The organism is Rhizomicrobium sp., assembly GCA_037200045.1.
Taxonomy (GTDB): Bacteria; Pseudomonadota; Alphaproteobacteria; order Micropepsales; family Micropepsaceae; genus Rhizomicrobium.
Genome location: JBBCHM010000001.1, coordinates 1,981,940 through 2,038,489 on the forward strand (window position 1 = coordinate 1,981,940; position 56,550 = coordinate 2,038,489).

A 56,550-nucleotide genomic window follows, 5' to 3' on the forward strand; every position below is an offset into this window, starting at 1 on the left:
AGTGCCCGGCAAGGCGCCGGTGCCGGAGCACAAGCTGACGCGCTGGACTGGCGGCAGCCTGAAGCGGACGCGGCTTCTGGTCACCGCCGAGCAGGGCATCGGCGACCAGATCATGTTCGCCAGCATGATCCCCGATCTCGCAACGCGCGCGGCGCGCGATGGCGGGTCGATCCTGCTCGAATGCGAGCCGCGGCTGGTCGATCTGTTCGCGCGATCCTTTCCCGGCGTGATGGTGCATGGCTGGGACCTGGAAACGCGCGGCGGGATCACGCGGTCGCGCTATGGCTGGCTTAAGCAGGCCGGGGGCGCGAACGCTTTCATCGAGATGGGCAGCATCGCCAAGGTGCTGCGCGGCAGCGTGGACGATTTTCCGGACGACAACGCCTTCCTCAGACCCGATCCGCTGACGATGGCGCAGTTCGGCGGCATTCTCGCGGGCACAGGTCCGGGGCCCCATATCGGCGTGTGCTGGCGCAGCGGCAGCGTCGCCGGCCACCGCGCGCTGCAATACGCGCCGCGCGAGGCCTGGGCCGCGTTCGTCGCGAAGCTGCCAGGAACGGTCGTCAGCGTGCAATACGACGCGCGGGACGAAGAGATCGATGCGCTGGCCGCGATGAGCGGAAGGCCGATTGTCGTGCTGCGCGGCCTGGATCAGAAGATCGAGCTGGATCGAACCTCGGCGTTGCTGGCGTCGCTCGACGCCGTCGTATCGGCGCCGACCGCGGTGTCCTGGCTGGCGGCAGGGACCGGTGTCGACACCTACAAGATCCTCTACGACACGAGCTGGACCGCGCTTGGCCAGCCGCATGAACCCTTCGCGCCGTCCTGCGCGCTGATGATGCCGGGATCGCGTGGCGACTGGGCCAGCGCGTTCGGACGGACGCTGGAGCGGCTCAACGCGACGCTGTAGCCGCGCGCTCGACGCGGCGGGCTTCGAGCGCCCGTGCCAGGTCGGTCGCGATGCGTGCCGCGCCATGGCCGTCGATGGTCATCAGCCCGGCCGCCCGCATCTCGCGCAGCTTGCCAGCATCGCCGAGCGTTTTCGAGACATGCCGTGCGATGGCGTCATCGCCGGTATCTGCGGCGACGCCGAGCGAAATGCCCATACCTGCCGCCTCGAAGGCGGACGCCGATGCGGCGTGATCTTCGGTCAGGCAGAGATAGAGCGCCGGCACGCCCGCGGCGGCGAGTTCATAGGCCGTCACGCCGAAGGCCGCGAGCGCGAGATCGGCCCCGGCGAATTCGGTCGCCAGATCGTCGGCGCCCTCGATCGTCTCGAAATTGCGGTTGAGCGTCACGATCTGGCGCGCGACCGCCCTGCGATCCGCCATTCCGGGACCGATGACGAAGCGGGCGCGGAAGGCGGGATCCAGCTTGGCGAGCGCGCGGGCGCTGCGCAGCGTCAGGCCGAACGGATCGCTGCCGCCCATGGTGACGAGGAGTACGGGGCGACCGGAGACTTTGCGCGGCGGCATCGCCGTCTGGCTCGAGCCCAGCAACGACCATTCCCAGCCGATGCGGGGGCTGCAGTGCGAGCCGGTCCAATCCAGTGCCAGAGCCTGCGGCACGGGCGGATAATAGGCCAGATCGCAGGCAAGACGGCGATCCGAACCGTCATCGACCAGGGCCGTCAGCGCGAGGCGTTGAGACAGTGCCGCGAGTTCGGCGCGATCGGGGCCTTCCCGGCAATCGAGCAGCAGGAGGTCGGGCGCGTGCTTGTCCACCAGAGAGTCGAGTGTGTCTGCGATCGTCACGCCGAAACCGGCGCGGCGGATCGGCTCGCAGGCATCGTCCGTGCCATTCAGGGCGAACACCGCGCCGATGCCCTCGCGGTCGCGCAGGGCGCGCGCCAGCGCCACCATGCGTTTGACATGGCCGTAGCCGAATTTGCCGCCGCCGTCGCAGCGGATGAGCGCAAGGCCGCCCTGCGCCGCGATCCGCTTCTGCTGGACATGCGCGTTGATGCGGCGAAGCGAAGGCTCGCGTTCGAGCAGCAGCAGGATGTCGGCCAGCGAGGCTTCGCCGGCCTTGGCCGCCATGCGGGCATGCACCGCTTCGATGAAAGCCAGATCGTCGGGCGTATCGACGGTGAGTCGCCCGCCCTCGCGCGCCAGCTCCGGATAGGCGGATGCGCGCGCGATGGGCACAAAGTCGGGATGCAGCTTGAAATAGCCGGTGACGTGCTCGCGCGCGACGGCGTCGTCCTGTGCGTCCATCATCAGCTTGTCCAGGCCGCGACGGGTGAAGGGATCGACGCCCTCATGCGCGGTCCGCGCGCCGTCCCGCATCAGGACGTAATCGCCGCCCTGCGCGATCATCGCGGTCAGGAGATGGTCGATGAAGCCAGCATCGATGAAGGGTGCGTCGGAGGAGACCCGCACGATGACGTCCGCGTCGGTCGCTTCGGCGGCAAGCGCGAAGCGCGCCAGGACCTCGTCTTCCGGGCCGCGGATCACGGCGACACCGTTCTCCTTGCCGAATTCGACGATGGCGTCGTCCGCGGCGTTTGTCGTCGTGGCGACGGCGATGTCTTCGATGAGGTGGGATTTCTTCAGGCGGTGGACGATGTGCCAGAGCAGCGGCCGCCCGGCGATGGGCCGCAGCACCTTGCCGGGGAGGCGCGTCGAACCCATGCGGGCCTGGATGATGGCGACGATCCGCAGGTGCTCGCTCACGCGGCGCCTTTCCATTCGGCACGGATCGCGCGCAGCGGACGCATGCCGTCGGACGGATCGGCGCGCCAGTCGCGGTCGGCCAGTTCCGAGGGCTGCGGGCCCTTGAAACCCCGGCCGTCGGCGGCCATCGATTCGCGGATGCGGGCGATGACCGGGGCGATCTCGCCCGGCAGCCAGCAATGGCCGGCAGCGTATTCCGCGCCCCGGCCATCGAGGTCGAGATGGAATTCGACGGCGGCCGCGTTCCAATGGTGCACGGCGCGCTCGATCACGGCGGGCCGGCGGGTATGATCGGACCAGCCGACCTTGCAGCCGGTGGCGTCGCGTATCGCCGCGATGGCGGCGAGATTGGCTTCGGCGGCCGGCGTCGGATAGGCCGAAACGCAGTGCAGGAGCGTGATGTCGGCAGCGCCGGCGCGCTTCAGCGTGTTCGCGGCGGCCGCGATCTCTTCCATCGTCGCCATGCCGGTCGACAGCACGACGGGCTTGCCGGTCCTGGCGCAGGCTTCCAGCAGCGGCGTCACGAGAAGTTCGTAGGATGCGATCTTGTAGAAGGAGACGAAGGGCCTGAGTTCCTCCACCGCTTCGAGATAGAACGGCGTGCAGGAGAACTGGATGCCCCGTGCCAGGCAGCGTTCCGACAGGGGCGCGAGATGGGCGTGTGGAAGTTCCCATTGCCGGCGTGCGCGATGCTTCTCGCTTCGGGCAAGGATTTCCGGGGCGAACATGCGGTCGATCTTGAAGAGCTGGAACTTCACCGCGTCGCAGCCCGCATCCGCCGCCGCGTCGACGAAGGCGAGCGCCCGGCCAAGATCGCGATCGTGGTTGCTGGAGGCTTCGGCGATGAAGATCGGTAAGGCGGTCATGCGTCGGCCATCTGAATCTCTCTTAACCGTTTTTAAATGCGTTATGGCTAAAAGAGCGTTAACGAGGGGCCGCCATGGGCGTGGAAATCGCACAAACCAGCATCGTCGCGGTAAAGCCTTGAGCGACATCACCCGCCCCTTTTTCGTCGTGTCGAGCGGACGCTCGGGCACGGCGATGCTGCACAAGGCGCTGTCGGCGGAGCCGGGCGTCGAGATCCATCACGAATACATGGTCCAGATCGCCCAGCCGCTCGCGGTGCGGCGTTATCTCGGGCTTGTCGATGCCGCGGAGACCCTGAAGATCCTGGGCGAAACCCATGTCGCGGCGGTCGGCTACAGCGAAGCCCGCCATTGGGGCGATTCGTCCAACAAGCTGTCCTGGCTCATTCCCGAGCTGGCGAAGGCGCTGCCCTCGGCCAAATTCGTCCATCTCGTGCGCGACGGCCGCAAAGTCGCCGGGTCCTATTTCCGCAAGCTGGGCGATGAGTGCTACGACGACCGTTCCACGCGCATCCTTCAGGCCCATTACGACGATCCCGCCCGCGCGCCGGCGCCACCGCCGGAGAAGAAATACTGGTGGCCGGTGCCGCGCCGGGACGATCCGGCGGCGCCGAGCTTTCGCAGCTTCGATCAGTTCGAACGCATCTGCTGGCACTGGGCAGAGGTGAACCGCGTCATCCTGAGCGAGTTGGCGCGGCTGCCGGCCCGCCGGCAGATGTTCGTGCGCCTGGAAGACCTGCATGACGAGCCCGGCGCCGTGAAGAGCGTCTACGACTTCCTGGGCCTGCCCTTCTCGGACGCGGCCTTCGCGGCCTTCGCCCGGCCGCACAATGTGAACCGGCCGGAAGACCGGCTGCTCGAGCCCGCCGAGCGCGCGCGGTTCGACGCCATCGCGGGCGGGATGATGGAGCGCCTCGGCTATGCAAAACGTGCCGAGTACGTGATGAATTATTAACCAAGAAGCGCCGATGATGGTTACCGGAATATTTCGTCGGACCATTCCATGAGCGACACCTGCGAGCTCTGCCAACGCGCGGCGCTCGAACCGATCTACAAGCCGGAAAAATCGACGCGCGGCCTGACCGTTTATCTGTGTTCGGTCTGCGGGCTGCTGCAGAGCCTGCCGCGCATCGATCGCGCGGCGCGCGCACCGGCGGCGGTGTCCGCCGGCGCCGATTGGGGCAATGTCCGCTATGGCAAGGGCTTTCGCACCCAGATCGCGGTCGAGGCGCTGCGCCGGCATCGCGATTTCGCGAGCGACTTCGCGCTGCTCGACGTGGGCTCGAACCGCGGCAGCTTCGCCCGCGCCTTCCTGACCGCGGCGCCGAACGCGCATCTTATCGCCGTCGAGCCCGACGAGCGCGTCGCCGCCAATTGCGCCGGCCTGCCACGAACCCAGCTGATCGGCGAGCGCATCGAGAACGTCGCGCTGGAGACGGGCCGGTTCGACGCGATCCATTCCTGCCACACGATCGAGCACCTGATCCATCCGGCCAGCACGCTGGCCGATCATCATCGCGTGCTGAAAGACGGCGGCATTCTGGTGCTGGACGCGCCGAATACCGCGCTTCTGGCCAGCGACGACATCGTCGAGGAATGGTTCATCGACAAGCATCTCTATCACTTCTCGGAAACGACGCTGACGCGGATGCTCGAAGCGTCCGGATTCACGATCCTGGAGCGGCCGGACGCCAAGGACCGCAGCAACCTGTTCTTCGTCGCCAAGAAGAACGGCAAGGCGCCGTCCAACAGCGGCGTCAACCTCGATGAGGTCGAATATGCCCGCAATCTGATCGCGACCTATGTCGCGAATCGCGCGCGCAATCTCGCCGCGCTGACGGCGGTGGCAACCGAATTGCTGAGCCTGGCGCCCCGGCGCGTCGCGATATGGGGTGCCGGACGGCTGTTCGACAGCCTGGTGACCCACGGCAAGTTCGACGCCAGCTCGCTTGCGATCCTGGTCGACAAGCACCTGAAAGCGCATGTCGGCGAACGGCATGGTTGCACTCTGACCGGCCCCGAAGACCTTGCCTCGGCCAAGCCCGGGGTCGTGGTGGTGATGAGCCGCGACTTCGCCGGCGAGATCGCCCAGGAGGTCAACACGCTGACGCCGGGCGCCGAGATCATTCTCTATACCGACCTGATGAGTCGGGCGCGCGCCGCCGCATAGGAGCTCCCATGGCCTTGACCCTGCGGTCCATCAGCGAAGAAGAGCCGCGCACGGCGGCGCAGGATCTGGAAGACCAGCTCGCGAAGGCGGCCGCCTTCGTGCGCAGGCACACCATCGCCTCGATCTATCACGCGGGCTCCGGCCATCCGGGCGGCGCCTTGTCGTGCGCCGACATCCTGACCTGCCTGTTCGGCGCCGAGCTGAACTTCTGGCCGAATGCGATCGACGATCCCGAGCGCGACCGCTTCGTCCTCTCCAAGGGTCACGCAGCGCCGGCGCTGTACGCGGCCGGCGCGCATTACGGGTTCTGCGACGCCAAGGCGGCGCTCAACCTGCGCAAGCTGAACAGCCCCTTCCAGGGCCATCCGCACGTGCTCGACCTGCCCTGGGTCGAGACCAGCACCGGCTCGCTCGGCCAGGGATTCTCGGTCGCGCTCGGCATGGCGATGGGGCTGAAGCTGAAGAACAGTTCGGCGCGGGTCTACACGCTGCTCGGCGACGGCGAGTTGCAGGAGGGCGAGGTGTGGGAAGCCGCGATGTGCGCGGCGCATCACTGCCTCGACAATCTCTGCGTCATCATCGACTACAACAAGCTGCAAAGCGACAACCGCAATTCCGAGATCATGCGGCTGGAACCGCTGGCCGCGAAGTGGCGCGCCTTCGACTGGGCCATCGCCGAGATCGACGGCCACGACATTCGCGAAATCCTGTCGACCTTTCGCCGCGCCGGCGTTACCCGAGGCCGCCCCTCGGTGATCATCGCCGACACGATCAAGGGCAAGGGCGTGAAATACATGGAGGGCATCGCGGCCTGGCATGGCAGCGTGAAGCTGACCCGCGAACAGGCCGAGGACGCGCTGCAATCGCTGGGCGCCAAGAGCGCCGAGATCAAGGAACTCCTCGATGTCCACTAGTGCTCCGGCCCTGATCGGCACCAGCGGCGATTCGCTGCGCGAAGCGTTCGGCAAGGCGCTATCCGCCCTCGCCGACGAGTTTCCCAAAGTCGTCGTGCTCGACGCCGACATCGCCGGCGGCACCGGCGTGCATCACTTCCGCAAAAGCCACCCCGAACGGCTGCTGCAATTCGGTATCGCGGAGCAGAACATGATGGCGGCGGCCGGCGGGCTGGCGGCGACCGGATTCATCCCGGTGGTCACGACCTTCGCGGTGTTCTGCCTGCGCGCGGTGGAGCAGGCGCGATTGTCGCTCGCCTATGCGCGGCGCAACGCCAAGATCGTCGCGAGCCATCCCGGGCTCGACGTCGGACCCGACGGTGGCTCGGCCCAGGCGCTCGAGGACCTTGCGGTGTTCCGCGCCATTCCCGGCATGACGGTGATCTCGCCGGCCGATCCGACCGAGATGGCGCTGGCGACCCGCGCCATCCTGGAATTCGACGGCCCGGTCTATATGCGCACCGGCCGCAGCGCATCCCAGCGGCTGTTTGGTGACGACCACACATTCGAGATCGGCAAGGGCCGGATCATCCGGGACGGCCGCGACCTCACCATCGTGGCCTGCGGCGTCGAAGTGGCGCGGGCGCTGCAAGCCGCGGAGCTTCTCGCGCAGGAGAACATCTCCGCCCGCGTCGTGAACATGGCGACGATCAAGCCGATCGACGCCGATCTTCTCGCGCGCTGCGCCGAAGAAACCGGCGCCTTCGTCACGGCGGAGGACCACAACATCCATGGCGGGCTAGGGAGCGCGGTGGCGGAAGCCTTGGCGCGCTCGCGGCCCTCGCCCGTCGAATTCGTCGGCGTGAAGGACGTGTTCGGCGCTTCCGGCGAGCCGGAGGAACTGGCCGAGTTGTATGGCCTGACCGCGCCGCACATCGCCGCCGCGGCGCGCGCCGTGCTGGCACGCAAGGCGGGCCGCGCATGAGCCGGTTCTCGCTCGCCGGAAAGAACGCCGTCGTCACCGGCGGCAGCCGCGGGATCGGACGCGCCATCGCGCTCGGCCTGGCGCAGGCCGGCGCCGACATCGTCTTCACCTATCGTGAGAAGCGCGACGAGGCTGACGCCGTGGCCGCCGACATCGCCAAGACCGGACGCCGCGCCCTGGCGCTGCCAATGGACGTCACCGACCGCGCCAGCGTGGAAGCGGCAGCACGCGATGCCCGCGCCTTCGGCAAGATATCAATCCTCGTGAACAATGCCGGTATCAACAAGCCGACCGATTTCGACAAGATCGAAGACCGCGACTGGGATACGGTCCTGGCGACCAATCTCAAGGGTCCCTTTGTCTGCGCGCAAGTGTTCCTGCCGCTTCTGGCCGAGGCCGGCGGCGGCTCGATCGTCCATATCGGCTCGGTCAGCGGGCAATATGGCGGACCGCGCACGGCGCATTACGCGGCATCGAAGGCCGGGCTGATCTCGCTGGCGCAGGTCATCGCGCGGTTCGGCGCGGCGTCGCATGTGCGTTCCAACGTGGTGGCGGCGGGCCTGATCGCCTCCGACATGGGCAATGCGGGTTTGCAGGCGGCGAGCGTGCAGAAAGCGGCCGAAGGCATCATCTTGAAGCGGCTCGGCCGTACCGAGGAAGTCGCCGACGCCGTCGTGTTTCTCGCCGGCGACGCGTCGTCCTACATCACGGCGCAGACCATCAACGTCAATGGCGGGCTCTACTTCTGATGGGCAAAACACTTCTCATCGTATCCGGCGGGATCGAGGCGGCCGACGCCGCCAAGCGCGCCAAGGAAATGGGACATTACGTCGTCGTCTCCGACCGCGATCCGCAGGCGCCGGGCTTCGCCTTCGCCGATTCCTGCCTGATCGCGGACGTCTATGGCCCAAGCGAGACGGCGGCCGCCGCCGAACGCTACAGCCGCAAGATCCGCAAGATCGACGGCGTGATCTGTGTCGCGGCCGACGCGCCGATCACCGCCGCGACGGTGGCACAGCGCCTGCGCCTTCCCGGCATTTCGCTCGCCAGCGCGGAGCTCGCCTGCGACAAGCTTGCGATGAAACGGCGCTTCGCCGAATGCGGCGTGCCGGTACCGTGGTTCGCCGAGATCCCGACGCCGCAGGCCTTGCAACGCGTCGCGATCGAGCGCGGCCGCGACCTGGTGATCAAGCCGGCGGATTCGCGCGGCAGCCGCGGCGTGCAGCGCGTGGCCCAGGTCGCCGATCTCGACAAGGCGTTCGCGTTCGCACGCTCCCATTCACCCAGCGAGCGCGTGATGGTCGAGCAATATCTGGACGGACCGCAAGTCTCCACCGAATCCGTGGTCGTCGACGGTCGCTGCTTCACGCCGGGCTTCTCGGACCGCAACTACGAATATCTCGAACGCTATGCGCCGTTCTTCATCGAGAATGGCGGCGACCTGCCAAGCCATCTGCCGGCCGAACTTCAGCAGAAGGTCAAGGACGTCGTGGCGCGGGCCGCCGCGGCGCTCGGCATCACGAACGGCACCGTCAAGGGCGACATCGTCGTCCACAAGGGCGAGCCCTATGTCATCGAGCTGGCGGCGCGGCTTTCGGGCGGGTTCTTCTGCACCCGCGAGATCCCGCTCAACACCGGCGTCGATTTCGTCGGCGCGGCGATCCGCATCGCGCTCGGCGAAGCGGTCGCGCCGGAAGACCTCGAGCCGAAGCATTTCACGCCCGTGATCCAGCGCTATGCCTTTCCCAAGGCGGGGCGCGTGGTCGCGATCGAGGGCGCCGAGGAAGCGCGCCGGATCGGCGGCGTCGCCGACGTGATCGTGACCGCCAAGCCGGGCGACGTCATTCCCGATGCCGGCGACAAGCGTCCGTCCGCGGCGATGGTGCTGACGGTCGGCCCGTCGCGCGAGGCGGCGCTGGCGGCCGCGAACGACGCGCTGGCCTGCCTGAAGATCGTGACCGCGTGAACGCGCCGCTGCAACGTCGTGAACTGGCGGCGGCGGCCGGTACGTTGCAGCTCTTTGCGCTGTTTCATCTCAATCTCGCCTTCTCCTCCATCGAGGACGAGCAGCGCGGCGAGGTCATCGCGCGTTGCTACTGGCCGCTGCTGCGGCTTGCCGAAAAGTTCGGCCCCATCGGTATCGAAGCGACCGGCTATACGCTGGAAGAGATCGCCAGGCGCGATCCGGAATGGATCGGGCAAGCGCGCGCGCTGATCGCGAGCGGACGCATCGAACTGATCGGCTCGGGCTATTCGCAGATGATCGGGCCTCTGGTGCCCGCGCGGGTCACCGAGGCCAATCTGCGCATCGGGAACGACGTCTATGAGCGCCTACTCGGCACACGGCCGACGCTGGCGCTGGTCAACGAGCAGGCCTATTCCGCCGGACTTGTCGGCCTCTATCTCGACGCCGGCTATTCCGCGCTGGCGATGGATTGGGACAATCCCGGCACGGCGCATCCGGAATGGCCGGCGGAGACGCGCTATCTGCCGCAGCGGGCGCTGGGCGCGGACGGCCGCTCCATCGGGCTGGTGTGGACCAACACCGTCGCGTTCCAGAAGATGCAGCGCCTCGTGCATCGCGACATCGGCATCGACGCTTATCTCGACTATGTCCGCTCGCAACAGGCACCCGGGCGGCGCGCGCTCTGTATCTATGCCAGCGACGCCGAGATCTTCGACTTCCGGCCCGGCCGCTACAAGACCGAGGAGAAGCTGAGCGGCGAAAGCGAATGGACGCGCATGGAAGAAGCCTTCGCGCGGCTGACAGGCGAATTCGCGCTGGTCGCGCCGTCGGACGTGCTTTCGCTGCGCGATACGGCGAGCGCCGGGCAACACCTTCGTCTAGAAACGGCGGCCGGCCCGATTCCGGTCAAGAAGCAGCGCAAATACAATGTGGCGCGCTGGGCCGTCACGGGACGCGACGATCTGGGCGTCAACGCCGCCTGCGAGCGAATCTATTGCGGACTGGCCGTCGCGAATGCCGACGACAGTGCCTGGAAAGAACTTTGCTGGCTGTGGGCCAGCGATTTCCGCACGCATGTCACCGAGACGCGGTGGACGAAATTCCGCGCCCGGCTCCGTGACGCGGAGGCGCGTTGGGCCGCGCCGGCCGCGCCGGCGGTTGTCAATCCGGATGGCACGGCGATCGAGGATCGATTCATCGCCATCGATACGGGACAGGTGACCACCCGTCTCGATCGCCGCCGCGGCCTGGCGCTCGACGGCGTCCGTTTCGCGGGCCATGCGAAGGCGTCGCTCGGCGGCGTTCCGCACGGCCATTTCGACGACATCGCGCTGCAGGCCGATTGGTACAGCGGCGACTGCGTCTTCGAAGCGCCCGGCGAGCACAAGGTAACCGATCTCGACTGGGCCGCCACACACCTGCGGACGGCGGGCAATGGCGACGTTGTCGTATCGGGCCGGATCGAGACGCCGAAAGGCGCGATCGAGAAGACGCTTCGCTTCTCGGCCAGCGAGCCGCGCATCGATTTCGAGCTGACGTTCCATTGGCCCGACTGGGGCAAGGGCAGCCTGCGTCTCGGCCATGTCACGCTTCTGGACGAGGCGTTCGATCTTTCGCGCCTGTTCCTGACCACACACAATGGCGGTCGTGCGGCGGAACGCTTCGATCTCGCCGGACAGACGGTCGAGCATGGCGCGCCGGTGTCGTTCCTGGTGTCTTCCTCGCAAGGCCTTGGCATGACCGAAGGCTGGGCCGAGATCGGCGACGATGCCACGCGTATCCGCGTCGAGGTCGACCGGTCCGCGGCCTGCCTGCTCGGCCTGCTGACGCACCGCGTCAGCGGTGGGCGGCTGTTTTGCCAGTTGATCCTCTCGGCGCTGGAGCTCGACGACACGCGCAAGCCGTCGGCCTATGAGTCCAGCCCGCGCCGCTTCCGCTTCAGCCTGATCGGCCGCTGAACTTCCCGCCAAAAAGGATACGGACGGCGCCCCGATGGACGCCGTCCGCTCCATTTTTTACCCACCCTCAACAAGTCCCCTACGCCCCAGGGCGCGAAGGGCCGATTCTTCGGCTCCCTCGAAACCGCTGTGAGCGGCGATGCTTTCGCACCGCCGCTCTCAGGCCTAGCGGAACAGCGACAGAATCGTCTGCGGCGCCTGGTTGGCGATCGACAGAGCCTGGACGCCGAGCTGCTGCTTGACCTGCAAGGACTGCAGCGTGGCGCTTTCCTGGGCCATGTTCGCGTCGACGAGGTTGCCGATGCCGGTCGTCAGCGTGTCGGACAGCTTCTGCGCGAAGGTCGCCTGGATCGAGAACTTCTTCGCGCCGGCGGAAAGCTTGGCGAGAGCGGAGTTCACATTGGTCAACGACGCCTGGATGGTGGCGACGAGCGTCGAGGCCTTGGCTTGGGTCGAGATCGTGTTGGTCGACTTCAGCGTGACGATCGTGCCCGAAAGCGCGAGCGTCTGGGACGACGTCGTGATGCGACGCGTGCCATCCGAAGACGCCAGGGCCGTGATCTGGGTCGTCGAACCGTCGACCAGGTTGGTGCCGTTGAACGACGCGTTCTTCACGATGGTCGTGATCTGATCGCGCAGTGCGACGAAGTCCTGGTTGAGGGCCTGACGGCTGGCCGTATCCAGCGAAGAGTCCGCGGCGGACAGCGCCTTGGTCTTGAGCTGGATCAACAGGTCGGAGATCGACTGTCCGGCGGACAGCGCGACATCGACCGCCGAGGTGGCGCGGTTGAGACTGTCGGTGACGGCGGCGTAGCCGGCGACAGCGCCACGCTGGTTCTGCGCGATGGCGTAGGTCGAACCATCGTCGCGGGCCGACGAGACCTTGAGACCGCTGTTGATCGCGGCTTGGGTGGTGTTCAACTGCGACTGGGTCTGGTTGAGGTATTGCAGCGCGACGAGGGCGCCGCTGTTGGTGTTGACGCTGAAAGACATGATTGTCTCCGTTCTGGTGTGGGTCGAGCGTTTTGCTCGCGGGCTTTTTGCCCGCCCTTACCCGTTGGCAAGGGCCATGCCGGAGAGGCTTCAGGAATTTCTAACCATCGATTGCGAAGCGCGCCCGGAAATCCCTGCCCGGTAAAATTTGACGCGCATTGTCCGCGTTAGGCATTTTCTTCCTTCGCGGCGGCAAAACTTGCCGGCGCGGGCGGCAAGTCTTGCCGGTCGGGGCACAAAAAAAGAGCGGCGCGGTCTCCCGCGCCGCTCTCGCACGCAAATTCCCCACTACTTGAAGAGCGACAGGATGGTCTGCGGCGCCTGATTGGCGATCGCGAGGGCCTGTACGCCGAGCTGCTGCTTGACCTGCAAGGACTGCAGCATCGCGCTCTCCTGCGCCATGTTGGCGTCGACCAGCTGGCCGATACCGGCGGTCAGCGTGTCGGAGAGCTTGCTGGTGAAGGTCGACTGAATCGAGAACTTCTTCGCGCCGGCGGAAAGCTTGGCGAGAGCGGAGTTCACGTTGGTCAGCGACGCCTGGATGGTGGCGACCAGCGACGAGGCCTTGGACTGCGTCGAGATCGTGTTGGTCGTCTTGAGCGTCACGATCGTGCCCGAAAGCGCAAGGTTCTGGGCGGAGGTCGTGATGCGACGGGTACCATCCGAGGATGCCAGGGCCGTGATCTGGTTCGTCGAACCGTCGACCAGATTGACGCCGTTGAACACGGCGTTCTTCACGATGGTCGTGATCTGATCGCGCAGGGCGACGAAGTCCTGATTGAGGGCCTGGCGGCTGGCGGTGTCCAGCGAGGAGTCGGCCGCGGCAAGCGCCTTGGTCTTCAGCTGGATGAGCAAATCCGAAATCGACTGTCCCGCGGAAAGCGCAACATCGATCGCGGACGAGCCACGGCTGAGACTGTCGGTCACGGCCGAGTAGCCGGCAACCGATCCGCGCTGATTCTGGGCGATGGCGTAGGTCGAGCCATCGTCCTTGGCGGATGCCACCTTAAGACCGCTGTTGATCGCGTTTTGTGTCGTGGTGAGCTGCGATTGCGTGGCGTTGAGGTATTGCAGCGCGACCAGGGCGCCGCTGTTCGTGTTGACGCTAAAGGACATTGTTGTCTCCATTCCATTCTGGTGGGCGACGGCGTTCTGCACGTCTAGGGCGCAAGCGCCCCCGGCGGAGGATTTCGCAAGCGCCATGCCAGAAAATGGACCGGCGGAAACCTTTTAAGTGATTGATCTTGCTTGATATTGTCCCGGGGTCGGACCGGGTGCGTTAGGCATATTTTGCCGCCCGGCAGAAACGGAAAAGGCCGGCTTGCGCCGGCCTTGCCCAGGCTATCCCTTGCGCGGGCTTTCTTCAGGCCGCGCCCTGCAGGCCCTGCATGATGGTGCGGTTGACCTGGATGAGCGGATCGAGCGAGGCGCCGTTGCGCGTCACCTGCTTGGAATATTTCGTCACCCACAGCGAGAGCGAGACGATCTTGGCGCGGACATCGGTGGTCAGCGCGTTGCGGTCGTCCATGCAGTCGGCGGCGAGGGTGCGCCACAGCGTGCGGTTCCAGTCGATCGCCTCGGCCAGCGGTCCGCCGGCGATGCCGCGCTGCTGCGCCTCGATCAACGCGCCGGTGACCTGGCCGAACAGCCGGTATTCGGTCGAACGCGGGTCTTCAGTAACCCGCTGCGTGTTTTGGTAGGCTTTCAGGGTCATAGCTCAAGCGTTCCTGTTCGAAGTCGAAGAGTTTGCGGCAGGAGATCAGCGCCTTGTAGTAGGCCCCGGCCATGACGTCCCGGCTGATCTCGATGCAGGTGGAGAGCGTCTGGCGGTTCTGGATGGCGCCCATGAACTCGGTCATGCGCAGCGCGAATTCGTTGTAGTACTGCTCGGTCGCCTCGGGATCGAGGTACATCATCATGATCGGCACATAGATGCGGCGCGCCGGCGTGGTCGCCTCGTGCGGCTGCATGATGTCCTTCTCGCGCAGGACGCAGGCCTTGTTCTGGATGACGAGGCTGGTGCGCTTGTCGCCATTGGTCAGCACGGCGCCGTTGAGCACGAATTTCTCGCCAGGCTTCAAGGACAGTTTCAGCGGCATCGTTCTCGTCTCCCAGCGTGCGCGGCGCACGTTCGATCGCCGTGAGGCTAACCCTTGCGTGGTTAACAAACCGCTTGCGATCCGCGGCTTTGCGTTTACCCGGGATTAGGCATACCCGGGTCTTAATCGTGGCGGAAAATCCGGGAAAACCGCCATGGCGCAGCCAGCCCCTATCCCTTCGATGGAACGTCTCGTCGGCATGGACGCCAAATTCCAGGCGCTCGCCAAGCTCGAAATGCTGCAGGAAGAAGTCGACGCGGCCGTCGCGCGCAAGACGTCCAACGGCATGCTGCGGCGCGCGATCAAGGCGTGGCGCCGCGGTGACATCGTCCGCTCCGGCCAGCTCGCGCTGGAATCGACCGGCATCGACGAGACCAATTCCAAGGCCTATCACGTGCTCGGCATGGCGCTGGAGCGCATGGGGCATATCCACAAGGCGCTCGTCACCTATGAACGCGCCTTCGAGCTCGACCCGGACGATCCGGAACTGCTGATCAATCTGGGCCTGATCGCCTGGAACCTGAAGCAGATCGACGGCGCGGCGCGGATGTTCAGCCTCTATATCGAGGCCTGTCCCGAAAGCCCGCTCGGCTACAACAATCTGGGCTCGGTGCTGTGCGACATGGGCGAGCCGGAACGCGCCATCGAGACGCTGCGCGCCGCGATCTTCCGCATGCCGCAGGAGCCGATCCTGTGGAACGCGCTGGCCACCGTCCTGGCCGAGGAAGGCCGCGCCGAGGAGAGCCTGGTCTTCTATAACGAGTCCGTCCGCCTCGATCCGAAATTCGCGCGGCTGCACCACAATCTCGGCTACGCCTATGCGCATCTGGGCATGCTGAAGGAATCGCTCGCCGCCTACGAGACCGCGCTCGCCCATGTCACGGATCCGAGCGAGAAGCTCGAGACGGCGCATTCGCGCGCCATCTGCCTGATCGGCATGGGACGGCTGGAGGAAGGCTTCCGCGAATTCGAGATCCGCAACAATCCGCGCTTCCGCGCCTATACCAATCATCTCATCAAGGCGCCGCTCTGGCAGGGCGAGGACCTTTTGGGCAAGCGCATCGCGGTCGTCGGCGAACAGGGGCTGGGCGACGAGTTCATGTTCGCCACCATCCTGCCCGACCTGGCGCGCATGGTCGGCGACACCGGCCTGCTGCAGATCGCGGTCGATCCGAGGCTGGTGCCGCTGTTCCAGCGCTCCTTTCCCAATGCCGAGGTCGGCGCCTATGACGACCGCACGCTGATCGATGCCGACGGCAACAAGCCGCTGCGCTTCATGAAATTCATCACCGACAGCCAGGAGCCGGATTATTGGGCGCCGATGGGCTCGGCGCTGCGGTATCTGCGCAAGGACATCCAGGATTTCCCGCACGAGGCGTTCATCCTTCCCGACCAGGGCCGCGTCGCGAATTTCCGCGCCGCGCTGAAGGCGAAGGGGGCCGGTCCCTATATCGGCATCTGCTGGCGTTCGATGATGCTGGCCGCCAAGCGGGCAAAATATTATTCGGCGCTCGACATGTGGGAGCCGATCCTGAGGACGCAAGGCGTCACCTTCGTCAACCTGCAATATGGCGACGCGGCGGCCGAGATCGCCTCCGTGCGGGAGAAATTCGGAATTGAGATCCATGCCCTCGACGTCGACCTGAAGGACGACATCGACGGCGCGGCGGCGCTTTCGGCGGCGGTGGATCTGGCGATCTGCGCGCCGACGGCGGCGGCCGCGAACGCCGCGGCGGTGGGAACGGAGGTGTGGTTCCTGACGGCGGGCCGTACCTGGCCGCAGCTCGGCACCGACGAATATCCCTGGTACCGCAAGACGCAGGTCTATTCGCCGGAGAAATTCGGCGATTGGGCGAGCCTGATCCCGCAGGTCGCGGAACGGCTTGCGGCTTTCGCGAAGCAATAGCCGCCAGCTTCGCCGCGACGGCGCGACGGGCGCGGCCGATCATCTCCATCTGGACGATGAGCGCATTCGCCGCGGTGATGAGCGCGCGCACTTCGGCGCGGCGTGCCAGGGCGGCGCGGCCATAGCGGCCGTGGCGGAGGCGGTTGCGGTTTCCCAAGGGTGCGCCGCGCGGACGCCCGGTGCGCCTGCCCAATTGAACCTCAACTCTCGGGAGGGGGTGGGGGGTCGTCGGCGACGCGGCGCACATTGATGTCGTGGTTGAACCGGCCGTTGAGCTTGGCCAGCGCCAGCACGAGGCCGGCCGAAGTCTTGGCGACGTTGATCGCGTTCTCGAACTCGGCCCTGCGGAGAAATCCGTTCTCGTCGTAGTTGAGCGGAATGGTGTTCGCGCGCTTCAGCGCGTCGCGCATGCCCTCGGTCAGGATATCGAGCTGCGCTTCGAGGCGCGCTTCGATGATGCCGGCGGCAAAGCGGGGACGCGGTTCGTTCGGTTTCGGCTCGACAGCCTTTTGGTCGTTCATGCCAGGAATGTTGTCTCTGACATGGCCGGTTTCAAGGCCAAAACCAGGAAAATCGTCTTATCCACGATCACGATTTTCAGCCCGTTGATCGGGCAGCGGTTTTTCGCGCGCGCTGTTGGACAAGTCGGCGCGCGTATCGACGGACCCATCGCGCGGCGCCGCGATGGGTCCCGGCTCTCGCTCCGCTCGGCCGGGATGACAGCGAAGTTAAGACCTATTGCCCCTTGCGCAGGTTCTGCTCCACCGAGACGACGCAGCGGCGATAGGCGTCGGTGTCCGGCTGATAGCCGCGCGCCTGGCAGAAGCGCGGCGCCTGCGGACAGCCCTGTGCCGTGCAGCCGTTCGGCGCCACCGTCGCGGCCGCGTCGTCCTCGTCGCCGAACGGCGCGAAGTCGCTGCATCCGGCCAGGCCGAGGGCCATTGCGATCGCCAAAATTCCGATGCGTGTCTTCATCGCGCGTGTCCAACCCCAATCGCGTTTGCCGCCCGCCGCGAGCGGCCAGTGCCGATTTTGGATCAAGGCCCCTGCCGGCGCAAATTCTGTTTCACCGAAACCACGCAGCGATCGTAGTTCGCGGTGCCCGGGACATAGCCGCGGGCGACGCAGAATTGCGGCGCCTGCGCGCCGTCAGGCTGCCGCAACGTGCCGTCCGGCGGGTACCGCCCGGGCGGACCGTCGTCGGGAAACAGCGAGTCGGTCGCGAAGCCGCGCTGCGGCAGCCCCAGGCCGGCGATGATCCAGTCGGGCGAGGTCAGCGCCATCACCCGGTTGACCGAGCAGCCGCCGGCGCCCAGGGCCAGCAGCACGACGAGCAGAAGTCTTGCGCTCACGGCGGCCTCAGAACTGGATGACGAAGCGAAGGCTGGCGCCGTTCGGCGCCGCGTCCAGGCTCAGGCGGTAGCGTTGCGGGTGATAGCGCGTCACGACGGCGTAGTTGAAGCCATAGGCGACCGCGGCGCTGGCCAGCGTGTCGTACCAATGGTTCTTCTTGTTGTCGGTCAGCGCATAGCTCGACACGAACCGCGCGGCATAGGCGGGCAGCCCGTACTGCCAGCCATAGCGGTCCCACAGAAAATCCGCCGAGGAATCCGCCAGCGCCAATTCGGGTGGCGCGAAGGAATGGAAATCCGAATGGTCGGGCCGCCTTATGCGCACGAGCTGCTGCAGGGCGTAGGTCGTGCCGACCGTCAGGCCGGCCGCCACGGCGAACTCGCCGAACCCTTTCCAGTCGCGATGCAGCAGCGCCACGCCCGCCGCGCCGACGGGAAGCGCGATGTTCAAGATGTTGCCGGCCTTGCGCAGGCCGCTATCCGCGGCGAGGGCCGGCGGCGCCCAAAGCCAGGCCGCCGCGCACAGACCTGCGCAAACCGTCCTCAACCGCATGGCGCCCCCAAAACCCGTTATTTTGCATAGTTGGCGGTCAAGTCGCCGCCCCAGTCAAGGCGGGCCGCCTATTGCTGCTGCTGGTGATAAAGATGCTCGGGCATCGAGGGCGTCGGGCGCGGCGCGCTCATCGGGCGGGCGACGCGCAGGAAATCCTCGTGGCGGACCGGCGCCTGGGTCGGCTCGACCGCGACGGAGATCGCAAGCTCGCTCTCCGCGCCGCCCTTGTAGGTGCCGCGCGTCGGCGGCACGTCGGCATAGTCGCGGCCGACCGCGGCGCGGATATGGCGCTCGCCGGTGACGATGTCGTTGGTCGGGTCGATGCCGATCCAGCCGAGGCTGGGCAGATAGGCCTCGACCCAGGCATGGGTGGCGTTGTCGGCCGAGCGGTCCTGCCGGCTGCCGCGATGGTAGAGATAGCCCGACGTGTAGCGCGCCGGGATGCCCCAGGAACGCGCGACCGCGATCATGATATGGGCGAAGTCCTGGCAGACGCCGCGCCGTTCCTTGAGCGCGACCTCGATCGGCGAGGACGCGTCGGTGATGCCGGGCTTGTATTCGAAGGCGTCGTGGATCGTGGTGCTGAGATGGCGCAGCGCGGTCAAGGGATCGCCCCTGGGCTTCTCCAGCGCGTGGGCGGCGATGAAGCCGCGCAGCCCGGGCGTCATATGCGCGAAGGTCGAGGGTTCGAGCAGATCGAACTGCTCGTCGGAGAGGTTGTAGGGATTGTAGCGGCCCCATTCGAGCGCGTCGGCGGCGCCGGGGAGCGGCGGCTGGCTGGCGATCTCGACGACGGCCTGGGCCTCGATGCGAAGCTCCTCGTGGTCGCGCAGCACGTTGAAGTGATAGACGGCGTTGCCGAGATAATCCGTATACGCATAAAGCTGGGCGCGCGGATTGGTGGTGATCTGGAAGCTGCGCAGCGACTGCGGCCCTTCGGAGCGCGGCTGCATGCGCAGTTCCATGACCGACTCGCGGATCGGCGCCGAGTAGCGGAAACGGGTGACGTGGCGGATGGAGTAATACATGGCCGCTCCTAACCTCTCCCGCTTGCGGGAGAGGTCGGCGAGCGCCGCGAGCCGGGTGAGGGCCCGCAGCCACACCCCTCACCCGAAATTCGCTTCGCGAATTTCGACCTCTCCCGCAAGCGGGAGAGGTTATCGCGCATCACGCTCACAGCACCGTCTCCGCGCCGTAGGAGATGTAGGCCAGGTGCACGCTTTCGTGGATCTGCTCGCATTGGCGCGTGATGTCGGCGAGGAAGGGCACGATGCCGCCGCCCATCAGATCGTCGATCTGGCCGAAATCGACCGTCGCCTTCAGCCGGCCCGCCAGGCGCTCGACCACCGCGCGGCGCGCCGGCGGGGCGGCGGCGGCGACCTTGCCGAGCGAATCCACCACGCGGTCGACCGCGAAGCGCACCGAATGGGGGAATTCGCCGTCGAAGACAAGGAACTCGGCGATCTTCTCGGGCCGGATCTGGGCGGTGTAGGCGCGGCTATAAGGCTCGAAGGCGGAGCAGAATTTGAGCAGCACCAGCCAGTCGAAATATTTCGGCGCCGCGACGCCGGGCAGGCTGCGGAAATGCAGATCGAGCAGGCGGCTGACGAGCTGGGCGCGCTCGATATGGCGGCCGAGCTGGATGAAATACCAGCCTTCGTTGTGGCTGAGCGTGGAATAGACGACGCCTTCCAGCGTGTGGAAATCCTCCAGCGCCTCGCGGAAGATCCGGGCGGGGTGATGGCCCCACACCGCCTCGGCCGTGACCGGCGAGAGCCGCAGATAGAGCTTGTTGAGGTGCTCCCACACTTCGGTGGAGAGCTGTTCGCGCACCTGGCGGGCGTTGTCGCGCGCGAAACGCAGCGAGGCGACCAGCGAGGACGGGTTGACGCGGTTGAAGGCCAGCCCCTGGGTGATGACATAGGCGTCGTGCGCCTTGGGCGCGAACTCCTCGCCCGACAGCGCCTCGACGACGCGGTGCCAGGCGGCGTCGGCGTCCTCGCGCGATTGTTCGACCATGGATTCGAGCTTGACGGCGACGAGGCGGGCGGTGTGCTCCCCGCGCTCGATATAGCGGGCCATCCAATACAGGCTGTCCGCGACCCGGCTTAGCATTGCGGCACGCGCAAGGGGCTTTCACGCGGAGACGCGGAGACGCGGAGAACGAACTCCGCGTCCTCCACGGCTCCGCGTGAATCAAAATAAGAGTTGTCATGGCCCGCGAATGCGGGCCACCCAGGTGAGATATTCTCCAATGGAGAACGTCGAGGGGCGAACTCTCTCTGACAAAACGGGGCAGGCGTCACCTGGGTGGCCCGCATTCGCGGGCCATGACAGCGGGGGGCGGGGTGGGAGTGCGACGTCATTCGCTCAGCACCCAGGTATCTTTCGAGCCGCCGCCCTGGCTGGAATTCACCACCAGGCTGCCGCGCTTGAGCGCGACGCGGGTCAGCGCGCCGGGGACGATGGTGGTGTGCTCGCCATGCAAAATGAACGGGCGCAAATCGACATGGCGCGGCTCGACCCCGCCGTCGACGAAAGTCGGCGCGGTGGAAAGTTGGATCGTCGGCTGGGCGATGTAATTGTCCGGATCGGCCTTGACCTTTTCCGCGAAATCCGCGCGCTCCTTCTGCGAGGCGTGCGGGCCGACCAGCATGCCGTAGCCGCCCGACTCGCCCACCGCCTTGACGACGAATTTGTCGAGATTGGCGAGGACGTGGGACAGCGATTTCTCCTCGCGGCACAGATAGGTCTCGACATTGTCGAGGATCGGCTCTTCCGACAGGTAATAGCGGATGAGGCGCGGGACATAGGCGTAGACCGCCTTGTCGTCGGCCACGCCGGTGCCCAGCGCGTTGGCGACCACGACGTTGCCGGCGCGGTAGGCGTTGAACAGGCCGGGCACGCCGAGCGAGGAATCCTCGCGGAAGATGAGCGGATCGACGAAATCGTCGTCGATGCGGCGGTAGATCACGTCGATGCGCTTGAGGCCACTCGTCGTGCGGGCATAGACGACGTTGTCGTTGACCAGAAGATCGCGCCCCTCCACCAGCTCGACGCCCATCTGGCGGGCGAGGAAGGCGTGCTCGAAGAAGGCGGAGTTGAACACGCCAGGCGTGAGCACCGCGATGGAGACGTCGTCGTGATAGGGCGCCAGGCTGCGCAGCGTGGCGAGAAGCTCGTTGGGATAATGCTCGATGGCGCGCACGCCGGTGGAGCGGAACACCGCGGGGAAAGCCCGGCGCACCACGTCGCGATTGGCGAGCATGTAGGAGACGCCGGAGGGAACGCGCAGATTGTCCTCCAGCACGACGAAATCGCCGGCCTCGTTGCGCACCAGATCGCTGCCGCAGACATTGACATAAGCGCCGTGCGGCACGGGCAGGCCGCGCATCTCGCGGCGATAATGTTTCGAACCGTAGATCATCGAGCGCGGCACGATGCCGTCCTTGAGCACGCGGGCGTCGCCATAGATGTCGCGCAGGAACAGGTTCAGCACGGTGATGCGCTGGCGCAGGCCGGCATCGATGCGGGCCCATTCCTTGGCGGTGACGATGCGCGGCAGAAGATCGGTCGGGATGATCCGCTCGGTCGCCTGGTTGTCGCTGTAGACGGTGAAGGTGATGCCCTGGTGCAGGAAGGAGAGCTCGCAGGCCTGCTGGCGGCGCAGAAGCTCGCCGGCCGGCAGCGTCGTCAGCCGCCCGTCCAGCGCGGCGTAGTGCGGGCGCACCGTGCCGTCGCGCGCGAACATCTCGTCAAACGGCTTGCCCAGCGCGTAGTGCTCATAGGGCGCATCCCGCCCGGGCAGGCAGGCGCGGTTGGGCTGGTGGTTGTCCGGCCCGCCGAAATCTTCCGTGTGCGCCAGTACTTCGTGCTGCATCCGCGAAATGTGACGGGATTTCACATCCTTCCGTCAAGCGGTCCTTTTGGCGGCGCCCCGGCCGGCGGCGGTCAAAAGCGCGCAGCCGCCCTTATGCATGGGCCCGGTGGCGCCGGACGGGCGCCGCCGCGGGCACCATCCGGACCGGCCCGCCGAGGAATTTGCGCACGTCCAGGGCGGTCTGGTCGGCGAGTTCTTCCATCGGGATATGGCCGGTCTCGGCATAGATGATGACCTTGGAGCCGGGGATCGCGTCGTGCCAGGTCGCGGCGGCCGACACCGGGATCAGGTGGTCCTGCTCGCCCCAGAGGATCAGGACCGGCATCTTCAGGGCGCCGATATGGTCCTTCACGAAGCTCGTATCGTCGGCCTCGCCGAAGCGCTCGGCGGTCGCCGCGCGCGAGCCCTCCATCCGCGCGAAGTCGGCATATTGGTCGATCATCGCCTCGGTCAGGATCTTCTTGCGGACGATGGCGTCGGCCAGGGCCTCGCGGACCAGCGGCTTGGGATCGAGATGGCCGAGGATCGGGCGCAGCCAGCCCTGGCGCAGCAGGCGGAAGGCGAGCGGCGGGCTGTCGCCCGCGCGCGACGGCATTCCGCCGGCATCGACCAGGATCAGGGCGGTGACGCGATCGGGATGTTCTTCGGCGAAGCGGGCGGCGACACCGCCGCCCATGGAATTGCCGGCGAGCGCGAAGCTCTTGAGGCCAAGCTTGTCGGCGAAGGCGAGCACGAATTCCGCCATGCCAGCCTGGCTGTAATCGTGGTTGGCGGTGGCGCCGGTCAGGCCATGGCCGGGCAGATCGACCGAGACGACGCGGAATTGGTCGGACAGCGTGTTCGACCAGGGCTCCCAGGTGAACAGCGAGGCGTTGGAGCCGTGCAGGAGCAGCAGGATCGGCGCGTTCGTGGCGCCGCGGACGCGGTAATGGGCGCGGGCGATGTACGGGCCGAGAGTCGCCGATGGTCCTGATCCGACATCCTCGGGTGGCAGGGTTGAGGGATAGCTCAGCGTCACGAATTGCGACGGCGGCGTCGCGTATTTCGCTTCCAGCGCGGCGCGCGGGATGTCGGGGGCGCTGTAGACGTAGAGACCGACGCCGAGCAGCACGAGGAAGATGACGACGATACCGATGAACACACGCATGGTAGGCTCCAAGATCGTTGAGCAAGTGTAGAACGCTTTGAAGCGTTGCACATATCCTACCCTCCCCTTGAGGGCCTGTTGCGCAAAGACGGGCCCTCAAGGGGAGGGTAGACACCGTCAATACTCCAACCCGCCCGGTCCCGGATCGTCTGGAGGTCTGGGCAGCGAGACGATCATCGCCGGTTCGGCAGGACGTTTCGGGGTTGGGAGTTTGCGCGGCGGCGTTTCAAGAGCGGGCAGGATTTCGGGGCGCACGGCTTCGCCACCCGCCGACCACGCCAGCGTGTCGAAATTCGAGCAGGTCCGGCACACCGCCGACCACTCATCCTGCGCCATGCCGCAATGGCGGCAGCGCCATTCGGCGTCGCGCGGCGCCCGCGCGGCGCGGGCGAGCCAGGCATGGGCGAGCGTCGCGTCGGCCCGCTCGCCTTCCTCGATCTCCGCCATCAAGGCGCAGACCCGCGCGCTGGCGTGATCGCCCAGGAGCGGCGCCAGCAGGCGCCGCGCCTCGGACCAGTTCCTGGTCAGCACCGCCTCTTCGCATTCGAGCAGGCGGCTCTCGAAATGATCGCGGTTGAGATGGGCGAGGCCGACAAGGCGCGCAACACGCTGTTCGTTGCTCTCGTCCGGCTTCATCGCGGCGTAGATCTCGGCGAGATCGGGATGCGGCGACACCGCCCAGCAGGCTTCCACCACGCCCTGCGCCCGCCACAGCTTACCGGCGGCCGCGAGCTTCTTCGCCGCCAGCATCGCCGCCGGCGCGAGGCCGGGCTCGAGCGCCAGCGCGTCCTCGGCACGCGCGAGCGCGGTGTCGGTGGCGCCATGGCGGTCGGCTTCCAGCGCCTCGGCGGCGAGCAGAACGGCGCGGCGGCGGCGCAGGACCGGACCTTCCAGCAGCTTGAAGCGCGCGAGGTCTTCCAACACCTTGCGCGCGTCGGCCCAGTCGCCGCGCGCCGCCTTGAGTTCGAACAGCGCGTTCGCGGCCCAGGCCACGCGCGGCCGCAAGGCATGCGCGCGCTCGGCGAAGACCAGCGCCTGGTCGGGCTGGTCCTCGCGCGCCGCCAGCAGGAAGAGGCCGCGCAGGCCGAGAAACTCGGTCTGTTCGTGATGCAGCATGGCGCGATAGGCGTGGCGCTGCGCGGCGGCGTCGCCGTCGACCTGCGCGCTCTGCGATTGCAGCAGCAGCGCCAGCGGATGGGTGCCGAGAATGCCGCGCGCCCGTTCGGCATGGCGGCGCGCCTCGCCGGCGTCGCCCGAGGCGATGGCGAGGAGGCCCTGGCTGAGCGCGTCATTGCCGCGCCGCATGCGCCGCGCGTTGAACCAGGCGCCGATGGCGCCGGGACCGGTGACGAGCGTCGTGATGAGCCGCGCCAGAAGGATGACGACGACGGTGAAAAGCACGGCAAGCGCGATCGCAACCGCGGCGCTCATATGGATCTCGTAGGCGTCGATCGTAAAGACGAGTTCGCCCTGGCGGTCGGCGATCCATACGATGCCGATGGCGAGCAGCGCGGCGCCGACCAGAATGCCGATGAGCCGGATCACGGCGCCGCCAACAGCGCCGCCATGCGGCGGGCGAGGCCGGCGGTGTCGCGCGCGATGGCGGCGCGCGCCCGGGCTTGGTCGCGCCAGGGCTTGATGGCGGCGCGGGCGGCGCCCGTCAGGCCGTCCAGCTCCGCGAGGGCGCCGTCGAGATCGCCGGCGTTCAGCCGCGCCCCGGCGCGGGCCAGCACGGCGTCGCTGTCCTGGCCCTTGCGCTCCCCGATGCGGCGCACGACGACGAGATTGCCGATATTCGCCCACAGACGGCCCAGCCAGGTCGTGGCGCGCGCGGCGTGTTCGGCGGCCAGCGCCTGCGCGGCGGTATCGGGGAAGCGCTCTGCCAGCAGAGCCTCGTTCGGCGCGCCATGCGGCGCGATCGCCGCGAGGTCGGCGGCCTCCGGCGTGTTCGGCATCAGGGCGGCGAAGGCGGCCAGTTCGCCGGCGAAGGGCGACCGCGTCGAACTGGCGCGCACCAGATTGGCGAGCGCGAGCTCGGCGGCGGCGCGCTTCATCGTGGCCGAGGCGTCGAGGCTTTCAAGATGCGCAATGCGGGCGGCGAGCGTGGCCTGCTCCGCCTGCACGGCGGCGAGGCGCTGCGGCACATCCGAGCCTTGCGCGCCGCGTTCGAGCGTGGCGAGGCGCAGATCGAGATCGGCGAGGCGGCGGTCGGAGGCGTCCAGCCTTGCGGCGGCCCCTGGATCGGGCGTCGCTTCGAGCTTGCCGACACGGGCGCCGAGCGTGGCGATCTCGCTCTGGGCCTGGGCGAGCGCCGCCGCGGCGCCGTCATCGGGTTTGGGTTTCTCCAGCGCGGCGAGGCGGGCTTCGTCGGCGGCGAGACGCTCGCGCAGCAGCGCGACCTCGCCCGGTGCCGCCGGCGCCGCCTTGTCCTGGTTCATCTGCCAGAACAGCAGGAACGCACCGGCGATGACGACGGCCAGAACCAAAAGCGCGACGACCACCCCCGCGCCGGCAAAGCGCGGCGGCGGCGGATGCACGACGTGCACGGTGTGCGGACCGGAGGAATCGGCGGCGCTCATGCGGCCAAGTATGGCGGCGCTAAGAGAGGCCGTCGAGCAGCGCGGCCTGGTTGGGGCGCGCGGCGATGCGGATCGCCTTGAAATTCAGGCCGGCAAGCGGCCGGGCGGCGGCTTCGCTGATGCAGCAGGCGATGAGGCGGACGCAGGCCGGTTGCAGATTTACTCTGGCAATGCAGGCCGAAAAGGCTTGGGCGCCGCGGGCGGAGAACAGCAGGACGGGCGTCGATCTCGCCGGCTTGCAGCGCGGCGTGGGCGGCGGCGGGAAGTTCTTCCGTCACAGGCACGTCATAAAGCACTTCAAGGCGCACGGTGAAGCCGGCCGCCCGCAACGCGCTTGCGAGCCGGCCCTCGGCCTCGGCGCCGGCGGCGTGGAGCAAGGTGCCGTCCTGCGGCTTGGCCCAGCCGCGCACGGCGGCGGCCAAGGCTTCGGCGTTGCCGTCGGCGTCGCGGACATCGGCGAAGCCGGCGGCGCGCGCCGCTTCGGCGGTCTGCGCGCCGACGGCGAAGATCGGAAAGTCGCGCCGCGAGCTGCGCCGCGCGAAGGCGCGCACGCCATTGGCGCTGGTGGCGAGGATCGCCTGCACGCCCTCCAGATGCAGCGGATGGCCGTCGTGGTAGCGCACGCGAAGCAAGGGCGCGACGAGCGGGACGTGGCCCCGCGCGCGCAGGAGCACGGCGGTTTCCTCGGCGTCGTCGAGCGGGCGGGTGACGAGGACGCGCATGAAACAAGAGTGTCATAGCCCGCGAATGCGGGCTACCCAGGTGACGCGCGAAGATGTGGTGTTACCTGGGTCCGCCGCATTCGCGGCGGATGACACTATATATTTTGATATTTTGAAACTACAGCGCCAGCCATTGCGCGACGCGGGGCCTTAAAGCTTCGCCCGCTTCGCGGCCGGCGGTTTCGGCTTCGGCGCGGGGGTTGTGGCCGAGCACGACGGTGAACGACGTCGTGTGGAAGGCGCGTCCGTCGGGCGACAGGACTTCGCCGTCGAACGACAGCACAAGGCGGTCGAGCGCCGCCAGGCCGGCGATCGGCGTGCGGCAGGAGCCGTCGAGCGCGGCCTGGAAGGCACGCTCGCAGGTCAGCGCGAGTTCGGTCGGCTCGTCGTTGAGCAGGCCGGTCGCTTCGCGCGCCTGGGTGTCGGTTTCGCGGATCTCGATGCCGACGACGCCCTGCCCCAGCGACGGCAGCCAATCCTTGGGATCGAGCACCTGGGTCGCGCGCGCGGCGAGGCCGAGGCGCTTGAGGCCGGCGAACGCGAGGAAGATCGCGTCCATCGCGCCGTCGTCGAGCTTCTTCAGCCGCGTATCGACATTGCCGCGCAGCAGCACGATGTCGAGATCGGGGCGGAGGCGCGCCGCCTGGGCGCGGCGGCGCACCGAAGAGGTGCCGAGGCGGGCGCCGTGCGGCAGATCGGCCAGCGACTTCACCGTGTTCGACAGAAACGCCTCGCTCGGATCCTCGCGTTCGAGGAAGGCGCTGAGCGCAAGGCCGGGCGGCAGCGCGGTCGGCACATCCTTCATCGAATGCACCGCGAGGTCGATCTCGTCCTTCAGAAGGGCGTCTTCAAGCTCTTTCACGAACAGCCCCTTGCCGCCGGCATCGGCGAGGCTTTTGTCCTGGATGCGGTCGCCGGAGGTTTTCAGGATCACGATCTCGCAGGCCGCGCCCTTGGCGATCAGCCGGTCGCGCACCATGTTGGCCTGCACCAGAGCGAGCTTCGAGCCGCGGGTTCCAAGGCGAAGGGTGCGGTTTTGCGGCATGACGGCAAACGGTCTAGAGACGGCGCGTGACGGTATCAAGAGTGCAAACGCTTTGCGCGACCTGACGGTCCTGGGCATCGAGACGAGCTGCGACGAAACGGCCGCCGCCGTGGTGCGCGGGCGCGGCCCCGGGCCGGGGACGATCCTGTCCAACATCGTGTTCAGCCAGCTCGAGGCGCACCGGCCCTATGGCGGGGTGGTGCCGGAGATCGCCGCACGGGCGCATATCGAGCGGATCGATGGGATCGTCGAGGAGGCGCTGGCGGCCGCCGGCGTGACGCTCGCCGAGCTCGACGCGGTGGCGGCGACGGCGGGGCCGGGGCTGATCGGCGGGGTGATGGTGGGGCTGACGACCGCCAAGGCGCTGGCGCTGGCGGCGGGCAAGCCGCTGGTCGCGGTCAATCACCTGGAGGCGCATGCGCTGACCGCGCGGCTGACCGAGGGGGTGGAATTTCCCTTCCTGCTGCTGCTGATTTCCGGCGGGCATTGCCAGCTTCTGGGGGTCGAGGGCGTCGGCAGGTTCCGGCTCTATGGCACGACGATCGACGACGCGGTGGGCGAGGCGTTCGACAAGGTCGCCAAGCTGCTCGGCCTTGCCTATCCCGGCGGGCCGCGCATCGAGGCGCTGGCGGCGGGCGGCAATGCCAAGGCCTATGCCCTGCCCCGGCCGATGCGCGGGCGCGCGGGGGCGGACTTTTCCTTTTCAGGCCTGAAGACGGCGGCAAGGCTGATCGCCGATGCGGGACCTATTGATACGGCGGGGCTCGCCGCGTCGTTCCAGGCCGCCGTGGTCGACATCCTGACCGACCGCACGGCGGCGGCGATGACGCGCTTTCGGAGCGATTTTCCCGACGCGGCAGCGCCGGCCCTGGTGCTGGCGGGGGGCGTGGCCTCGAACGGGGCGATCCGCGCGGCGCTCACCGCGCTCGCCTCACGCGAGGGCTTCCAGACAAAAATACCCCCGCCCAGGCTTTGCACGGACAACGCCGCGATGGTCGCCTGGGCGGGGGTGGAACATGGCCAGCTGGGCTTGTTCGACGGCATTGGGGTTTCGCCGAAGGCCCGCTGGCCGCTTGCCGGAACGCCGCTCGGGGGGAGCGAAAGCGCGCCGGCGAAGCTCTTGACGGGGTCTTAGACGTTCACGAAAGCCGCGAAGGTCAGGACGCCGGCCATCACCAGGATGGCGACCGAAAACAGACTGGCGACGGCGCCGCCGAAAGCCGAGTGCTGCGCGGGGACGTGGGATGTAACGTTGGTCATGACTGCCTCTCCTATTGCTTTGGCGCCGTGGGTTTGGCCCCGTATCGCCGCTTCGAAATCCGTTGCCGGCCTTTGCCGACACGACCGATATAGGCGGCGTTCCTTGAAGTTCAATAAATGAAATCGAAAACGTTCAGCGTTCAAACAACCATTTACATTGTATAACTAATTGATATTACTATATATTTGTGCGTTGCAGCATTGAGCCATGCACAGGGCGCATGGTCGGAAGAGCACTATTACATAGGTCCCACTAGACCGTTGAACCGCGCCGTGACCGGGCGCGCAAGGAAGCCCTTGTCTTCCCGCGCCGGAACCGTCACCTGTGGGTCTCTCATCCATCGCGAGCCCTCGTGAAGATCGCCACCTGGAACATCAACTCCGTCCGCCTGCGCGCGCCGCTGCTGGCGCGGTTCCTGCGCGAGCACCAGCCCGACGTCGTCGCCCTGCAGGAGACCAAGGTCGAGAACGGGCTGTTTCCGGCAAAGCCGTTCGCGCAGCTCGGCTATGTCCACCAGGCGATCAACGGGCAGAAGGGCTATCACGGCGTCGCGGTGCTCTCGAAGATCCCGTTCCGCAAGACCGAAGTGCTGGGCTTCTGCCGCGAGGGGCATGCGCGGCACATGTGCGTGACGCTCGAAAACGGCGTCGAGCTGCACGATTTCTACGTGCCGGCCGGCGGCGACGTGCCCGATCCCGAGGTCAACGCGAAATTCGCGCACAAGCTCGATTTCCTGCGCGCGATGGAACGCGACTTCGCGCGGCGCGGCGACCGGACAGGCGCGGCGGCGATCCTGGTCGGCGATTTGAACGTGGCGCCGCTGGAGCACGACGTGTGGAGCCACAAGCAGCTTCTCGACATCGTCAGCCACACGCCGGTCGAGACCAATCTTTTGGGCGAGGCGAAGGCGGCGTTCGAATGGACCGATGTGACGCGGGAATTCGTGCCGGCCGAGGAGAAGAGCTATTCGTGGTGGAGCTATCGCGCGGCGGACTGGCAGCTAAGCAATCGGGGCCGGCGGCTGGACCACATCTGGGTGAGCCCGGCGCTGAAGGGCGGGCTGAAAGGCCAGACCATCGTGACCAAGATGCGCGGCTGGCAGAAGGCGTCCGACCACGTGCCGGTGGTGGCGGAGTTCGAGGTTTAGATTTCCCGGTCTCTCGCCATCTTAGAAGCTGTCATCCGCCGCAAATGCGGCGGATCCAGGTGAAACCTTGCACTGGCGGTGCAAGCGTCAACTGGGTGCCCCGCATTCGCGGGGCATGACATCATTTTTTCAAATCACCGGACTTCGGATTTGCGAAACTAGCCCTTCTTCGCACCCTCGGGCCGCTTCAGCGGCGCAATCATGATCGTGGCGGTCGCGGTCGCGATGATCCTGCCGTCGGCGCGGGCCAGGTTCGCTTCGAGGAAGCTGACCGTGCGGCCGCGCTTGATCACCTTGGCCTCGGCGATGTGGCGGCCGGCGGCGCCCTGGTTCAGATAGCTCACCTTCATCTCCAGCGTCGGCGCGATCTCGCCCCATTGCGCGACGAAGCCGGCGGCGACCGCCAGCACATCGTCCATCACGCAGGCGATGGCCCCGCCATGCAGCGCGCCGAAGCGGTTGAAATGAGGCTCGCCGAGATCGTAGCCGATCCTGACCCAGCCTTCCTCGACGTCGACTTCCAGCAGCTCCTGGTTCAGCCAGGCCGAGCACGGCGCGGACCGCTTGAAGATCGCCTGGACGTTGGGGGGAAAGTCCTCGGGCTTCGACTTGTCGACGACGCGGCGCATGGGCTTCCGTCTTGTGATATCGCTGCCGCCATCGTGCATGAACCTTGAAGGAAGACAAATTGCGCATCGCATTCCTGCGCCACGGGCCGACCGAGTGGAACGCGCAAGGCCGCATCCAGGGCAGCATCGACATGCCGCTGTCGGCGGCCGGGCGCGAGAAGATGGCGGGGCTCTTGCCGCCGGAGGGCTTCGCGCAGGCGCGCGCCTTCACCAGTCCGCTCGGGCGGGCGCGGGAGACGGCGGCGCTGCTCGGCTTTTCCGACGCGGTGCCGGACGCGCGGCTGGCGGAGCATCATTGGGGCGAATGGGAAGGGCTGACGCGGGAGGAGATATTGGCGCGCGACGGCGCCGATGCGTTCGCGCGGGCGGGAAGCGCGATCGACTTCACGCCGAAGGGCGGGGAGAGCACGCGGGCCCTGCTGGCGCGGGTGGCCGATTTCATCCGCGACGTGGCGCGGGACGAGCGCGACGCCATCGCGTTCGCGCATCGCGGCGTGCTGCGCAGCGCCTATACGCTAGCGACGGGATGGGACATGGCGACGGCGATGCCGGAGAAGCTGGATCTGTCGGGGGCGCTGATATTGGCGGTGGGCGCGGACGGCGCGCCGAAGATCGCGGAGATGAATGTGGCGTTGCGGGAGCGCTGAGAGGCTGCTCTGGATGCCCGCCCGCGCGGGCATGACAAATGTATTTCTGTCATGCCCGCGCAGGCGGGCATCCAGAGCCGACCGTACGGCTACCGATCATTTGGCGACGACAAACCGACCGCTCAAAGATTGCACGCTATATCGGCCCATGAGGGATTGACCTCTTCGATAAGCCGAAGCTTCCACTTCCGCTCCCACTTCTTGAGGCGCTTTTCAAAGCCAATCGCATCACGAACATCCTGGAACTCCTCGAACCAGACAAGCATCTTCACGCCGTGTTTCTTGGTGAACCCCTCGACCAGTCCTTCGCGGTGCTCATATGACCGCCGGATCAGATCGTTCGTGACGCCGACATAGAGCGTCCCGTTGCGGCCGCTCGCCATGATGTAGACGAAGTAGCGATGGTCACGTGGCATGCTCGATACCGCCTGGATGCCCGCCTACGCGGGCATGACAGTCTGGATTGAGCGCGGGCGCCTCTTCAATCCCAGAACGGCTTGAGCTTCTTGAAGCCCTTCCAGTCCTTCATCGCTTTTTTCGTCAGGCGCTTCTCCCGGGACGCGTGCCAGCCGGACACCGCGCCGGCGGCGAAGCGCAGCTCGGCGGCGTTGCCGATGCGGCCCAGCGCATCCGACAGGCCGTGCACGTCGTTCGCCTCGCCCATGCGGTCCAACAGGTCCTTCAGCACACGGATGTAGCGCGCAGTCTTGTGGCGCGGATAAAGCGGCGCGAAGAACTCCGCCGCGTAGCGCAGCTTCTTGAGCGCGATGCGCAGCTTGTGCGTGCGATGGTCATAGACCTTCTTGACCTTGCCGCCGCGCTTCTTCGCGATCTTCCAATGCTCGTCGAGCGCCTTGCGGCTGACCTTGCCGATGCGGCGGCCGTCGCGCGGGATCTGCTCGGCGGCGGCGGCGACATCGTTCAGGAAGGCGCCGAAATCGGGATTGAGGATCTCGGCCAGCGCGTCATCCCACGCCTCGCCCCGCGCATGGCGCAGCGCCAGCACGAAGGCGGCGAAGGATTCGTGATCGGCATATTTGGCCTGAACGGGTTTCAGGAGCTCGTCGGCGAAGACATCGAGCTCGCGCGCCGGGCCGAAGGCATCGGCGATGGCGCGGCCGCGCTTGCCCAGCGCCTTGAGCTCCGGCGTTTCCGCGCCGAAGGATTTCAGCGCCATCTGCAGCCGGCGCAGGCCGACGCGCAACTGGTGCACGCCTTCCGGATCGCGGGCGCGGATCGCCGGCGCGTTGCCGCCGACCTGAGCGAGGCATTCGAGCACCGTGGAGCGGAAGGCGTCCGCCGCGCTCATGCGCTTGCGCAGCTGCACCGGGCGCGCGTTCACCGCGCGCGCATTGGGAGCGCCGAAGCTGGGCCGGTAGGAACGGACGATGGCGACGCGCGGCGGCTCTTCCATGACGACATCTTCTCTCATGCGGGGCGCACCGGCAATCCGGCTTTCGCCAGCGCCGCCTTGGCCTCGGCGATGGTCGCCTGGCCGAAATGGAAGATCGAGGCGGCAAGCACCGCGCTGGCATGGCCGTCGCGCACGCCGGCGACGAGATCCTCCAGCGTTCCCACCCCGCCCGAGGCGATGACGGGAACCGGAACCGCGTCGGACACCGCGCGGGTGAGCGGGATGTCGTAGCCGATCTTGGTTCCGTCGCGGTCCATCGAGGTCAGCAATATCTCGCCGGCGCCGTATTCCACGAGTTTCTTCGCATGTTCCATCGCGTCGATACCGGTGGCGTTGCGGCCGCCATGGGTGAAGACCTCAAATTGGGTCGCACGGCCGGACGGAGAACCGGCTTCCACTTCTCCTGGCCGATGCTCCCGTACACTCTTGGCATCAATCGCGGCGACGATGCACTGGCTGCCGAATTTCTCGGCCGCCTCGCGGACGAATTCGGGACGGCGCACCGCCTCGGTGTTGATCGAGACCTTGTCGGCGCCGGCCAATAGGAGCGCGCGGATATCCTCCAGCGTGCGCACGCCGCCGCCCACGGTGAGCGGCATGAAGCAGACATCGGCGGTGCGGCGCACCACGTCCAGGATGGTGCCGCGGTTTTCGTGGGAGGCGGTGATGTCGAGAAAGCAGAGCTCGTCGGCGCCGGCGGCGTCATAGACCATCGCCTGCTCCACCGGATCGCCGGCATCGCGCAGGGATTCGAAATTGATCCCCTTGACGACGCGGCCGTCCTTCACGTCGAGGCAGGGGATGATGCGGATTTTGAGCACAACTATTCTCCCTCTCCCCCTCCGGGGGAGAGCGCCGGGGTGAGGGGGAGACGCAAAGAGGGATAGCAGAAATTTATTCGGGGTGCCTGCGGCACCACCCCCTCACCCTGCCTCTCCCCCTGTGGGGGAGAGGGTTCATCTTCTGCTCCGCGCCATCGCCGCGATATTGAAGAGGGCGCGAGCCGTCACGGTTTCGGCCGGAACGGCGGTGGTGCGCGTCAGCGCCTCGGTCTCCAGCAACAGGTCGCAGGCTTCGAGCAGGCGCTGGGTATCCCAGATGCTCGTCTGGGCCTTGAAGGCGGCCTGGCGCATGAAATGCAGCGGCGGGCGCAGCTTGCGCAGCGCGTTATCGAGCGTGTCGCCTTTTTCCATCTCGGATTTGGTCAGCGCCAGCCGCTGGAAATGCGACAGCCCCATGCGGATGATCGCGGCCGGCGAGGTGCCGGCGATCCACAACCGCTCCAGCGCGAGGTCGAGTTTCTTCAGGTCGCCCTGGCCGGCGGCGTCGAGCGCTTCCTCGGCCCGCACTTCCGCCTCGTCGCCGAGCACGGCGCGGACATCTTCCAGGCTGATCTGTTTTTGGCCCCGGGCGTAGAGCGCGAGCTTTTCCAATTCGCGGCGGGTGACGCCGCGGTCGGAGCCCAGCCGCGACGCGGCATCGGCCAGCGCATCGGGCGCGATGGCGAGGCCCTCGGCGCGCAGCGCGTCGCGGATAACATCGGGGAGGTCGCGCGCGCTGTCGCCATAGCAGGCGATGGCGGCGGCGTTGTCGGCGCCCTCGAACAGCTTGCGCAGGCCGGTGCCGCGCGCCAGATCGCCGCCTTCGACCACGATGAGCGCGTCGCCAGCGGGATCGTCGAGGAAACGCTCGAACAGCTTGGCGAGGCCGTTGCCGGCGCCGCGCACCCGCACCACGCGGCGTCCGCCCAGCATGGAGATCGCCGCCGCCTCGTCGAACAGCCGCGCCGGATCGGAGGCGAGCGTGGAATCGTCCAGGTCGGCGATCAGGAACGGGTCCTTCAGGTCGGGCACCACCGATTTGATCAGCGTTTCGGCGCGCTCGCGCACCAGGCCCTGGTCGGGCCCGAAGATCAGCGCGGCCACCATCTCCTTGGGGAAATGGGAGAGTGCGCGATCGACCCCGGCGCCCTTGATCTCGGTCATCGCTTGGCCGCGCATCCGTCATTCCCGCGAAGGCGGGAATCCAGCAGCACCGCCGGTGCAGGCGGCTCTGGATGCCCGCCTTCGCGGGCATGACAGGTTGAATGGGACGCGGCCATGCAAGCCATCTCTAATGCTTTGCGAAGAACACGTTGAGGTCGAGGCGGATGCGTTCGGCGATGTCCTGGGCGGCGCGCTTGTCGGCGTCCTGCTGCGCGGCGAGGGTGCCGTAATTGGCTTGCGGGCTCAGCGGGATCAAAAGGCCCGTCGGCAACACGTTGTAGGCCGAAAGGCCGGTCTCGGTGCCGCTGGTCACGGTCTTTCCGGCCGTGTCGGTCAGCGTGTAGGTCACTTTCAGCGTGTCGTTGTAGCGGGTGATCGACGAGGAGTTCGGATCGCTCTGCAAGGCGACGCCCTGCGTCGTCTGGGTGAGCGCGAGCTTCAGGTGATAGGCGGCGCCGCCCGCCGTGCCGGGACCGTCGAGCAGGTCGATCATCTGGTTGCGCAGCTCGTAGCCGATGCGGTCGGGCACCGGCTCGACATAGATCGTGGAAAGCGTCGTGCTCATCGCGCCGTTCATCCCGCCATAGAGCGGATGAAAGCCGCAGGCGGCGAGGAGCGGGGCGGCAATGGCGATGATCGTCGCGCGTACCTTCATATCACCACGTTCACGATGCGGTTCGGCACCACTATAACGCGTTTCGGCGTCTTGCCTTCCAGGGCGCGGACGACGTTGTCCTCCGCCAGCGCCGCCGCGCGGACCTCGGGCTCGGGCGCGTTCACCGGCAAGGTGACCTCGCCGCGGCGCTTGCCGTTGACCTGGACCGCGATGGTCACGCTGTCGGCCCGGGTCAGCGCTTCGAGGAAGCCCGGCCAGGGCGTGTCGACCAGCAGCGTCCGGTGGCCGAGCGCCTCCCAGCAGGTCTCCGCCAGATGCGGCATCATGGGGGCGATCAGAAGAATGATGGTCTCCAGCGCCTCGCGCCGCACCGCGCCGTCGATGCTCGCATGCTGCTGGATGATGTTGGCGAGGGTGTAGATCTGCGCCACCGCGCGGTTGAAGCGCAGGTTCGCGAGATCCTCGGTCACCGCGGCGATGGCGCGGTGGGTCGCCTGGCGCAGCTCCAGCGCGGCACCGGAGATATCGCCGATCTTCGCGCCGGGCGGCGGCAGGGCCTCCGCCTCGCTCACCAGGCGATGGATGCGCTGGACGAAGCGCCAGCAGCCTTCCGCGCCGGTTTCCGACCAGTCGGTGTCGCGCTCCGGCGGCGAGTCCGACAGCATGAACCAGCGGATCGCGTCGGCGCCATAGGCGTCGATCATGCCCATCGGCGCGACGACGTTCTTCTTCGACTTCGACATCTTCTCGGAATGGCCGACCGTCACCTCGACGTCGGTGCCCTTGAGATAGGCCTTGCCGTCGCGCTTCTCGACCTCGACCGGCTCAACGAAATGCGCCCCCAGCGCGCTGTTGTCGGCGACCGTGTAGGTCTCGTGGCAGACCATGCCCTGGGTGAAGAGGCTGGCGAAGGGCTCCTCGACCTTCACCCAGCCGGTCGCCTTCATCGCACGGGTGAAGAAGCGGGCGTAGAGCAGGTGCAGGATCGCGTGCTCGATGCCGCCGATATACTGGTCGACCGGCAGCCAGTAGTTCACCGCGTCGCGGTTGACCGGATCGCGCGCCGTCGGATCGGCGAAGCGCGCGAAGTACCAGGAGGAATCGACGAAGGTGTCGAGCGTGTCGGTGTCGCGCACCGCCGCGCCGCCGCACGACGGACACGTCGTGTGCTTGAAGGTCGGATGGGCGTCGAGCGGATTGCCCTTGACGGAGAAATCCAGATCGTCGGGCAGCCTGATCGGCAGATCGGACTCCTTCGCCGGCACCACGCCGCATTTGGCGCAATGGACCATCGGGATCGGGCAGCCCCAGGCGCGCTGGCGCGAGGCCAGCCAGTCGCGCAGCCGGTAGTTCACCGTGCGGGTGCCGCGGCCCTCGGCTTCGAAGCGGCGGGCGACCTCGGCCTTGGCGTCCTCGACCGAGAGCCCGTCGAGGAAGCGCGAATTGGCGAGCCGGCCGGGGCCGACATAGGCCTCGTCGCCGACCGCGAAATCCCTCGCATCGGCGCCCTCGGGCACCACGACGGGCAGCACCGGCAAGGCGTATTTCCGCGCGAAATCGAGATCGCGCTGGTCGTGCGCCGGGCAGCCGAAGATCGCGCCGGTGCCATAGCCCATCAGCACGAAATTGGCGACCATCACCGGCAGCTTCCAGGCCGGATCGAAGGGATGGGCCGCCGTCAGGCCGGTGTCGTAGCCGAGCTTCTCCGCCGTCTCGATCTCGGCTTCCGCCGTGCCGGTCTGGCGGCACCGGGCGACGAATTCGACCAGCTTCGGATCGGATTTCGCCAGTTCCTCCGTGAGCGGATGATCGGGCGACAGCGCGACGAAACTCGCGCCGAACAGCGTGTCGGGGCGGGTGGTGAACACGTCCAGCTTGGTGCTGTTCGACAGATCGAAGGCGAAGCGCAGCCCCTCCGACCGGCCGATCCAGTTCTTCTGCATCAGCCGGACCTTCTCCGGCCATTTGTCCAGCGTGTCGAGCGCCGCCAGCAATTCGTCGGAATAGCGCGTGATGCGGAAGAACCATTGCGCCAGCTTCTTGCGCTCGACCGGAGCGCCGGAGCGCCAGCCCTTGCCGTCGATCACCTGCTCGTTGGCGAGCACGGTCATGTCGACCGGATCCCAGTTCACCTCCGCCTCGTGGCGGTAGACGAGATCGCCCTTGTAGAAATCCAGGAACAGCTTCTGCTGATGGGCGTAATAGGCCGGATCGCAGGTGGCGAATTCGCGCGTCCAGTCGATCGCCAGGCCCAGCGCCTTCAGCTCGGTCCGCATCGCATCGATATTGGCATAGGTCCAGTCGCGCGGATTGACGCCGCCGTCGCGCGCCGCGTTCTCCGCCGGCAGACCGAAGGCGTCCCAGCCCATCGGGTGCAGCACGTTGAAGCCCTGGGCGCGTTTGAAGCGGGCGATCACGTCGCCCATCGTGTAGTTGCGCACATGGCCCATATGGATGCGCCCCGACGGATAGGGGAACATCTCCAGCACATAGCTCTTGGGCCTGGTCGAATCGGTGGGCGTGAGGAAGCTCTTGGCGGCGTTCCACGCCGCCTGCCATTTCTGTTCCGATTCCTTGGCGTTATACCGCGCCATCGATGTCGACCTTCTTTGCGCCGGGTTTGGAAGCGCTGAGGCCTCCGGCGCGGATCAGGCTACAGCGATTTGTCGGAAAATCAGTTGCCTTCGCTCGCAAGTCGAAGCTCGCGGGCGCGCGTCAGGATGGCGTCTTCCAGCTTGGTGGAGGTGTCGTTCGCGACCTGGGCATCGGCCCAGCCGTCGGGACCCTTCACCTGGCGGAACACGGCGACCTTCAGGCCGTCGGCCCGAAGATTGCGGTCCAGGATATAGACCGTGACCTTCATGCGCTCATTGGGAACCTGCGGCGCCGAATACCAGTCGGTGATCACCACGCCGCCGAACGGATCGGCCGAGGCCAGCGGGATGAAGGACAGCGTGTCCAGCGTGGCGTGCCACAGATAGGAATTAACGCCCAGGGTGCGGGCACCGGTGCCGGACGAGATCGCGGTCGCGCCGCTGCCGACATCGTGCATCGTATTGTCGGAGCTGCAGCCGGCCACGCCGAGGGCCAGGGCGCATGCCAGCAACAGCCGATGGGACAGCACTCGATTGGGCAGGACTCGCATTGGGCCGCTTTCGTTTACAGGAACGCCTGGACGGCGTTTCCTCGCGCGTCCCCCCTAGGGCAGCGCTTATAGATGGCCGGTTTGGACCGCGCAACCGGACCCGCCCGGCGCGGTTAAGGACGCGGGTTTTATTTGGTACGCGCGCGGATTGGCGCTGCCGGCCATCGGGATGTGCTATGAGCCAGAAAAAGATCGGGATCGCTTGGGCATGAGAGTATCGCTGTTGGCCGGATCGGCCCTGACGCTGGCCCTGGCCGCGCCGGCGCAGGCCGCGTGGGACGATTGGAGCCTGTCGCCGCTCACCGGCTCGCTGGGCGATTTGAACTACACGGTCGGCGGCCAGGTCTATGGCAGCGCGTTCGACGCCGACCAGACCGGAACATTCTCCAAGACCGACGGCACCGGGGCGGCCTCGCTCTACACCAGCGTGCAGCGCGAATACGACAGCGGCCTGACGCTGGGGCTCAAGGGGCAGTTCGAGCTCTATCACGACAAGCTGTCGGGCGATAATTACGGGAGCGACTTCCTCGCCAAGCTCTACGGCACGGCGCAGACCGGGCTCGGGCGGATCGATGTCGGCATGGCCGACGGCGCGGCCTATGCGCTCGCCATCACCGGACCGACCGTCAATCCGGAAGTGACGATCGACAATCCGAACGCGACCTTCTTCCGCGATCCCTCGCTCGGCGGCCACGCCTTCATCAACGTGTTCGCGCTGAACAGCGCGGTCGAATCCTCGCTCAACTACGCCAAGCTGTCCTATTACACGCCCCGGCTGTTCGGCGTGCAGCTCGGCTTTTCCTTCACGCCGTCGGAGGGCAAGGACATCCTGCCCTTCGTCAACAACGGGCCGAACGTGGCCAACCGCCAGAAGAGCATGTGGGAAGGCGCGATCAACTATTCCGACACGTTTGGGCCGGTGACGCTGGGCCTCTATGCCGGTTTCACCGTCGCCCATGGCGACCGCAAGACGCCGGGCCATGCCGGACTGACCGATTGGGCGGTCGGCAGCGAAGCCGATTGGGACATCGACGACGACACCAAGCTCGCGGTCGGCGGCGCGTTCCGCCGGGCCAACACCTACACGTTCGACATCAACAGCGCGCTGCAGGCGGGCGCGACGCAGAGCCTGCATCTGAGCACGGTGGTGACGCGCGGGTCGTGGTCGCTGGGCGGGGAGTTCGGCAATGGCGGCGCCGACGGCGCGCTCGGCCTGCCGACGCTGGGGCTGCATGGCTATGTGGTGGACGCGGCCTATGCGGTGAATTCGAACCTGCAGATCTCGGGCGGCTGGCAGAAGTACAATTACGCGCGCGGCAGCGGCACGTTCTACAACGGCGCGCCGAAGATCGCGATGGACGCCGTGTTTTTGCACGCGGTGGTGAATATTTGAGATCATTCCCCCTCTCGGCGTCTTCTCCGCTGTCATGGCCCGCGAATGCGGGCTACCCAGGTGACGCGCGGATTGTGCTCGAAGTTATGGTGACGAACGCGAACGGTCAGATGGAGTCGCCTCAACTGGGTGGCCCGCATTCGCGGGCCATGACAACCTTTTTTCAAATCGATAGAGCGCCTATGGCGGCAAGGCCAGCGAACCCGCTCAGCAGCGCCGCGTTCCGCGCCTCGACCCCGCCGAGCGCGTAGACCGGAACGCGTGCCGTGCGGGCGATCAGGTTGGCGCGGACGGCGCCCAGCGCGGCGCGGTCCGGGTGCGAACGGGTCGGGAATATCGGCGAGAGAAAAAGAAAATCGACAGTCGCGTGCATCGCATGCGGCGCATGCGCGGCGGCGCTGATGATCCAGCGCGGATGGCGCGCGCGCCAATGGCCAGCTTGCCGGGCCTTGGCTTGCGGCAGATGCAGGCCGTCGGCGCCGAGGCGCGCCGCCAGCGCCGGATCGTCGGCGATCAGCACGAAAAGATCGCGGCGGCGCGACAAGGCCAGCAACGCGCCCGCCAGGTCCGCGCGCCGCGCCGGGTCGCGCGACCGCACGACCACCAGCGCGCCTTTCGGCAGCGCGGCGGCGGCGGCGAGCGGATCGGGCAGACGCTCGTCGTCGGTCATCAGCACCAGCGGCGGCCATCGGCCGGCCCCGCGGTGCATTGCGTTGAGGCGCGCGGCGGCGCTTGCTAGCCTCCTTCGCGAAAGCACACCGCTCACATGACCCCCGAACAGATCAACGAAAACCTCGAAGCCATCATCGCGCGCATCGCGGCGGCGCGAAAGGCGGCCGTGGCGCCGGCGCCCTCCACCACGCTGGTCGCGGTCAGCAAGGGCCATGGCGCCGATGCCGTCCTGCCGGCGCTGGTCGCCGGGCAGCGCGCGTTCGGCGAGAACCGCGTGCAGGAGGCCGCCGCCAAATGGACGCCGCTCCGCGCCGACTATGGCGATCTCGAACTGCACCTGATCGGGCCGCTCCAGACCAACAAGGCGCGCGAGGCGGTGATGCTGTTCGATGCGATCCATACGCTCGACCGCGAAAGGCTGGCCGATACGCTGCGCGCCGAGATGGACAAGACAGGGCGCAACCCGTTCCTGTTCGTGCAGGTGAACACCGGCGAGGAGCCGCAGAAGGCCGGCGTCGCGCCGCGCGACGCCGACGCGCTGATCGCCCATGCGAAATCGCTCGGCCTGCCGCTGAAGGGGCTGATGTGCATCCCGCCGGCCGGCGAGGCGCCGGCGCCGCATTTCGCGCTGCTGGCCAAGATCGCGCGCGACCACGATCTGCCTCTCTTGAGCATGGGGATGAGCGAGGATTTCGAGATCGCCATCCGGTTCGGAGCGACGCATGTACGGGTCGGCAGCGCGATCTTCGGCGAACGCGTCAAGGCGTGATCGTCACCGTGTCGCCGGGCGCGAGGACGGCGATCAGTTCCCGCAGATCCTCCGGCGCGAGCGCGATGCAGCCCTCGGTCGAACCCCAATCCGGACGCGCGATGTGCAGGAAGATGGCGCTGCCCCTGCCCGGCAGCACGGGGTCGTCGTTGAAGCCGAGCACGACGACAAGATCGTAGAGACCATCCTCGCGCCACAGCGCTTCGTGGCTGGCGGGATGGGGCAGCGTCACCTGCGTGTTGTAGGCTGGATCGTCCGGCGCATCGCACCAGCCGTCTTGCGGTTCGATGGGTGCGAGAGGCAGCGCGGTTATCGGCGCCGCCATTGCGTCGGCGCGGTAGAGCACGCGGCGGACGGGCCAGGCGCCCAGCGGCGTTGCGCCATCGCCTTCGGCGCGCTTGACGCCGATGCCGGCGCGGCCGATGGCGGCGCGGCGTGGACCCTTGCCCCAATCGACCACGGCTTCACGGCCGCGAGGCCGCACGATGACGTTCATTGCACGATTGTAGCGTGGAGCGCGGGCTCCGGAAGCGCCTTGCTGCCGGGCGCGACGCTGAGCGAGCGGCGATAGGCCTCCGCGGCCCTGGTGGCGGTATCGGGACTGACGCCGTTGCGCGACAGGGCGCTGAGCAGCGCGTCCTGGCCCGGCACCACGATGGTGTCGAGCGCGGCGGGCGCGGCAGTGGCGGGCGGCGGAAGCGCCGGCGCCGTCGAGGCGACGGGTGTCGCGGTGGTGTCGATGGGCGCGGCGCGCGCCTCCCCGGTCGCGGGCGCGTCGGACGACGAGAAGACGCTCCGGATCGCCGCCAGCACCCGGTCGCCGAAATCCGGGCCGGCGGCGCTGGCGACGGCGGTGGTGGGCGCCGCGCCGGCGGGCGAGAACACGTCTTCGACCTGCGCCAAGACGGTGTCGCCGAGATTCTTTCCGGTGATCTTCTCGAACATCGAATCGGCCAGCGAGCCGGCGAAACCCAACATGCCGCCATAGAGCGCGTCGCCCGCGATCTTGGGGAAGGTCTTGATCTGATCGCCGGTGATGGCGCGGTAAAGCGTGCCGACGACCGGCAGATGCTGGAGCGGATTGACGATGTCGACGAGGTCGTCGAACGAGAAGCCGCCTTCGTCGGGCGATGCGGTCGCGGCAGCCGGCGCCGGGCCGGCCGCGAGCGGGTTCACCGCATGCATCGAGTTGTCGACGAACGTCATGGCAGCCCCGTCGCAAGACACGCGCCAACATGGCAGGAGCGGATTTGCTGGGTTTTCGCAAAGACGGCCGGCAATTTCTGCCCGCTCGCCCACCCTCCCTCAAGAGGAGGGTAGATCAGAGCAAATGCCCCGCCCGCTCCGCCTTGGTCCTGAGATAGGCACGGTTGTGCTCGTTGTCGGGGAAGGCGTGGCGGACGCGGGCGGCGACCCTCATGCCGGCGGCCTTCAGGCCCGCGACCTTGTCGGGATTGTTGGTCAGCAGGCGCACGCTCTTGTAGCCCAGCAATTGCAGCATGCGCGCGGCGATGCCGTATTGCCGCTCGTCGGCCTCGAAGCCGAGCCGCTCATTGGCGTCGATGGTGTCGAAACCCTGGTCCTGCAGGCGATAAGCGCGCAGCTTGTTGATCAGCCCGATGCCGCGGCCTTCCTGCGCCAGATAGAGCAGCACCCCGCCGCCGGCCTTGGAGATCGTGTCGATCGCGCCGCGCAATTGCGCCCCGCAATCGCATTTGAGCGAACCGAGCAGATCGCCGGTGAAGCATTCCGAATGCAGCCGCGTCAGCACCGGCTTTCCGGTCGGCGGCGCGTCGATGACGATGGCGTAGTGCTCCGGTCCGCCGTCCTCGGGGCGGAAGGAGACCAGCTCGGTCTTCTCGGCGCCCTCCAGCGGCACGCGGGCGCGCGCCACGATCTTCAGGGTACGGACAATCTCGTCGTCATAGGCGAAGGCGTCGGCGGCATCGAGCGCCGCCTTGGCGCCGGGGCGCGCGGGCGCCACCACCGCGGCGGGCAGGAGGCCCGCCAGCTTGGCGAGCTTGACCGCGGCGGCATAGGCGGCGGGCAGCGTGTCGCGCACCGTGTCGAACGGGCCTTTCAGCGGATAGGCCAGATCGTCGGTCGGATCGGCGATGGCGCGCAGATGGGCGAGGTCCATGTCGCGCGGGATGGCCAGCGCCACCACGTCGGGCGTGTAGAGACGGATCTTCAGCGTGCGGGCGCGCGCATGGGTGAGCACCAGCCGCGCCCTCTTGGCGCGGCCGCGCGCCGCCAGCGCCGGCGCCGTCAGTGTTTCCACCGCGCGCGCGACGACCGCGCCGCCGGGCCCGCGAATCGTCACGGGACGGCCGCGGCGGAAGGCGTCGACCGCCAGGATGACGCGGTCCACGACCGACGGCGCACGGGACTTGGGGGAGGGCTTCATCGCGTTTCCACATACACCCGCGCCCCGAAACCGGGTAGAGTCCGCTGCCCCTTAACAGAACGCCCATATCCGCATGCCAAGTGCCAAGCGCGTCCTTCTGGTCGACGACGATGCCATGCTGCGCAGTTCGCTCGCCGAGCAACTCGCCAGCGAGGGGCCCTATGCCATCGTGGAAGCCGCGAATTGCGCCGAGGGGCGGGCCCGCGCCCGCGAGGGCCTCTACGAATTCATGATCCTGGACGTCAGCCTGCCCGACGGCGATGGCCGCGCCCTGTGTAGGGAATTCCGCGACAGTGGCGTCACCGCCCCGATCATCCTCCTGACCGCCGCCGATTCCGATGCCGACACGATCGAGGGGCTGAATTCCGGGGCCAACGACTATATCGCCAAGCCGTTCCGCTTCGCCGTGCTGATGGCGCGGGTGCAGGCGCATCTGCGCAGCCACGGCCAGAGCGAGGAGGCGGTCTATCGCATCGGGCCTTACACCTTCCGGCCCAGCGCCAAGGTGCTGCTCGACGGGGCGGACCGCAAGATCCGGCTGACGGAGAAGGAAACCAATATCCTCAAATTCCTCTACCGCTCGGGCGAGACGGTGCCGCGCGAGATCCTGCTGCACGAGGTGTGGGGCTATAACCCGGCGGTGACCACGCACACGCTGGAAACCCATATTTACCGGCTGCGCCAGAAGATCGAGACCAATCCGGGGCAGGCCCGCATCCTGGTGACGGAAAGCGGCGGCTACCGCCTGATGCCGTGAGATCAACGGCTTAGGACTAGTTTGTTCCCCTTCCGTCCCTGCATTGCGGTCGCGCAAAATTAGCGTTCGTGTGCCACTAATGGGGACACCCTATGTGTCCCTCAAGACGAACGGCGCCCTCGGCGCGCAATCATACGGCAACCGGCCGCGACTTCGCCAGGTTGCGCTTACGGAGACAGACATGCGTAGCGGAAGACATTCCATGCTGATCGGGGCCGCCGTGGCGGCCCTGCTGGTGCTGCCGGCGGCGGGCGCGGATTCGGGCTGGGTGGTGTGGCCGACCAAGAGTTTCACCACCAACGCGCTGCGGGTCGACGACATCGTCGGCTCGGTCAAGGTGAACGTGCAGGACGGGCCGATGAAGGTCGACGTCTCCGGCTCGCGCGCGCTGGTCGCCGGGCTGACGGTGAAACAGGACGGCGGGCTCCTGTCGATCTCGGGCAACGAGATCGACAGCGTCAATGTCTGGGACTGGAAGAAGTGGTTCGACTTCTCCCACATCAACGACGAGCACAACGGCAAGCTGTTCATCAAGGTGACGGTGCCCAAGGGCACGGATGTCCGCGTCGACGACCTGGTCGGCGACGCCACGATCGGCGACACCTATGGCTCGCTGCGGCTGAGCACCAGCGCGGGCGATTCCACCGTCGGGCGCACCGCCAAGGCGCGCATCGCGATGGCGGGCTCCGGCAAGACCACGATCGGCGACGTCGCCGGCGAGCTGCGGATGGAGATCGCGGGCTCGGGCCGCATCCAGGCGCGCAATGCCGGCTCGGTGAAGGCCGATATCGCTGGCTCGGGCGACGCCTTCGTCGCGGCGGTGGCCAACGGCTTGAGCGTCGATATCGCGGGCTCGGGCGATTTCACCGCCCAGAAGGTCAACGGACCGGTCAAGGTCGGCATCGCCGGCTCGGGCAGCGTGAAGATCAATGACGGCTATGCCGATCCGCTGCATGTCGACATCATCGGCGCGGGCGACCTGTATTTCGGCGGCCTGGCGGTGAACCCGCACATCTCGGCGATGGGCTCGGGCGATGTCCGCATCAAGGCCTATAAGGGCAAGCTGTCGAATGACGGCATGGCCGATGTGCAGATCGGCGGGCAGAACTATCCCGGCTCGAACGCCATCCCGCCGATTCCTCCGATCCCGCCCATTCCGCCGATCCCCGGCAGCCACGCCGCGCCGCCGGCACCGCCCGCGCCACCGCATCATTCCGACGACGACGACAGCGATAATTGATATCGGTCGACCCTCCCCTTGAGGGAGGGTCGATTATTACTCGTGCCTCAGCGCCTCGATGGGATCGAGGCGGGCGGCTCTACGGGCGGGAAAATACCCGAAAGCGACGCCCACGGCCGCGGCGAACAACACCGCGATCACCACGATGCCGGGCTGGAAGATGAACGGCAGGTGCAGGACGCTCGCCAGCGCCGCCGAAGCCGCGAGACTCCACAGCACCCCGACGATGCCGCCGCTCGCCGACATCACCACCGCCTCGATCAGGAACTGCAGCAGCACGTCGCGCTCGCGCGCGCCTATTGCCAGACGAATTCCGATCTCGCGCGTCCGCTCGGTCACCGACACCAGCATGATGTTCATGATGCCGATGCCGCCGACCAGAAGGCTGATCGCGGCCACGGCGGAGAGGAAGGCGGTCAGGACGCCGGCGATGCCCTGCACCACCTGGGTGATCTCCTGCATGTCCTGCAGATCGAAATCCTCGACCTGGCCGGGCAGGATGTGGCGGCGCTCGCGCATCAGCTTTGTGATCGAATCCTTGGCATGACCCATCTCGCCGGCGCTGCCGACCGAGATGCGGATGACGTTGATCTGGGTCGAGCCGGCGAGGCGGCGCTGCACCGCCTTCAGCGGCATCAGCACCAGCTCGTCCATGTCCTGGCCGAAGGACGAGGTGCCCTTGGGCTCGAGCACCCCGATCACCTCGCAGGTCAGCTTGTTGATGCGCAGGCGCGAGCCGACGGGAATCTGGTCGCCGAAAAGGTCCTTGCGCACCGTCTCGCCCAGGATACAGACCGATTTGCCGCCCAGAATCTCGGCCGCGGAGAAATCGCGGCCGTAGATCACTTTCCAGTTGCGGCTCGCCAGATAGGCGTTGGTGGTGCCGTCGATCTGGGTGGAGTGGTTGTGGTTGCCGCTGACCGCGACGCCCTGGACGGCGAGCTCGGGCACGACTTCGGCGAGGCCCGGCACGTCGCGCTGGATCGCCTCGACCGTCGCCATGTCGAACGGCGTGGTCGCGGTCGGCGGGCCGTTGCGCTGGCCCGGGATCAGCACCAGGAGGTTGTTGCCCATGGTGGCGATGTCGCTCGTCACGCGAACGTTCGCGCCGGCGCCGAGCGTGACCATCAGGATCACCGCGCCGACGCCGATCACGATGCCGAGCGTCGTCAGCCCGGCGCGCAACAGGTTGTTGCGGATCTCGCGCAGCGCGAGCAGGAAGGCGTTCATGATCATGACGCGTGCTCTCCGGTGTCGGAGGCGATCAGCCCGTCATGGAAGCGGACCTGGCGGCCGGCATAGGAGGCGACGTCCTCTTCATGTGTAACCAGCACGATGGTGAGGCCGCGCTCGGCGTTCAGCGATTTCAGGAGGCGCATGATCTCGTGGCTCTTGGCGCTGTCGAGATTGCCGGTCGGCTCGTCGGCGAACACGACGGAGGGATCGGCGACCAAAGCGCGCGCGATCGCGACGCGCTGCTGCTGGCCGCCGGAAAGCTCGGCGGCGGTGTGATGCTCGCGGCCGGCGAGGCCGACCTGGGCCAGCACTTCCATGCCGGCGCGGTGGCGCTCGGCCCGCGCCACGCCGCGATAGATCAGCGGCAGCTCGACATTCTCGAGCGCGGTGGTGCGCTTCAGGAGATTGAAGCCCTGGAACACGAAGCCGAGATAATGCCGGCGCAGCAAAGCGCGCTGGTCGCGCGTCAGCGAACTGACATCGGTACCGCGGAACAGATAATGCCCGCCGGTCGGCGCATCGAGGCAGCCCAGGATATTCATGCTGGTCGATTTGCCCGAGCCCGAAGGCCCCATCACGGCGACGAATTCACCGTCCCGGATGATGAGGTCGATGCCGGCCAGCGCGGCGACCTGGGCCTCGCCGGTCCCGTAGATCTTGGTGACCTTGCGAAGCTCGATGAGCGGGGTGTCGGCCATGTCAGGGCTTCGCGACCGGCTTGGCGGCGGTGTCGGTGACGGCGAGGTCGCCTTCCTTCAGATCGCCCTGGAGCACCACGGTGAGCCGCCCGTCGCTGGCGCCGAGCTTGACGTCGTGCGGCTTGAGCACGCGGTCGTCCTGAACCCACACCCGGCCCCAATTGACGCCGTTCTGCGGTATGGGCTGCGGCGGCGCCTTGGCTTTCACGTCGTCGGGCGGCACGAAGCGCAGCGCCATGTTGGGCACCAGCAGCGCATGGCGGACATGATCGGCGTCGATCTGCGCCGTCGCCGTCATGCCGGGCTTCAGAAGGCCGTCCTTGTTGGTGACGAGCAGGACGCCGCGATAGGTGACGACGCCCTGCACCGTCTGCGGCGCGTTGTGGATCGAGATCAGCTTGGCGGGAAAGCGCCGCGCCGGATAGGCATCGACGGTGAAGCTCGCCTTGGCGCCGGTCTTCAGCAGGCCGACATCGGCCTCGTCGATGTCGACATCAAGCTCCATCTGCGACAGGTCGCTCGCCAGCGTGTACAGCACCGGGATCGTCATCGCCGCGACCACGGTCTGGCCGGCCGAGACCTTGCGGTCCAGCACCACGCCGTCGATCGGCGAATAGATCGTCGCCTTGGAAAGCGTCGTCTCGTTCGAGTTCACCTGGGCGCGGGCGAGCTTCACCCCGGCATCGGCGCGAGCGAGATCGGCGTTGGCGGTGTCGAATTCCTGGCGCGAGGCGGCGTTGCCCTTCATGAGCGCGGCGGTGCGGCGCTGGGTCTGGCCGGCCTGGATCAGCGTCGCCTCGGCCTGGGCAAGCTGGGCGCGGGACTGCGCCAGCGCCGCCTCGAAAGCCAGCGTGTCGATGCGGGCGAGCTTCTGGCCCTTTTTCACATGGTCGTTGAAATCGACATAGAGCGCGTCGATCTTGCCGGACACCTCGGCGCCGACATCGACCTCGTCGCGCGGGGCGAGCGTGCCGGTGGCACTGACGGTGATGGCGAGATCACCGCGGGTGACGGCCTGGCTCGTATAGGTCGGTGCCACGCCCCGGCCGAAAGCAAGCCAGAGGCCCACCAGGGCGGCAAGGATGCCGCCGGCGATCCACAGCCACTGCGTCCGGGTGAATCTCGGAACGGCCAACGCGCCCAGCCCGAGCTTGGCGGCGAGATCTTGGTCCTGCTTTGAGTCCGCCAAGGCCCATCAACCCCAAAATCCCGCCCACACCTAATGCCGACGGCGCCGGCCTTCAATGCGGAAAACGGCGAAAAGGCCAAGATCACGAAAAACTTCGGTCCACCGCCAGCTCAAGCAGAGGCCGAACGAAATTCGGCGGCAATGTGCCCGTAAGGTGCGGTCAGAGGAATTGGCGGCCGCGAAACACCGAGAGCAGGGTCACGCCATGCTGCGCCAGGAATTCCGATGCGCCTTCTTCGCGGTCGACCAGGACCAGCGCCGCGTCGACGACGGCGCCAGCGGTGCGTACGGCTTCGATGGCCTTCAGGATCGAGCCGCCCGTGGTGGCGACATCGTCCGCCACCAGGACGCGCTTGCCGGACAGCGTCTCGCCGGGCGCCAGGCCCTCGATCAGATCCATCGTGCCGTGCGACTTGGGCGCCTTGCGCACGAAGAACGTCCTGACGGGATGGCCTTCGATCTCGCTCACCGCGGCCAGGCTGGCGATGATGGGCACCGCCCCCATCTCCAGGCCGCCGACGAACTCCACATCGCGGCCTTCGAGCCGCGCCAGGAAGGCGCGCGCGGAAAGATAGGCGCCGCGCGGGTCCATCATCGTCGGCTTGAGATTGAAATAGAGCTCGCTCTCGAGGCCCGACGCCAAGCGGAAGTGCCCCCGGCGGGACGAGCGGAGACGGACGATCTCCAACAGCTCGGACTCGTCGCTGTCGGTCGTACGCTGAAGCTTGGCGACGGTACCCATGGCGTCCTCGTGAGCAGGCGGCGCGCCGCATGGCGTGGACCGCAATTCGGTGTTGTGAGAATGAAACCCGTCGAGTCAAGGGTCAAGTCCGGGACACTACATCAGGTAGAGACCGCCGATTCCATCCCCACATCTTTGCGCCGGCGTGCCATGCCGAAGTCCGAGGCGGCGCCGGCCGACATTTCTCTAGGGGTTGGTCCGAATGGTTCCGCCCGCCCGGATCGATATGTTTAAGACCCGTTAACCCTTGGCTCCTAGAAGCGGTCATCGAAGGACTCGACCGATGCCACGCAGGGCACAATCCGAACCGAGCTTCCGCGAAGGCCCGCCCCGGCCCGCGCCGCCGCCTCCGCCGCCGCAAAAGCCGCGCCGCCGCCGGGCGTGGCCCTATGCCGTGATGCTGCTGATCGCCTGGGGCGGGATTTTCGGGGCGGTGTTCTGGTCGCATTTCCTCTCCGACCTGCCGGACACCACCAAGCTGATGGTCGCCGGCTCGTCGCATGACGTGACCGTGCTTGATGTGCAGGGGCGGCTGATCGCGCGGCGCGGCCTGACCCAGGGCGATAGGATCGACGTCTCGCTCCTGCCGTCCTACGTCCCCAACGCCTTCATCGCGATCGAGGACCGCCGCTTCCGTTCGCATCTCGGCATCGATCCGATCGGGCTGGCGCGCGCCGCCTTCGAGAACATGAACGCCGGCCATGTCCGCCAGGGCGGCTCGACGCTGACCCAGCAGCTCGCCAAGAACCTGTTCCTCAGTCCCAGTCGCACCTTCGAGCGCAAGCTGCAGGAGGCGATGCTCGCCCTCTATCTGGAGTCGCGCTATTCCAAGGACCAGATCCTCACGCTCTATCTCAACCGCGTCTATTTCGGCGCCGGCGTCTACGGCATCGAGGCGGCGGCGCAGCGCTTCTTCGGCAAGCATGCGCAGCAGCTCACTTTGCCGGAAGCCGCGATGCTGGCGGGCAGCGTGAAGGCGCCGGCCAGGTTCAACCCGCTGGCCGACACCGACGCCTCGATGCAGCGCGCCACCGTCGTGCTGCAGGCGATGGTCGAATCCGGCTTCATCGACGCCAAGACGCGCGCCGACGCCGAGGCGACGCGGCCGCGCATCGTGCGCGGCTCGGGCACGCCGGGCTCGGGCTATTTCGCCGACTGGGTGCTGAGCCGGCTGTCGGGTTATATCGGCGACAACGATGATTCCCTCATCGTCGAAACGACCTTCGATCTCGACGCGCAGGCGCTGGCCGAGCGGGCGGTGGCGCAGGGTCTCGCGGCGGACGGCGACAAGCTGCATGCCAGCCAGGGCGTGCTGGTGGCGATGACGCCGGATGGCGCGATCCGCGCCATGGTCGGCGGACGCTCTTACGAAGCAAGCTCGTTCAACCGCGCCACCGATGCGCTGCGCCAGCCGGGTTCGGCCTTCAAGCCTTTCGTCTACCTCACCGCCTTCGAGCACGGGCGCACGCCGGACGATGTGATGAATGACGGGCCCGTCGACATCCATGGCTGGAAGCCGCAGGACTATGAAGGCCATTTCGAAGGCCCGATGAGCCTGGAGCACGCCTTCGCGAAATCCTCCAATTCGGTGGCGGCGCAATTGGCGCAGGAAGTGGGTCCGGCGACCGTGGTGCGCACGGCGCGGCGGCTCGGCATCTCCTCGCCGCTGGAGGCGGTGGCTTCGCTGGCGCTCGGCACCTCGGGCGTCTCGCCGCTGGAACTGACCGGCGCCTATGTGCCGTTCGCCAATGGCGGACACGGCGTCAACGCCTTCGCCATCGCCCGCATCAAGACGCGCAGCGGCACGGTGCTTTACGAGCGCAAGGGCTCGGGCCTCGGCGAGGTGATGTCGCCGCTCAGCAACCAGCAGATGACGCGGCTGATGGTGGAGACCGTCACCACCGGCACCGGCAAGGCGGCGCGACTCGACGGCCGGCCGACGGCGGGCAAGACCGGCACGACGCAGGATTTCCACGACGCCTGGTTCGTCGGCTTCACCGCCGATCTGGTCTGCGGCGTGTGGATCGGCAATGACGACAACGCCCCGATGGAGAAGGCGACCGGCGGCACGCTGCCGGCGAAGATTTTTCACAATTTCATGGAAGCGGCCGAGGCCGGGCTGCCGGTGAAGCCGCTGCCCGGCGCCCTGGGCGCCGTGGCGGCGACCGATATGCCGGCCGTGCCGCCCGACGCAACCACGGCGCCGGCGCCCGATGCGCCGGACGCCGACAAGAAGCCCGGAACAATCGAGGATCTGATCAACAATATCTTCGGCAAGAACGGGACGTAGGAGATTCCCAATTACCTCTCCACAAGGGGGCTTTGCACAAATAACGCCTGCTTTTCGCTGTTTGCACAAAAACTCCGATCTCTGCACAAAAATTGAGAATATCCCGATTCTTGGGGGCCGGCCCGGCATAGGTGCCGGCCGTTTAAGTGCCAATTTGTAAGGAATGTTGGACGAACGGAGAAACCAGAAATCCTAGCCGGCATTCCCACCAGACTCCTCGGCCTTACCTTCAACCTCCTTGGCAGATTCATTCGCCTCAGCCGTTGCAGTGAAAAGATCAGCGAGATACTTGTGATACGTCGTCTTGAGGTGAGCGAGAGAGGAATCTCGATCCGGAGTATAGTTCAATTTCTCGGCGAAGAATCGAAGCCGTGACCGACAGTCATTGATAATCTGGCTCCAAGTTCTTACCCAAATCGTGACGCTTGGATCGTCACTCTGATACAGCATCCCACGGGGTCGATCTCTTTGGGTAACCTCCTGACGCGCGAACGCGTCAAGATCACTCGACACAGCCCAAAACACCCATTTTGTGGTAACGTCCCGAAACCGCTCGTCGCCAATGACTGAGAACGCATAGCTCTTGATCTGCGTAATCGCGTCCGAGTTTATGTTCACGTCCGGCCGCTTGAGTTCGACGACAAGGTGCTCTCGTTCTTCCGAGCCAGCGAGTTGGATGTTACGCGAGAACATTAAATCGACAATGCCGCGCGTACCATCAGGGCGTCTCACTGGGTCGTCGATTTCAATTTCACGACCCTGCGACTGGATATGCTTCTTCAAGACCTCTGTAAGCGACTGATCGTCTACTGATAGGTGATACTGCTCGCCGAACATCCATGCGTTCTCTGCGACGACGCGATGAAGTTGCGTGCGTTCGCGCACGGCGTGTTTGAACTCACCATCGAAAACCAGCGTTTCCAACCCTTGCAAGAATTCGAGCCGGTCGGCGATGATTTTCGATGCATTGATAATGTGCGCAAGAGTCGTGCGGTCGAGAAGCTCGGCAAGTTCTTGTCGTTTCTCGACCGGAAGGTCGAGCACTTCGATCAGGATGCGCGACAAATCCGCGGGAGCGCGCTCGACCGCGTGACGCAACAGACGCAGTTGTAATCGTTTGGTGGTTTCATCGGACCCTTGGAACGCCGGCAGATAATGGTTGACGTTGAGCGCCACGACATCGAACACCTGACGTTCCGCTTCTTCAATCTGGTTCGCCGGTTGCCCCTGATAGGGATAGACCTTGTCACGCTTCCACTCATCAACGAGGCCCGCCGCTCTTTCCGATGCGCGGCGACGAAAATGATCGCGCATCAGGCCCTTGGCGCCGTCCAACGCCTTACTCGTTGGCGAATCGAGATTGGCGATTTCCAGCCGATTCTCGGCGAGCAATTTCGCAAAGTAGTCCGACTTCAAGTAGGCAGTGAAGTAGAAGCCCGGCGCATGAATACCGGGCGGCGAGTCGTCGAGAGGGAAGCCGCTCCCGTCGCAGAAATACATTCTACGCTCCGTCAGCATCTTCCATTCGACGATTTCGAGGGAGGTGTTGAACGACTCGCCGTCCCCTGTAGTGATCGGAGGCATCGAGTATGCCTCGGCGTGATCTTCGACGGCGCGCGGATCGATCAGTGTTCCTGCATAGTAGATGTGCACGTTCGGATATTGGCGGAGGTAGAGCGCAAATATTTGCGCAAGTTCGTCAGTGACTGCTGGATCGCGCAATGACCGGAATTCCCGGTCAAGTTCGCTGACCACTACAGTGACGCCGCGATGCTGGCCTACTACCGCAGCATGCTCATCGTCCACCTGAACTCGCTTCAGGTGGTCTTTCATCATCGTGATACGGTATTCGCGCAATTCGTCGTTCGCGACATAACGCACGCGCCAATCGACTACACGGCCGAGCGCAAACGCGCGAAAGCGTCCGCGCCCCTCCTTGCCGTGAAGGATTCGATGCTTTTCGTGAGAACGATGTCCGCCCTGCTTCCAAGAACCGCCTAAGCGAGAGAACAGGTTTTCCGCCTCCGAATATGGGATACCATGCCCATTGTCGGATACCTCGATGGCTTTCAGGCCGCCGAGTTCGTCGTCTTGGAGAGTAACGTCAATCCGGTCAGCGTCGGCGTCAACTGCATTCCAGATTAACTCAGCAATGGCATGCACCGGCTTGCGGACCTGCGCAATCCGTTGAAGGTGGTCATCCTGGACCTGAATTTCGAAGGTCTTTGCCGTCATCGCGGTCGAGCCAGATTCAAACCATCACAGTACAGCTTCGCCCTCAGATTGAAACGGTTGATTCGGCGTCGCCAGCCTCCAAGGCATTCATGTACGCAAGGATCAGATCTCGCGTCCGATAGCGGGCGAACTTCTTTACATCATCCTCCTGCACACCGTGAAACGTGCTGAGAATGTACGACACGTCGTCGCGATCCACGACGCCGTAGAGAAGAAAGAACAGCGCATCCAGCCGTGCGCGAAGATGGGCTCTCTCCTCTTCGTCCCAGCTAAACGGCGCTCGCACCTCGCCAGTCTTGGGGTCGATATGCCCCATATCACGTGCAAATGGCGCGAGGTCATGTGCGGTATAGCTCAGACGAAGAACATGACTGCGGACAACGTCGGCCGCCTTTCTCTTTCCGAGCTTCCGAGCGTAGGCGGCTTCGGGCAAAGTCGGCAGTTGCTCGACGATGTACCAATTCAGATGTTGGCCCTGGACTTTTTGGCGAGCGATGAAATCGAACACGAAGGAGTTAAAATTTGCGGCCAATAGGGCGATCTTGCTCGCGTAACTGCCTTGATCTCCGTCGCTCGCCGGTAGCAGGACAGGAAGAGTGTTTCCAAGAGCGGTTGCCGGAATAATCGCGGCAATCATTGTGCGTTCGTTCGTCGGCGCCGTTACGTCCTTGAAGCCGAGGACACCCCCAATTCCGCTTGGTATCGAGTCACTTTTGCGGTCAACCCAGAACTGCGGCGTGGGTGTCCATTCGGGCTTCATATGCTCGGCGAGCGTCGCGGGTAGAGGTTGAGCAGGCCGGTGGATATTGGCTGGATTAATGACAATGCTCGCCGCGCGATGATCGAAGGCCTGGACCATTTTGCCTTCGTATAGCGGAACGAACTCCTGCTTGCCCTTCCGCCAGAGGCCTCCTGAAACAGGATAAGCGCCGTGGGCCAAAAGTCGTTCGCGCGACCAGAACAACGCCGAGTCATTCGTCATGTGAAGCATCGTCGAATAACGCACCGGCCAGTCGCTCGTGACTACGTCGCCATCCGCATCCCGACGAACCAGAATGGGGACGCGCTTGTAAATATCCGTCGTAGTCTCTGCGTCTCGCCGCGTTCTAAAGATCGGCGCTGTGCCCGTATTCGGGTTGACAAGGGCAAAATCGGCAGGCGTGAGCGGGAAGCAGCGCTCTGGATCGGTCAGTTCTTCTTCTCCCGTGAGAAAGAAGCCGCATTGCGCAGCCGATGCTGCACGTTTCGGTCCAGTTGCAATAAACGCGCAAAATTTGAAGCTGTTATGCACATCCGGAAAGAAAATGCCCCGATTTTCAAAATCGAGTAGCGCCACAAGGCGTCCAGAAGTGGCGATTGACCGAAAGAATTCAGATGCCCCCTTATCCGATGCGATTCCAGATGGGACCAGCAGGCCCGCGATACCATCGGATTTGAGCAACCTCTGCGCGCGCTCCACAAAAAGAGAATAGATGTTCAGATCGCCACCCCCTAAGAGCGGGTACTCACCGCCATTGCGCGCCAGTTCAAGGGCAGCGTCGGCCCGAGCAGTTGCTACCTGATAGTCGGCGTATAGAGGATCGTGCTTTTTCTTGAGGTCCTCGATCATCTGCTTGCGGTCTGCCGCACGTTGCGCAAGGGCGATCTGCGGACGACGAGCCGCGAACCACTCGACCTCCTGCATCTTCATTCGGTCCCACGGTGGATTGCCGATTACCGCATCGAACCCGCCTTTCGGCTCCGCACTCTCCCAATCGGCCCACACACCGGGAAACGCCACTTCCCAATGAAGGAACCGCTCTTGATTGGAAATCTTGCGGGCCGCATCAAATAGGGCTGGCAATTGCTTCGCCGCAGCCTGTTTGGCCTTCCGTTCGGCTTTTTCACGCTTGCTAAGCTTGCTTTCTTCGATGTCGGCATTGCTCACGGCCTTTATGTTGAGCGGTACCGACCCAGAAACCACGCTTACTGGGTCGCCGTACGTGCCACGCAAAAGCCCGTCCAGCGCAATGCGCTGCTCGGCAGTTCGATCACCAACCCACTTCAATGCGTGCCAGAAGCTGAGAAACAAACTGAGAGGGTCGGTCGCCTCGCGGACGCCTCCAAACGCTTCTGCCGAATGGCGCGCTTCCGCCAAGTCGGCATCCGCCGCACTTTCAATATCCAGCATGAGCTTGGATGCTTGGCGTGCGTGCACCACCGAATTGTTGATGAACAATCCCGCTGATTCCGAAAGCTCCCGTTCCGTCTTGCCAACCCACTCACCGAACAAACTGTCGCCGCAGCGCA

Annotated in this window: 54 protein-coding genes (2 of these 54 only partly in view); 17 read left to right on the forward strand and 37 right to left on the reverse strand. The window is 66.3% G+C overall.

Features of this window, described 5'->3' with window-relative positions; all coding sequences use genetic code 11:
- Window positions 1–910, forward strand: partial view of a tetratricopeptide repeat protein gene (locus WDM86_09390; protein MEI9990239.1) — the 3' portion only. It extends 611 nt beyond the left edge of the window; 910 of the gene's 1,521 nt are visible here — the last part of the coding sequence; its start codon lies off the left edge, out of view; the stop codon is at window positions 908–910.
- Here WDM86_09390 and WDM86_09395 read toward each other — a convergent pair.
- Window positions 894–2,675, reverse strand: coding sequence for an NTP transferase domain-containing protein (locus WDM86_09395; GenBank protein MEI9990240.1), 1,782 nt, complete (start codon window positions 2,673–2,675; stop codon window positions 894–896). The genes WDM86_09390 and WDM86_09395 overlap by 17 nt on opposite strands.
- Complete coding sequence (locus tag WDM86_09400; GenBank protein ID MEI9990241.1) at window positions 2,672–3,541, reverse strand: N-acetylneuraminate synthase family protein; 870 nt, start codon at window positions 3,539–3,541, stop codon at window positions 2,672–2,674. Before WDM86_09400 ends, WDM86_09395 begins: the two co-directional genes overlap by 4 nt.
- Window positions 3,542–3,659: 118 nt before the next feature.
- Between WDM86_09400 and WDM86_09405 the strand changes: the two genes are divergently transcribed.
- The 7 genes from WDM86_09405 to WDM86_09435 are packed head-to-tail and all read left to right on the forward strand — an operon-like array spanning window position 3,660 to window position 11,513.
- Window positions 3,660–4,496: a sulfotransferase gene (locus WDM86_09405; GenBank protein MEI9990242.1), complete on the forward strand. Its 837-nt coding sequence runs from the start codon at window positions 3,660–3,662 to the stop codon at window positions 4,494–4,496.
- A 48-nt stretch (window positions 4,497–4,544) separates the two neighbouring features.
- Window positions 4,545–5,711: a class I SAM-dependent methyltransferase gene (locus tag WDM86_09410; protein MEI9990243.1), complete on the forward strand. Its 1,167-nt coding sequence runs from the start codon at window positions 4,545–4,547 to the stop codon at window positions 5,709–5,711.
- 8 nt (window positions 5,712–5,719) lie between these two features.
- Window positions 5,720–6,625, forward strand: a complete 906-nt coding sequence (locus WDM86_09415) for a transketolase (protein ID MEI9990244.1) — start codon at window positions 5,720–5,722, stop codon at window positions 6,623–6,625.
- On the forward strand, window positions 6,615–7,589 hold the full coding sequence (locus tag WDM86_09420) for a transketolase C-terminal domain-containing protein (GenBank protein MEI9990245.1): 975 nt from the start codon (window positions 6,615–6,617) through the stop codon (window positions 7,587–7,589). Before WDM86_09415 ends, WDM86_09420 begins: the two co-directional genes overlap by 11 nt.
- A complete protein-coding gene (locus tag WDM86_09425; GenBank protein ID MEI9990246.1) occupies window positions 7,586–8,338 on the forward strand; it encodes a 3-oxoacyl-ACP reductase family protein in 753 nt (250 codons plus the stop codon). Before WDM86_09420 ends, WDM86_09425 begins: the two co-directional genes overlap by 4 nt.
- The gene (locus WDM86_09430) at window positions 8,338–9,555 is read left to right on the forward strand and encodes an ATP-grasp domain-containing protein (protein MEI9990247.1); all 1,218 of its coding nucleotides are present in this window, start codon (window positions 8,338–8,340) and stop codon (window positions 9,553–9,555) included. Before WDM86_09425 ends, WDM86_09430 begins: the two co-directional genes overlap by 1 nt.
- On the forward strand, window positions 9,552–11,513 hold the full coding sequence (locus WDM86_09435) for a hypothetical protein (protein MEI9990248.1): 1,962 nt from the start codon (window positions 9,552–9,554) through the stop codon (window positions 11,511–11,513). Before WDM86_09430 ends, WDM86_09435 begins: the two co-directional genes overlap by 4 nt.
- A gap of 165 nt (window positions 11,514–11,678) precedes the next feature.
- Here the strand turns inward: WDM86_09435 and WDM86_09440 are convergent, their stop codons facing one another.
- The 4 genes from WDM86_09440 to flbT all read right to left on the reverse strand — a co-directional run bounded on the left by WDM86_09440 (window position 11,679) and on the right by flbT (window position 14,605).
- The gene (locus WDM86_09440) at window positions 11,679–12,506 is read right to left on the reverse strand and encodes a flagellin (GenBank protein MEI9990249.1); all 828 of its coding nucleotides are present in this window, start codon (window positions 12,504–12,506) and stop codon (window positions 11,679–11,681) included.
- Window positions 12,507–12,794: 288 nt separating this feature from the next.
- Window positions 12,795–13,622 (reverse strand): flagellin, encoded by an 828-nt coding sequence (locus WDM86_09445; GenBank protein ID MEI9990250.1) that lies wholly within the window; start codon window positions 13,620–13,622, stop codon window positions 12,795–12,797.
- Between the two features lie 247 nt (window positions 13,623–13,869).
- Window positions 13,870–14,220, reverse strand: a complete 351-nt coding sequence (flaF, locus tag WDM86_09450; protein MEI9990251.1) for a flagellar biosynthesis regulator FlaF — start codon at window positions 14,218–14,220, stop codon at window positions 13,870–13,872.
- On the reverse strand, window positions 14,180–14,605 hold the full coding sequence (gene flbT / locus WDM86_09455) for a flagellar biosynthesis repressor FlbT (GenBank protein ID MEI9990252.1): 426 nt from the start codon (window positions 14,603–14,605) through the stop codon (window positions 14,180–14,182). The genes flaF and flbT overlap by 41 nt, the downstream gene beginning before the upstream one ends.
- A gap of 154 nt (window positions 14,606–14,759) precedes the next feature.
- Between flbT and WDM86_09460 the strand changes: the two genes are divergently transcribed.
- Entirely contained in the window at window positions 14,760–16,511 is a 1,752-nt protein-coding gene (locus tag WDM86_09460; protein ID MEI9990253.1) for a tetratricopeptide repeat protein, read from the forward strand.
- Between the two features lie 200 nt (window positions 16,512–16,711).
- On the opposite strand, the gene WDM86_09465 is transcribed toward WDM86_09460, so the two are convergent.
- The 12 genes from WDM86_09465 to hemC form a co-directional block, all read right to left on the reverse strand.
- On the reverse strand, window positions 16,712–17,032 hold the full coding sequence (locus WDM86_09465; protein ID MEI9990254.1) for a hypothetical protein: 321 nt from the start codon (window positions 17,030–17,032) through the stop codon (window positions 16,712–16,714).
- Window positions 17,033–17,246: 214 nt separating this feature from the next.
- On the reverse strand, window positions 17,247–17,486 hold the full coding sequence (locus WDM86_09470; protein MEI9990255.1) for a hypothetical protein: 240 nt from the start codon (window positions 17,484–17,486) through the stop codon (window positions 17,247–17,249).
- 62 nt (window positions 17,487–17,548) lie between these two features.
- Entirely contained in the window at window positions 17,549–17,863 is a 315-nt protein-coding gene (locus WDM86_09475; protein MEI9990256.1) for a hypothetical protein, read from the reverse strand.
- A gap of 7 nt (window positions 17,864–17,870) precedes the next feature.
- Window positions 17,871–18,416: a hypothetical protein gene (locus WDM86_09480; GenBank protein ID MEI9990257.1), complete on the reverse strand. Its 546-nt coding sequence runs from the start codon at window positions 18,414–18,416 to the stop codon at window positions 17,871–17,873.
- A 68-nt stretch (window positions 18,417–18,484) separates the two neighbouring features.
- The gene (locus tag WDM86_09485; GenBank protein MEI9990258.1) at window positions 18,485–19,444 is read right to left on the reverse strand and encodes a transglutaminase family protein; all 960 of its coding nucleotides are present in this window, start codon (window positions 19,442–19,444) and stop codon (window positions 18,485–18,487) included.
- A gap of 145 nt (window positions 19,445–19,589) precedes the next feature.
- Window positions 19,590–20,531 (reverse strand): alpha-E domain-containing protein, encoded by a 942-nt coding sequence (locus WDM86_09490; GenBank protein ID MEI9990259.1) that lies wholly within the window; start codon window positions 20,529–20,531, stop codon window positions 19,590–19,592.
- Window positions 20,532–20,778: 247 nt separating this feature from the next.
- Complete coding sequence (locus WDM86_09495; protein ID MEI9990260.1) at window positions 20,779–22,296, reverse strand: circularly permuted type 2 ATP-grasp protein; 1,518 nt, start codon at window positions 22,294–22,296, stop codon at window positions 20,779–20,781.
- Window positions 22,297–22,387: 91 nt separating this feature from the next.
- Window positions 22,388–23,443 (reverse strand): alpha/beta hydrolase, encoded by a 1,056-nt coding sequence (locus WDM86_09500; GenBank protein ID MEI9990261.1) that lies wholly within the window; start codon window positions 23,441–23,443, stop codon window positions 22,388–22,390.
- A gap of 117 nt (window positions 23,444–23,560) precedes the next feature.
- A complete protein-coding gene (locus tag WDM86_09505) occupies window positions 23,561–24,988 on the reverse strand; it encodes a heme biosynthesis HemY N-terminal domain-containing protein (GenBank protein MEI9990262.1) in 1,428 nt (475 codons plus the stop codon).
- Window positions 24,985–26,022, reverse strand: coding sequence for a hypothetical protein (locus WDM86_09510; protein MEI9990263.1), 1,038 nt, complete (start codon window positions 26,020–26,022; stop codon window positions 24,985–24,987). The genes WDM86_09505 and WDM86_09510 overlap by 4 nt, the downstream gene beginning before the upstream one ends.
- Complete coding sequence (locus WDM86_09515) at window positions 26,019–26,744, reverse strand: uroporphyrinogen-III synthase (protein MEI9990264.1); 726 nt, start codon at window positions 26,742–26,744, stop codon at window positions 26,019–26,021. The genes WDM86_09510 and WDM86_09515 overlap by 4 nt, the downstream gene beginning before the upstream one ends.
- A gap of 118 nt (window positions 26,745–26,862) precedes the next feature.
- Window positions 26,863–27,789, reverse strand: coding sequence for a hydroxymethylbilane synthase (gene hemC, locus WDM86_09520; protein ID MEI9990265.1), 927 nt, complete (start codon window positions 27,787–27,789; stop codon window positions 26,863–26,865).
- Window positions 27,790–27,841: 52 nt separating this feature from the next.
- On the opposite strand from hemC, the gene tsaD reads away from it, so the two are divergent.
- A complete protein-coding gene (tsaD, locus tag WDM86_09525; GenBank protein MEI9990266.1) occupies window positions 27,842–28,924 on the forward strand; it encodes a tRNA (adenosine(37)-N6)-threonylcarbamoyltransferase complex transferase subunit TsaD in 1,083 nt (360 codons plus the stop codon).
- Here the strand turns inward: tsaD and WDM86_09530 are convergent.
- Complete coding sequence (locus tag WDM86_09530; GenBank protein ID MEI9990267.1) at window positions 28,921–29,049, reverse strand: hypothetical protein; 129 nt, start codon at window positions 29,047–29,049, stop codon at window positions 28,921–28,923. The two genes, tsaD and WDM86_09530, sit on opposite strands and share 4 nt — an antisense overlap.
- A 353-nt stretch (window positions 29,050–29,402) precedes the next feature.
- Between WDM86_09530 and WDM86_09535 the strand changes: the two genes are divergently transcribed.
- Window positions 29,403–30,197, forward strand: a complete 795-nt coding sequence (locus WDM86_09535) for an exodeoxyribonuclease III (protein ID MEI9990268.1) — start codon at window positions 29,403–29,405, stop codon at window positions 30,195–30,197.
- 158 nt (window positions 30,198–30,355) lie between these two features.
- Here WDM86_09535 and WDM86_09540 read toward each other — a convergent pair whose 3' ends face one another.
- Window positions 30,356–30,826 (reverse strand): PaaI family thioesterase, encoded by a 471-nt coding sequence (locus WDM86_09540; GenBank protein ID MEI9990269.1) that lies wholly within the window; start codon window positions 30,824–30,826, stop codon window positions 30,356–30,358.
- A 59-nt stretch (window positions 30,827–30,885) separates the two neighbouring features.
- On the opposite strand from WDM86_09540, the gene WDM86_09545 reads away from it, so the two are divergent.
- Window positions 30,886–31,473, forward strand: a complete 588-nt coding sequence (locus tag WDM86_09545; protein MEI9990270.1) for a histidine phosphatase family protein — start codon at window positions 30,886–30,888, stop codon at window positions 31,471–31,473.
- 122 nt (window positions 31,474–31,595) lie between these two features.
- Here WDM86_09545 and WDM86_09550 read toward each other — a convergent pair whose 3' ends face one another.
- The 7 genes from WDM86_09550 to WDM86_09580 all read right to left on the reverse strand — a co-directional run bounded on the left by WDM86_09550 (window position 31,596) and on the right by WDM86_09580 (window position 38,633).
- Window positions 31,596–31,889 carry a GIY-YIG nuclease family protein gene (locus WDM86_09550; GenBank protein MEI9990271.1) on the reverse strand — a complete coding sequence of 98 codons (294 nt, stop codon included), beginning with the start codon at window positions 31,887–31,889 and terminating at the stop codon, window positions 31,596–31,598.
- A 65-nt stretch (window positions 31,890–31,954) separates the two neighbouring features.
- Window positions 31,955–32,887 (reverse strand): CHAD domain-containing protein, encoded by a 933-nt coding sequence (locus tag WDM86_09555; protein ID MEI9990272.1) that lies wholly within the window; start codon window positions 32,885–32,887, stop codon window positions 31,955–31,957.
- A gap of 14 nt (window positions 32,888–32,901) precedes the next feature.
- The gene (hisF, locus tag WDM86_09560) at window positions 32,902–33,708 is read right to left on the reverse strand and encodes an imidazole glycerol phosphate synthase subunit HisF (GenBank protein ID MEI9990273.1); all 807 of its coding nucleotides are present in this window, start codon (window positions 33,706–33,708) and stop codon (window positions 32,902–32,904) included.
- 135 nt (window positions 33,709–33,843) lie between these two features.
- A complete protein-coding gene (gene holA / locus WDM86_09565; protein ID MEI9990274.1) occupies window positions 33,844–34,887 on the reverse strand; it encodes a DNA polymerase III subunit delta in 1,044 nt (347 codons plus the stop codon).
- Between the two features lie 112 nt (window positions 34,888–34,999).
- Window positions 35,000–35,527, reverse strand: a complete 528-nt coding sequence (gene lptE / locus WDM86_09570; protein ID MEI9990275.1) for an LPS assembly lipoprotein LptE — start codon at window positions 35,525–35,527, stop codon at window positions 35,000–35,002.
- The gene (leuS, locus tag WDM86_09575) at window positions 35,524–38,082 is read right to left on the reverse strand and encodes a leucine--tRNA ligase (GenBank protein MEI9990276.1); all 2,559 of its coding nucleotides are present in this window, start codon (window positions 38,080–38,082) and stop codon (window positions 35,524–35,526) included. The genes lptE and leuS overlap by 4 nt, the downstream gene beginning before the upstream one ends.
- An 80-nt stretch (window positions 38,083–38,162) precedes the next feature.
- Window positions 38,163–38,633: a DUF3576 domain-containing protein gene (locus WDM86_09580; protein MEI9990277.1), complete on the reverse strand. Its 471-nt coding sequence runs from the start codon at window positions 38,631–38,633 to the stop codon at window positions 38,163–38,165.
- Between the two features lie 208 nt (window positions 38,634–38,841).
- Between WDM86_09580 and WDM86_09585 the strand changes: the two genes are divergently transcribed.
- On the forward strand, window positions 38,842–40,026 hold the full coding sequence (locus WDM86_09585; GenBank protein ID MEI9990278.1) for a hypothetical protein: 1,185 nt from the start codon (window positions 38,842–38,844) through the stop codon (window positions 40,024–40,026).
- A gap of 163 nt (window positions 40,027–40,189) precedes the next feature.
- Here WDM86_09585 and WDM86_09590 read toward each other — a convergent pair whose 3' ends face one another.
- Entirely contained in the window at window positions 40,190–40,696 is a 507-nt protein-coding gene (locus WDM86_09590; protein MEI9990279.1) for a thiamine phosphate synthase, read from the reverse strand.
- 96 nt (window positions 40,697–40,792) lie between these two features.
- On the opposite strand from WDM86_09590, the gene WDM86_09595 reads away from it, so the two are divergent.
- Window positions 40,793–41,467 (forward strand): YggS family pyridoxal phosphate-dependent enzyme, encoded by a 675-nt coding sequence (locus tag WDM86_09595; protein MEI9990280.1) that lies wholly within the window; start codon window positions 40,793–40,795, stop codon window positions 41,465–41,467.
- Here the strand turns inward: WDM86_09595 and WDM86_09600 are convergent.
- The 3 genes from WDM86_09600 to ribA form a co-directional block, all read right to left on the reverse strand.
- Window positions 41,457–41,963, reverse strand: coding sequence for a L,D-transpeptidase family protein (locus WDM86_09600; GenBank protein MEI9990281.1), 507 nt, complete (start codon window positions 41,961–41,963; stop codon window positions 41,457–41,459). The two genes, WDM86_09595 and WDM86_09600, sit on opposite strands and share 11 nt — an antisense overlap.
- Window positions 41,960–42,673: a hypothetical protein gene (locus tag WDM86_09605; GenBank protein ID MEI9990282.1), complete on the reverse strand. Its 714-nt coding sequence runs from the start codon at window positions 42,671–42,673 to the stop codon at window positions 41,960–41,962. Before WDM86_09605 ends, WDM86_09600 begins: the two co-directional genes overlap by 4 nt.
- A 115-nt stretch (window positions 42,674–42,788) precedes the next feature.
- Entirely contained in the window at window positions 42,789–43,874 is a 1,086-nt protein-coding gene (gene ribA, locus WDM86_09610; GenBank protein MEI9990283.1) for a GTP cyclohydrolase II, read from the reverse strand.
- A gap of 73 nt (window positions 43,875–43,947) precedes the next feature.
- On the opposite strand from ribA, the gene WDM86_09615 reads away from it, so the two are divergent.
- A complete protein-coding gene (locus tag WDM86_09615; GenBank protein MEI9990284.1) occupies window positions 43,948–44,631 on the forward strand; it encodes a response regulator transcription factor in 684 nt (227 codons plus the stop codon).
- 181 nt (window positions 44,632–44,812) lie between these two features.
- Window positions 44,813–45,871: a DUF2807 domain-containing protein gene (locus WDM86_09620; protein MEI9990285.1), complete on the forward strand. Its 1,059-nt coding sequence runs from the start codon at window positions 44,813–44,815 to the stop codon at window positions 45,869–45,871.
- A 36-nt stretch (window positions 45,872–45,907) separates the two neighbouring features.
- On the opposite strand, the gene WDM86_09625 is transcribed toward WDM86_09620, so the two are convergent.
- The 4 genes from WDM86_09625 to pyrE all read right to left on the reverse strand — a co-directional run bounded on the left by WDM86_09625 (window position 45,908) and on the right by pyrE (window position 49,736).
- Window positions 45,908–47,107 carry an ABC transporter permease gene (locus tag WDM86_09625; protein MEI9990286.1) on the reverse strand — a complete coding sequence of 400 codons (1,200 nt, stop codon included), beginning with the start codon at window positions 47,105–47,107 and terminating at the stop codon, window positions 45,908–45,910.
- On the reverse strand, window positions 47,104–47,805 hold the full coding sequence (locus WDM86_09630) for an ABC transporter ATP-binding protein (GenBank protein ID MEI9990287.1): 702 nt from the start codon (window positions 47,803–47,805) through the stop codon (window positions 47,104–47,106). Before WDM86_09630 ends, WDM86_09625 begins: the two co-directional genes overlap by 4 nt.
- 1 nt (window position 47,806) lies before the next feature.
- Window positions 47,807–48,994: an efflux RND transporter periplasmic adaptor subunit gene (locus tag WDM86_09635; protein ID MEI9990288.1), complete on the reverse strand. Its 1,188-nt coding sequence runs from the start codon at window positions 48,992–48,994 to the stop codon at window positions 47,807–47,809.
- 160 nt (window positions 48,995–49,154) lie between these two features.
- Window positions 49,155–49,736 (reverse strand): orotate phosphoribosyltransferase, encoded by a 582-nt coding sequence (gene pyrE, locus WDM86_09640; GenBank protein MEI9990289.1) that lies wholly within the window; start codon window positions 49,734–49,736, stop codon window positions 49,155–49,157.
- Between the two features lie 283 nt (window positions 49,737–50,019).
- Between pyrE and WDM86_09645 the strand changes: the two genes are divergently transcribed.
- A complete protein-coding gene (locus tag WDM86_09645) occupies window positions 50,020–52,026 on the forward strand; it encodes a PBP1A family penicillin-binding protein (protein MEI9990290.1) in 2,007 nt (668 codons plus the stop codon).
- Between the two features lie 192 nt (window positions 52,027–52,218).
- On the opposite strand, the gene WDM86_09650 is transcribed toward WDM86_09645, so the two are convergent.
- Both WDM86_09650 and WDM86_09655 read right to left on the reverse strand, forming a co-directional pair.
- Window positions 52,219–54,261: an ATP-binding protein gene (locus tag WDM86_09650; GenBank protein MEI9990291.1), complete on the reverse strand. Its 2,043-nt coding sequence runs from the start codon at window positions 54,259–54,261 to the stop codon at window positions 52,219–52,221.
- 43 nt (window positions 54,262–54,304) lie between these two features.
- Window positions 54,305–56,550: the 3' portion of a hypothetical protein gene (locus WDM86_09655; GenBank protein ID MEI9990292.1), read on the reverse strand. It continues 1,885 nt past the right edge of the window; only the last 2,246 of its 4,131 coding nucleotides appear in the window; its start codon lies off the right edge, out of view — the gene reads right to left on this strand; it ends in the stop codon at window positions 54,305–54,307.

Excerpts from the sequence above, each read along its gene's own strand:
- WDM86_09470 (MEI9990255.1), bottom strand. The coding sequence starts at position 17,486 with ATGAAGACACGCATCGGAATTTTGGCGATCGCAATGGCCCTCGGCCTG.
- WDM86_09555 (MEI9990272.1), bottom strand. The coding sequence starts at position 32,887 with ATGGAAGAGCCGCCGCGCGTCGCCATCGTCCGTTCCTACCGGCCCAGC.
- WDM86_09415 (MEI9990244.1), top strand. The coding sequence starts at position 5,720 with ATGGCCTTGACCCTGCGGTCCATCAGCGAAGAAGAGCCGCGCACGGCG.
- WDM86_09425 (MEI9990246.1), top strand. The coding sequence starts at position 7,586 with ATGAGCCGGTTCTCGCTCGCCGGAAAGAACGCCGTCGTCACCGGCGGC.
- WDM86_09600 (MEI9990281.1), bottom strand. The coding sequence starts at position 41,963 with ATGAACGTCATCGTGCGGCCTCGCGGCCGTGAAGCCGTGGTCGATTGG.
- WDM86_09445 (MEI9990250.1), bottom strand. The coding sequence starts at position 13,622 with ATGTCCTTTAGCGTCAACACGAACAGCGGCGCCCTGGTCGCGCTGCAA.
- WDM86_09605 (MEI9990282.1), bottom strand. The coding sequence starts at position 42,673 with ATGACGTTCGTCGACAACTCGATGCATGCGGTGAACCCGCTCGCGGCC.
- lptE (MEI9990275.1), bottom strand. The coding sequence starts at position 35,527 with ATGAAGGTACGCGCGACGATCATCGCCATTGCCGCCCCGCTCCTCGCC.
- WDM86_09465 (MEI9990254.1), bottom strand. The coding sequence starts at position 17,032 with ATGAACGACCAAAAGGCTGTCGAGCCGAAACCGAACGAACCGCGTCCC.
- flaF (MEI9990251.1), bottom strand. The coding sequence starts at position 14,220 with ATGACCCTGAAAGCCTACCAAAACACGCAGCGGGTTACTGAAGACCCG.
- WDM86_09515 (MEI9990264.1), bottom strand. The coding sequence starts at position 26,744 with ATGCGCGTCCTCGTCACCCGCCCGCTCGACGACGCCGAGGAAACCGCC.
- WDM86_09440 (MEI9990249.1), bottom strand. The coding sequence starts at position 12,506 with ATGTCTTTCAGCGTCAACACCAACAGCGGCGCCCTCGTCGCGCTGCAA.
- WDM86_09500 (MEI9990261.1), bottom strand. The coding sequence starts at position 23,443 with ATGCGTGTGTTCATCGGTATCGTCGTCATCTTCCTCGTGCTGCTCGGC.
- holA (MEI9990274.1), bottom strand. The coding sequence starts at position 34,887 with ATGCGCGGCCAAGCGATGACCGAGATCAAGGGCGCCGGGGTCGATCGC.
- WDM86_09630 (MEI9990287.1), bottom strand. The coding sequence starts at position 47,805 with ATGGCCGACACCCCGCTCATCGAGCTTCGCAAGGTCACCAAGATCTAC.
- WDM86_09550 (MEI9990271.1), bottom strand. The coding sequence starts at position 31,889 with ATGCCACGTGACCATCGCTACTTCGTCTACATCATGGCGAGCGGCCGC.
- WDM86_09480 (MEI9990257.1), bottom strand. The coding sequence starts at position 18,416 with ATGCGGTTGAGGACGGTTTGCGCAGGTCTGTGCGCGGCGGCCTGGCTT.
- pyrE (MEI9990289.1), bottom strand. The coding sequence starts at position 49,736 with ATGGGTACCGTCGCCAAGCTTCAGCGTACGACCGACAGCGACGAGTCC.
- WDM86_09645 (MEI9990290.1), top strand. The coding sequence starts at position 50,020 with ATGCCACGCAGGGCACAATCCGAACCGAGCTTCCGCGAAGGCCCGCCC.
- WDM86_09580 (MEI9990277.1), bottom strand. The coding sequence starts at position 38,633 with ATGCGAGTCCTGCCCAATCGAGTGCTGTCCCATCGGCTGTTGCTGGCA.
- ribA (MEI9990283.1), bottom strand. The coding sequence starts at position 43,874 with ATGAAGCCCTCCCCCAAGTCCCGTGCGCCGTCGGTCGTGGACCGCGTC.
- WDM86_09590 (MEI9990279.1), bottom strand. The coding sequence starts at position 40,696 with ATGACCGACGACGAGCGTCTGCCCGATCCGCTCGCCGCCGCCGCCGCG.
- leuS (MEI9990276.1), bottom strand. The coding sequence starts at position 38,082 with ATGGCGCGGTATAACGCCAAGGAATCGGAACAGAAATGGCAGGCGGCG.
- WDM86_09620 (MEI9990285.1), top strand. The coding sequence starts at position 44,813 with ATGCGTAGCGGAAGACATTCCATGCTGATCGGGGCCGCCGTGGCGGCC.
- WDM86_09650 (MEI9990291.1), bottom strand. The coding sequence starts at position 54,261 with ATGACGGCAAAGACCTTCGAAATTCAGGTCCAGGATGACCACCTTCAA.
- hemC (MEI9990265.1), bottom strand. The coding sequence starts at position 27,789 with ATGCCGCAAAACCGCACCCTTCGCCTTGGAACCCGCGGCTCGAAGCTC.
- flbT (MEI9990252.1), bottom strand. The coding sequence starts at position 14,605 with ATGCCGCTGAAACTGTCCTTGAAGCCTGGCGAGAAATTCGTGCTCAAC.
- WDM86_09595 (MEI9990280.1), top strand. The coding sequence starts at position 40,793 with ATGACCCCCGAACAGATCAACGAAAACCTCGAAGCCATCATCGCGCGC.
- WDM86_09430 (MEI9990247.1), top strand. The coding sequence starts at position 8,338 with ATGGGCAAAACACTTCTCATCGTATCCGGCGGGATCGAGGCGGCCGAC.
- WDM86_09495 (MEI9990260.1), bottom strand. The coding sequence starts at position 22,296 with ATGCAGCACGAAGTACTGGCGCACACGGAAGATTTCGGCGGGCCGGAC.
- WDM86_09615 (MEI9990284.1), top strand. The coding sequence starts at position 43,948 with ATGCCAAGTGCCAAGCGCGTCCTTCTGGTCGACGACGATGCCATGCTG.
- WDM86_09625 (MEI9990286.1), bottom strand. The coding sequence starts at position 47,107 with ATGATCATGAACGCCTTCCTGCTCGCGCTGCGCGAGATCCGCAACAAC.
- WDM86_09540 (MEI9990269.1), bottom strand. The coding sequence starts at position 30,826 with ATGCGCCGCGTCGTCGACAAGTCGAAGCCCGAGGACTTTCCCCCCAAC.
- WDM86_09410 (MEI9990243.1), top strand. The coding sequence starts at position 4,545 with ATGAGCGACACCTGCGAGCTCTGCCAACGCGCGGCGCTCGAACCGATC.
- WDM86_09510 (MEI9990263.1), bottom strand. The coding sequence starts at position 26,022 with ATGAGCGCCGCCGATTCCTCCGGTCCGCACACCGTGCACGTCGTGCAT.
- WDM86_09400 (MEI9990241.1), bottom strand. The coding sequence starts at position 3,541 with ATGACCGCCTTACCGATCTTCATCGCCGAAGCCTCCAGCAACCACGAT.
- WDM86_09460 (MEI9990253.1), top strand. The coding sequence starts at position 14,760 with ATGGCGCAGCCAGCCCCTATCCCTTCGATGGAACGTCTCGTCGGCATG.
- WDM86_09485 (MEI9990258.1), bottom strand. The coding sequence starts at position 19,444 with ATGTATTACTCCATCCGCCACGTCACCCGTTTCCGCTACTCGGCGCCG.
- WDM86_09490 (MEI9990259.1), bottom strand. The coding sequence starts at position 20,531 with ATGCTAAGCCGGGTCGCGGACAGCCTGTATTGGATGGCCCGCTATATC.
- WDM86_09420 (MEI9990245.1), top strand. The coding sequence starts at position 6,615 with ATGTCCACTAGTGCTCCGGCCCTGATCGGCACCAGCGGCGATTCGCTG.
- WDM86_09585 (MEI9990278.1), top strand. The coding sequence starts at position 38,842 with ATGAGAGTATCGCTGTTGGCCGGATCGGCCCTGACGCTGGCCCTGGCC.
- WDM86_09530 (MEI9990267.1), bottom strand. The coding sequence starts at position 29,049 with ATGACCAACGTTACATCCCACGTCCCCGCGCAGCACTCGGCTTTCGGC.